The organism is Pseudomonas sp. S32 (assembly GCF_016648095.1).
Classification (GTDB): Bacteria; Pseudomonadota; Gammaproteobacteria; order Pseudomonadales; family Pseudomonadaceae; genus Aquipseudomonas; species Aquipseudomonas parafulva.
Genome location: NZ_JACVVF010000031.1, coordinates 1 through 56,213, shown reverse-complemented (window position 1 = coordinate 56,213; position 56,213 = coordinate 1). Strand labels below are relative to the sequence as shown.

Annotated in this window: 54 protein-coding genes and 1 pseudogene (1 of these 55 running past the window's edge); 29 read left to right on the top strand and 26 right to left on the bottom strand. The window is 63.9% G+C overall.

Annotated elements, in window-relative coordinates; genetic code table 11:
• A protein-coding gene (locus IAE38_RS16990) for a cation diffusion facilitator family transporter (RefSeq protein ID WP_201218372.1) crosses the window boundary here: on the top strand, nt 1-285 show its 3' portion. The gene continues 585 nt to the left of window position 1, outside the view; only the last 285 of its 870 coding nucleotides appear in the window; its start codon lies off the left edge, out of view; the stop codon is at nt 283-285.
• 10 nt (nt 286-295) lie between these two features.
• Here the strand turns inward: IAE38_RS16990 and IAE38_RS16985 are convergent, their stop codons facing one another.
• Entirely contained in the window at nt 296-1,141 is an 846-nt protein-coding gene (locus IAE38_RS16985; protein ID WP_201218370.1) for a DUF6515 family protein, read from the bottom strand.
• A 323-nt stretch (nt 1,142-1,464) separates the two neighbouring features.
• Nucleotides 1,465-1,908, bottom strand: coding sequence for a winged helix-turn-helix transcriptional regulator (locus IAE38_RS16980; protein ID WP_201218369.1), 444 nt, complete (start codon nt 1,906-1,908; stop codon nt 1,465-1,467).
• Nucleotides 1,909-2,019: 111 nt separating this feature from the next.
• On the opposite strand from IAE38_RS16980, the gene IAE38_RS16975 reads away from it, so the two are divergent.
• The 5 genes and pseudogenes from IAE38_RS16975 (at nt 2,020) to IAE38_RS16955 (ending at nt 6,489) form a co-directional block, all read left to right on the top strand.
• Nucleotides 2,020-3,219, top strand: a complete 1,200-nt coding sequence (locus IAE38_RS16975) for an MFS transporter (protein ID WP_236404119.1) — start codon at nt 2,020-2,022, stop codon at nt 3,217-3,219.
• Nucleotides 3,220-3,226: 7 nt separating this feature from the next.
• Nucleotides 3,227-4,588 carry a pyridoxal phosphate-dependent decarboxylase family protein gene (locus IAE38_RS16970; RefSeq protein WP_236404117.1) on the top strand — a complete coding sequence of 454 codons (1,362 nt, stop codon included), beginning with the start codon at nt 3,227-3,229 and terminating at the stop codon, nt 4,586-4,588.
• A gap of 8 nt (nt 4,589-4,596) precedes the next feature.
• A pseudogene (locus IAE38_RS16965) lies at nt 4,597-4,989 on the top strand (LysR family transcriptional regulator); the annotation flags it as partial.
• A 765-nt stretch (nt 4,990-5,754) separates the two neighbouring features.
• On the top strand, nt 5,755-6,231 hold the full coding sequence (locus IAE38_RS16960) for an Lrp/AsnC family transcriptional regulator (RefSeq protein WP_003249795.1): 477 nt from the start codon (nt 5,755-5,757) through the stop codon (nt 6,229-6,231).
• A 54-nt stretch (nt 6,232-6,285) separates the two neighbouring features.
• On the top strand, nt 6,286-6,489 hold the full coding sequence (locus IAE38_RS16955; RefSeq protein WP_028632729.1) for a DUF2788 domain-containing protein: 204 nt from the start codon (nt 6,286-6,288) through the stop codon (nt 6,487-6,489).
• 3 nt (nt 6,490-6,492) lie between these two features.
• Here IAE38_RS16955 and IAE38_RS16950 read toward each other — a convergent pair whose 3' ends face one another.
• From IAE38_RS16950 to IAE38_RS16935, 4 genes are all read right to left on the bottom strand, one after another.
• Nucleotides 6,493-7,125, bottom strand: coding sequence for a pseudouridine synthase (locus IAE38_RS16950; RefSeq protein ID WP_236404114.1), 633 nt, complete (start codon nt 7,123-7,125; stop codon nt 6,493-6,495).
• Nucleotides 7,126-7,131: 6 nt separating this feature from the next.
• The gene (amn, locus tag IAE38_RS16945) at nt 7,132-8,595 is read right to left on the bottom strand and encodes an AMP nucleosidase (RefSeq protein ID WP_060481677.1); all 1,464 of its coding nucleotides are present in this window, start codon (nt 8,593-8,595) and stop codon (nt 7,132-7,134) included.
• Nucleotides 8,596-8,742: 147 nt separating this feature from the next.
• Nucleotides 8,743-10,395 carry an acyl-CoA dehydrogenase family protein gene (locus IAE38_RS16940; protein ID WP_201218368.1) on the bottom strand — a complete coding sequence of 551 codons (1,653 nt, stop codon included), beginning with the start codon at nt 10,393-10,395 and terminating at the stop codon, nt 8,743-8,745.
• Nucleotides 10,396-10,627: 232 nt separating this feature from the next.
• Nucleotides 10,628-12,616: a sensor histidine kinase gene (locus IAE38_RS16935; protein WP_201218366.1), complete on the bottom strand. Its 1,989-nt coding sequence runs from the start codon at nt 12,614-12,616 to the stop codon at nt 10,628-10,630.
• Nucleotides 12,617-12,873: 257 nt separating this feature from the next.
• Between IAE38_RS16935 and IAE38_RS16930 the strand changes: the two genes are divergently transcribed.
• The 8 genes from IAE38_RS16930 to lnt all read left to right on the top strand — a co-directional run bounded on the left by IAE38_RS16930 (nt 12,874) and on the right by lnt (nt 20,300).
• Nucleotides 12,874-13,671 (top strand): hydroxymethylpyrimidine/phosphomethylpyrimidine kinase, encoded by a 798-nt coding sequence (locus IAE38_RS16930; protein WP_201209938.1) that lies wholly within the window; start codon nt 12,874-12,876, stop codon nt 13,669-13,671.
• A 13-nt stretch (nt 13,672-13,684) separates the two neighbouring features.
• Entirely contained in the window at nt 13,685-14,308 is a 624-nt protein-coding gene (gene thiE / locus IAE38_RS16925) for a thiamine phosphate synthase (RefSeq protein ID WP_028632735.1), read from the top strand.
• A 16-nt stretch (nt 14,309-14,324) separates the two neighbouring features.
• Nucleotides 14,325-15,608: a glutamate-1-semialdehyde 2,1-aminomutase gene (hemL, locus tag IAE38_RS16920; RefSeq protein ID WP_201218365.1), complete on the top strand. Its 1,284-nt coding sequence runs from the start codon at nt 14,325-14,327 to the stop codon at nt 15,606-15,608.
• A gap of 189 nt (nt 15,609-15,797) precedes the next feature.
• On the top strand, nt 15,798-16,343 hold the full coding sequence (locus tag IAE38_RS16915) for a tetratricopeptide repeat protein (protein WP_028632737.1): 546 nt from the start codon (nt 15,798-15,800) through the stop codon (nt 16,341-16,343).
• A gap of 101 nt (nt 16,344-16,444) precedes the next feature.
• The gene (locus tag IAE38_RS16910) at nt 16,445-17,443 is read left to right on the top strand and encodes a PhoH family protein (protein ID WP_028632738.1); all 999 of its coding nucleotides are present in this window, start codon (nt 16,445-16,447) and stop codon (nt 17,441-17,443) included.
• A complete protein-coding gene (ybeY, locus tag IAE38_RS16905; protein ID WP_028632739.1) occupies nt 17,436-17,909 on the top strand; it encodes an rRNA maturation RNase YbeY in 474 nt (157 codons plus the stop codon). The genes IAE38_RS16910 and ybeY overlap by 8 nt, the downstream gene beginning before the upstream one ends.
• Nucleotides 17,910-17,934: 25 nt before the next feature.
• Complete coding sequence (locus IAE38_RS16900; RefSeq protein ID WP_028632740.1) at nt 17,935-18,774, top strand: HlyC/CorC family transporter; 840 nt, start codon at nt 17,935-17,937, stop codon at nt 18,772-18,774.
• Between the two features lie 8 nt (nt 18,775-18,782).
• Complete coding sequence (gene lnt / locus IAE38_RS16895; protein ID WP_201218364.1) at nt 18,783-20,300, top strand: apolipoprotein N-acyltransferase; 1,518 nt, start codon at nt 18,783-18,785, stop codon at nt 20,298-20,300.
• A 106-nt stretch (nt 20,301-20,406) separates the two neighbouring features.
• Here the strand turns inward: lnt and IAE38_RS16890 are convergent, their stop codons facing one another.
• A complete protein-coding gene (locus IAE38_RS16890; protein ID WP_201218363.1) occupies nt 20,407-21,168 on the bottom strand; it encodes a YdcF family protein in 762 nt (253 codons plus the stop codon).
• Nucleotides 21,169-21,284: 116 nt separating this feature from the next.
• Nucleotides 21,285-21,599: a hypothetical protein gene (locus IAE38_RS16885; protein ID WP_028632743.1), complete on the bottom strand. Its 315-nt coding sequence runs from the start codon at nt 21,597-21,599 to the stop codon at nt 21,285-21,287.
• 229 nt (nt 21,600-21,828) lie between these two features.
• Here IAE38_RS16885 and leuS point away from each other — a divergent pair, with 229 nt between their 5' ends.
• The 5 genes from leuS (at nt 21,829) to IAE38_RS16860 (ending at nt 27,845) form a co-directional block, all read left to right on the top strand.
• Complete coding sequence (gene leuS / locus IAE38_RS16880) at nt 21,829-24,435, top strand: leucine--tRNA ligase (protein ID WP_201218361.1); 2,607 nt, start codon at nt 21,829-21,831, stop codon at nt 24,433-24,435.
• Nucleotides 24,436-24,496: 61 nt separating this feature from the next.
• Nucleotides 24,497-25,102, top strand: coding sequence for an LPS-assembly lipoprotein LptE (locus IAE38_RS16875; protein ID WP_028632745.1), 606 nt, complete (start codon nt 24,497-24,499; stop codon nt 25,100-25,102).
• Nucleotides 25,103-25,141: 39 nt separating this feature from the next.
• On the top strand, nt 25,142-26,179 hold the full coding sequence (gene holA, locus IAE38_RS16870) for a DNA polymerase III subunit delta (RefSeq protein WP_028632746.1): 1,038 nt from the start codon (nt 25,142-25,144) through the stop codon (nt 26,177-26,179).
• A gap of 124 nt (nt 26,180-26,303) precedes the next feature.
• A complete protein-coding gene (gene arfA / locus IAE38_RS16865; protein WP_028632747.1) occupies nt 26,304-26,468 on the top strand; it encodes an alternative ribosome rescue factor ArfA in 165 nt (54 codons plus the stop codon).
• A 60-nt stretch (nt 26,469-26,528) separates the two neighbouring features.
• Nucleotides 26,529-27,845: a lytic murein transglycosylase gene (locus IAE38_RS16860; RefSeq protein WP_201218360.1), complete on the top strand. Its 1,317-nt coding sequence runs from the start codon at nt 26,529-26,531 to the stop codon at nt 27,843-27,845.
• A gap of 40 nt (nt 27,846-27,885) precedes the next feature.
• Here IAE38_RS16860 and IAE38_RS16855 read toward each other — a convergent pair whose 3' ends face one another.
• The 13 genes from IAE38_RS16855 to IAE38_RS16795 form a co-directional block, all read right to left on the bottom strand.
• Nucleotides 27,886-28,824, bottom strand: coding sequence for a S66 peptidase family protein (locus tag IAE38_RS16855; protein WP_201218377.1), 939 nt, complete (start codon nt 28,822-28,824; stop codon nt 27,886-27,888).
• A gap of 106 nt (nt 28,825-28,930) precedes the next feature.
• Nucleotides 28,931-29,947 carry a lipoyl synthase gene (gene lipA, locus IAE38_RS16850; RefSeq protein WP_028632750.1) on the bottom strand — a complete coding sequence of 339 codons (1,017 nt, stop codon included), beginning with the start codon at nt 29,945-29,947 and terminating at the stop codon, nt 28,931-28,933.
• A gap of 2 nt (nt 29,948-29,949) precedes the next feature.
• Nucleotides 29,950-30,597: a lipoyl(octanoyl) transferase LipB gene (lipB, locus tag IAE38_RS16845; RefSeq protein WP_201161972.1), complete on the bottom strand. Its 648-nt coding sequence runs from the start codon at nt 30,595-30,597 to the stop codon at nt 29,950-29,952.
• Nucleotides 30,597-30,872, bottom strand: a complete 276-nt coding sequence (locus tag IAE38_RS16840) for a DUF493 domain-containing protein (RefSeq protein ID WP_028632752.1) — start codon at nt 30,870-30,872, stop codon at nt 30,597-30,599. Before IAE38_RS16840 ends, lipB begins: the two co-directional genes overlap by 1 nt.
• Before the next feature lie 72 nt (nt 30,873-30,944).
• Entirely contained in the window at nt 30,945-32,105 is a 1,161-nt protein-coding gene (locus IAE38_RS16835; RefSeq protein ID WP_028632753.1) for a D-alanyl-D-alanine carboxypeptidase family protein, read from the bottom strand.
• A gap of 261 nt (nt 32,106-32,366) precedes the next feature.
• Entirely contained in the window at nt 32,367-33,368 is a 1,002-nt protein-coding gene (locus IAE38_RS16830; RefSeq protein WP_201161974.1) for a septal ring lytic transglycosylase RlpA family protein, read from the bottom strand.
• On the bottom strand, nt 33,369-34,379 hold the full coding sequence (gene mltB, locus IAE38_RS16825) for a lytic murein transglycosylase B (RefSeq protein WP_028632755.1): 1,011 nt from the start codon (nt 34,377-34,379) through the stop codon (nt 33,369-33,371). It lies immediately after the preceding gene.
• A gap of 17 nt (nt 34,380-34,396) precedes the next feature.
• Entirely contained in the window at nt 34,397-35,500 is a 1,104-nt protein-coding gene (rodA, locus tag IAE38_RS16820; RefSeq protein ID WP_042139378.1) for a rod shape-determining protein RodA, read from the bottom strand.
• A 38-nt stretch (nt 35,501-35,538) separates the two neighbouring features.
• Nucleotides 35,539-37,428, bottom strand: coding sequence for a penicillin-binding protein 2 (gene mrdA, locus IAE38_RS16815; RefSeq protein ID WP_028632756.1), 1,890 nt, complete (start codon nt 37,426-37,428; stop codon nt 35,539-35,541).
• Between the two features lie 16 nt (nt 37,429-37,444).
• Nucleotides 37,445-37,912, bottom strand: a complete 468-nt coding sequence (gene rlmH, locus IAE38_RS16810) for a 23S rRNA (pseudouridine(1915)-N(3))-methyltransferase RlmH (protein WP_028632757.1) — start codon at nt 37,910-37,912, stop codon at nt 37,445-37,447.
• 6 nt (nt 37,913-37,918) lie between these two features.
• The gene (gene rsfS, locus IAE38_RS16805) at nt 37,919-38,350 is read right to left on the bottom strand and encodes a ribosome silencing factor (protein WP_028632758.1); all 432 of its coding nucleotides are present in this window, start codon (nt 38,348-38,350) and stop codon (nt 37,919-37,921) included.
• 43 nt (nt 38,351-38,393) lie between these two features.
• Nucleotides 38,394-39,086 carry a nicotinate-nucleotide adenylyltransferase gene (nadD, locus tag IAE38_RS16800; RefSeq protein ID WP_201218359.1) on the bottom strand — a complete coding sequence of 231 codons (693 nt, stop codon included), beginning with the start codon at nt 39,084-39,086 and terminating at the stop codon, nt 38,394-38,396.
• Nucleotides 39,055-40,326, bottom strand: a complete 1,272-nt coding sequence (locus IAE38_RS16795) for a glutamate-5-semialdehyde dehydrogenase (protein WP_201218357.1) — start codon at nt 40,324-40,326, stop codon at nt 39,055-39,057. Before IAE38_RS16795 ends, nadD begins: the two co-directional genes overlap by 32 nt.
• Before the next feature lie 171 nt (nt 40,327-40,497).
• On the opposite strand from IAE38_RS16795, the gene IAE38_RS16790 reads away from it, so the two are divergent.
• Together IAE38_RS16790 and IAE38_RS16785 are read left to right on the top strand one after the other, a co-directional pair.
• Nucleotides 40,498-41,166, top strand: a complete 669-nt coding sequence (locus IAE38_RS16790) for a DNA-3-methyladenine glycosylase (protein WP_028632761.1) — start codon at nt 40,498-40,500, stop codon at nt 41,164-41,166.
• Nucleotides 41,167-41,169: 3 nt separating this feature from the next.
• On the top strand, nt 41,170-42,489 hold the full coding sequence (locus IAE38_RS16785) for a bifunctional DedA family/phosphatase PAP2 family protein (protein WP_201161984.1): 1,320 nt from the start codon (nt 41,170-41,172) through the stop codon (nt 42,487-42,489).
• A 9-nt stretch (nt 42,490-42,498) separates the two neighbouring features.
• On the opposite strand, the gene IAE38_RS16780 is transcribed toward IAE38_RS16785, so the two are convergent.
• From IAE38_RS16780 to IAE38_RS16770, 3 genes are read right to left on the bottom strand one after another with little or no spacing between them, the layout of a single operon-like run.
• Entirely contained in the window at nt 42,499-43,089 is a 591-nt protein-coding gene (locus IAE38_RS16780; protein WP_028632763.1) for an LON peptidase substrate-binding domain-containing protein, read from the bottom strand.
• Between the two features lie 9 nt (nt 43,090-43,098).
• Entirely contained in the window at nt 43,099-43,815 is a 717-nt protein-coding gene (locus IAE38_RS16775) for an LrgB family protein (protein WP_201161985.1), read from the bottom strand.
• A complete protein-coding gene (locus IAE38_RS16770; RefSeq protein WP_028632765.1) occupies nt 43,812-44,174 on the bottom strand; it encodes a CidA/LrgA family protein in 363 nt (120 codons plus the stop codon). The genes IAE38_RS16775 and IAE38_RS16770 overlap by 4 nt, the downstream gene beginning before the upstream one ends.
• 136 nt (nt 44,175-44,310) lie before the next feature.
• On the opposite strand from IAE38_RS16770, the gene IAE38_RS16765 reads away from it, so the two are divergent.
• From IAE38_RS16765 to IAE38_RS16730, 8 genes are all read left to right on the top strand, one after another.
• The gene (locus IAE38_RS16765) at nt 44,311-44,766 is read left to right on the top strand and encodes a MaoC family dehydratase (protein WP_201218375.1); all 456 of its coding nucleotides are present in this window, start codon (nt 44,311-44,313) and stop codon (nt 44,764-44,766) included.
• A 122-nt stretch (nt 44,767-44,888) separates the two neighbouring features.
• On the top strand, nt 44,889-45,779 hold the full coding sequence (prmA, locus tag IAE38_RS16760; protein ID WP_201218356.1) for a 50S ribosomal protein L11 methyltransferase: 891 nt from the start codon (nt 44,889-44,891) through the stop codon (nt 45,777-45,779).
• Nucleotides 45,780-45,809: 30 nt separating this feature from the next.
• Nucleotides 45,810-47,171: a DUF3426 domain-containing protein gene (locus IAE38_RS16755; RefSeq protein WP_201218355.1), complete on the top strand. Its 1,362-nt coding sequence runs from the start codon at nt 45,810-45,812 to the stop codon at nt 47,169-47,171.
• Nucleotides 47,172-47,376: 205 nt separating this feature from the next.
• The gene (gene dusB / locus IAE38_RS16750; protein WP_201218354.1) at nt 47,377-48,390 is read left to right on the top strand and encodes a tRNA dihydrouridine synthase DusB; all 1,014 of its coding nucleotides are present in this window, start codon (nt 47,377-47,379) and stop codon (nt 48,388-48,390) included.
• A complete protein-coding gene (gene fis / locus IAE38_RS16745) occupies nt 48,387-48,707 on the top strand; it encodes a DNA-binding transcriptional regulator Fis (RefSeq protein ID WP_023534526.1) in 321 nt (106 codons plus the stop codon). Before dusB ends, fis begins: the two co-directional genes overlap by 4 nt.
• Nucleotides 48,708-48,789: 82 nt before the next feature.
• Nucleotides 48,790-50,397, top strand: a complete 1,608-nt coding sequence (gene purH / locus IAE38_RS16740; protein ID WP_201218352.1) for a bifunctional phosphoribosylaminoimidazolecarboxamide formyltransferase/IMP cyclohydrolase — start codon at nt 48,790-48,792, stop codon at nt 50,395-50,397.
• Between the two features lie 182 nt (nt 50,398-50,579).
• Entirely contained in the window at nt 50,580-51,872 is a 1,293-nt protein-coding gene (purD, locus tag IAE38_RS16735; protein WP_201218351.1) for a phosphoribosylamine--glycine ligase, read from the top strand.
• A 149-nt stretch (nt 51,873-52,021) separates the two neighbouring features.
• Nucleotides 52,022-54,793, top strand: a complete 2,772-nt coding sequence (locus IAE38_RS16730; RefSeq protein ID WP_201218350.1) for a response regulator — start codon at nt 52,022-52,024, stop codon at nt 54,791-54,793.
• A gap of 40 nt (nt 54,794-54,833) precedes the next feature.
• Here the strand turns inward: IAE38_RS16730 and IAE38_RS16725 are convergent, their stop codons facing one another.
• Complete coding sequence (locus tag IAE38_RS16725; protein ID WP_201218349.1) at nt 54,834-55,457, bottom strand: hypothetical protein; 624 nt, start codon at nt 55,455-55,457, stop codon at nt 54,834-54,836.
• Nucleotides 55,450-56,142, bottom strand: a complete 693-nt coding sequence (locus IAE38_RS16720; RefSeq protein WP_201218347.1) for a hypothetical protein — start codon at nt 56,140-56,142, stop codon at nt 55,450-55,452. The genes IAE38_RS16725 and IAE38_RS16720 overlap by 8 nt, the downstream gene beginning before the upstream one ends.
• Between the last annotated feature and the right edge of the window lie 71 nt (nt 56,143-56,213).

The window sequence follows — 56,213 nt, the reverse complement described above, 5'->3', positions numbered from 1 at the left end:
GCCTTGCAGATTGCCCGTGAAAGCACGGCCATCCTCATGGACAAGGAACTGCCGGGTGATGTCAGCGATGACATGGCCCGCCGAGTGCTGGCTATCGACGGGGTACAGGGGGTGCACGACCTGCGCACGCGCATGTCAGGCAACCAGTGGTTCGTGCAGCTGCACATCGAACTACCCGGCCAGTTGCCTCTGCACCAGGCCCACAGCTTGTGCGTGCAGGCCTCGGAGGTGATCCGCCAGCATTACCCGAAGGCGGATGTGATCGTGCACGCCGACCCTCTTTGACAGGCGGGCCTCAGTTGATGCTGTAACCCCTGCCGCTGAAGCAGGCGCCCAGCGCCCGGCGGTAGTTATCCACAACCGGCGCCGGGGGCGCATAAGCTGCGGTGGCGGGGTCGAAGCCTGACTGGCTGACTGCCCAGCGGTGGCACTGGTAACGGTCCTGCTCCTGCTGCTGTGGGCCCTGGCCGTACATCGGGTAGGCCACCACGTCGTACCCGCCCTGTTCTGCCGGCCCAGGCCCAGGCGGCGCGACGGCAGGTGGGTTGACCACCACGTACTGGCGGCTGTCATCCAGGTATTGGTAGTAGGTATCGGCCACCAGGTAGAACAGTGCGCCGTCCCGTGTCACCTCCCGGGCATAGGGCGGCAGGTAGTCCACACGCACCCCGTGGGGCGGTGCCACCACGATGTATTCCCTGCCGTGTGGGCGGTACCAATACCCGCCGGAGTAGAAGTAGTCCCGGCCGCCGTAGGGCACCTTCCAGTACTGGTCAGGGAAGCGCTCCACGGTCTGCCCCGGCCGGTACCGGGGCCCAGGGCCCCAACCGCTGCCCTGCCCGTCGGGCCGGCCATGCCAGCCTTCACCAGGGCCATCGCCACGCCACGGTCGGTCGTCGCCGTGTCGCCGCGGAATATCCTGGTAATAGCCCGGGCGTGGCGGCTGGGTTTGCTGCACTTCATCGCGTGAATTCAGCGCCCGCCCTGGCGCAGGGGCAGGCGCAGCGCCGGGCCCAGCCTCACCGGGTGGCTGCGGGCCGGGTGCGCCCGGGCCCTCGCCCGGCCCGGCGGCCACAGCGCCCAGGCTGACGCCCAAGCCCAGCAAACCCACACCTGCCCACAGCCGAATACGCGACTTCATGGTATGCCTCTCGGTTGAAAAAACGGCTAGCGACGACAGTCTACCGCGCTGGCTGGGCAGGCCCATTAAATTTTCGGCCATGAAAAATGTGCACCATGAAGTAGTTTGTGAGGCTGAGCAGCGGCGTGAAAGGCCTTGCGGGGCAACAGGTTAGCCAAGATTTCGGTCTCTATGTGCTCCTGCCGCTTTTCGAGCTAGGCGCCGCATAGGGGCTTCGAGGAGGAAAATGCAGGAGCGTCGCAGCGGGAGAGAAAAAGCGCAGCCGTACGCTGCGCTTTTTGTCGTGCGCTGATCGTGGCTATCACAGCCAGGCGCATTTCGCCTTACTTCACTTTCCGCACTTCGGTCGCAGCAGGCGACAGCACGGAACCATCGTTGGCCTGTGGCGCCATGCGAGCAATCGGCTTGCCGGTGCGAGTTTCGATCAGCACCGAATGGCGTTCGCCGCGCTCGAACAGATGCTGTTCGCCCCACTGGCGCAGCGCCACTACCACGGGGAACAGGTTTTCCCCCTGCGGCGTCAGCACGTACTCCTGATAAGCCGTGCCATCCGAGGCATCCCGTGTGTCGAGGATGTCCGATTCGACCAGTTTGCGCAGGCGGTCGGACAGGATGTTACGGGCCATGCCCAGGTTGCGCTGGAAGTCGCCAAATCGGTGAGTGCCATCGAACGCATCGCGTACGATCAGCAGCGACCAGCGATCCCCCACCACATCGAGGGCGCGAGCAACGGGACAGGGTTCGTCGTTGGTAGTGCGGCGCGGCATGACTTCTCCAAATAGATAGCAACACCCAGGCTTTCTGGTTGCATTTTAAAACCACGTGCCTTAGCATTCAATCGGTTTTGTTTTGCAACTAGGTTGCATGGATCGTGGCGCATGAAGTCATCCCGAACTGCCGATATGCCGTGCGGCCTTGTGCTGCTGTTTGCCGCTGCCAGTGGCCTGAGTGTGGCAAATGTGTACTACGCGCAGCCACTGCTGGATGCGTTGGCCCGCGACTTCGACATCAGCCATGCCGCCGTGGGATGCGTGGTGACGGCCACCCAGATCGGCTGCGCCCTGGCCCTGTTGTTGCTAGTGCCGCTGGGGGATCGTGTCGAGCGCCGTCGCTTGATGGCGGTGCAACTGCTCGGCTTGGTAGTGGCATTGGCGATGGTCGGCATTGCACCGTCTGCGCCTGTGCTGCTGACGGGCATGCTGGCGGTGGGGCTGCTGGGCACGGCGATGACTCAGGGGCTGATCGCCTATGCGGCCAGTGCCGCCTCGCCCCACGAGCAAGGGCGGGTCGTCGGCGCCGCACAGAGTGGCGTGTTCATAGGCCTGCTGCTCGCCCGCGTGTTCGCAGGGGGCGTCAGCGATCTGGCGGGCTGGCGCGGCGTGTATTTTTGCGCCGCCGTGCTGATGCTGATGATCGCGCTACCGCTGTGGCGGCTGCCTGCCTTGCCGTTGCCTGCCAATCCCATGCCTTACCCGCGTCTGATCACCTCCATGCTGACGCTGCTGAGGGAAGAAAAGGTCTTGCAAGTGCGCGGCATGTTGGCGCTGTTAATGTTCGCCGCGTTCAACATCTTCTGGAACGCGCTGGTGCTGCCGTTGAGCGCGGCGCCATATCGCTTTTCGCACACTGCCGTCGGTGCATTTGGCCTGGTCGGGGTTGTGGGCGCCCTGGCCGCTGCGCGTGCCGGACACTGGGCCGACCGTGGCCATGCCCAACGAACCAGCGCGGCCTCGCTCACCGTATTGCTGCTGGCCTGGTGGCCGCTGTCACTGATGGAATGGTCGTTGTGGTCGCTGGTGATCGGCATCGTGCTGCTCGACCTGGGTGGCCAGACGCTTCACGTCACCAACCAGAGCCTGATCTTCCGCACGCGCCCCGAAGCCCACAGCCGGCTGGTCGGCCTCTACATGCTGTTTTACGCGGTCGGTAGCGGACTGGGCGCCATCGGCACCACCGTCACTTATGCCCATGCGGGTTGGCAGAGCGTGTGCTTGCTGGGCGCGGCGGTTAGTGCGCTTGCGCTGTCGTTTTGGTGGCTGACACGGAGGATGACTCCGCAGGCTGCGGCTCAGGTATAACACAGGAATGGACGAAACCTCGATGGACGAACTGGAACTGCTGACCCAGGCCGATGCGCGCGGCCGCCGCTACACCGAGGGCCACGGCCATCGCCGGGTGTTTCCTTCGGATGAAGCGATTGCCGCGTTGAGTGCCTTCGACGAACCGCTGCCCGAGCAGGGTCGGCCCGCTGAAGACACGCTGGCGCTGTTAGACGATGTGGGGTCGCCTGCGACCACTGCGTCCAATGGCCCACGCTATTTCGGGTTCGTGATCGGCGCCGCCTTGCCAGTCGCCGCAGCGGCTGAACGGCTGATGCTGGCTTGGGATCAGTGCGCCTCGACCTTCGACAACTCACCTGTCTCGGCAACTCTGGAGCGGGTGGCCGCCCGCTGGGTGCTCGAAGCGCTGGATCTGCCGCGTGAAAGCGCGGTGGGCTTTGGGACCAGCGCCACGGCCTGCACGCTGACGGCCCTGGCCGCCGCACGGCGGGAGCTGCTGGCACGTGTGGGGTGGGACTTTGACGGCCAGGGCCTGCACGGCGCACAGGAAATCCGGGTGGTGATTTCAGAACTGGCCCATATCACGGTCAAGAAAGCATTGCGGGTACTGGGTTTCGGCCTGAACCGGATCGTCCATGCCCCAGTCGATGCCCAGGGCCGGGTGGATGCTGGCCGCCTGCCGCCTCTGGATGAACGCACCATCCTCTGCCTGCAAGCGGGCGAAGTGAACACAGGTGCATTCGATCCCTTTGAGCAAATCATTCCGCGCGCCAGAACGGCCGGTGCATGGGTGCATGTGGATGGTGCTTTCGGCCTGTGGGCACGGGCCTCATCCCTGTCTCACCTGACCCGGGGCATCGAACAGGCCGATAGTTGGACGACCGACGCGCACAAATGGCTGAACACGCCTTACGACTGTGCCATGACCATCTGCCGCGATGCACGGGCGCTGACCGAAGCCATGAGCAGCGATGCCGTTTACTCCAGCGCAAGTACAGATGCGCAGAAGAACCTGACCCTAGAGTTCTCGCGCAGGCCGCGCGGCATCCCGGTTTGGGCGGCATTGCGAAGCTTGGGACGCGAAGGTGTCGCCGAACTGGTGGAGCGGCATTGCGCACAAGCACGCCGCATCGGCGATGGCCTGACGCGGGCCGGATTCGAGGTGCTCAACACCGTGACGCTCAATCAGGTGCTGTTCCGCTGCGCCACGGACGAACATACGCTGGCGGTGCGCGCGGCGGCGCAGCAGTCCGGCGAAGCATGGTTTGGGGGAACGGCTTGGCAAGGACGGCCCGCGATGCGGATCAGCGTATCGTCTTGGCGCACAGAGGAGGCCGATGTTCAGGCACTCATTAGCCTGCTGCTGACACTTCATGCTGGCAATTAAACAAGACAGTGGAGTTTCGTCATCTTCGCTGCTTCCTGGCAGTTGCCGAAGAGCTGCACCTTGCTCGTGCTGCCGAGTGGCTGCACATCGAACAATCGCCGCTGCCGCGTGCCATCACGGAACTGGAAGAAGACCTGGGCACGCGACTGTTCATCCGCTACTCGCGTAACACCCGCTTGTCACGGGCCGGGCAGATGTTCCTGAAGCACGTCCCGCGCATCTTCGCCGCCACATAGCAAGCCCGCGAGAGCGTCAAGGCCCTCGCAGCCGGCTACGACGGCCAATTGCGCGTCGCGCTGTCCGATGGCATCACACCGCCGCGCCTGAGTGCCTTCATGATGCAGTGCCGCGAGGGTGATCCAGAGGTCCACATCCACCTGGTCGAAGTGCCGCTGTCGCAGTAGATCTAGGGTCTGCACAATGACCTGTACGACGTGGGGTTCGCGCAGTCGGATGAAAGTGCTGCAAGGCGTCCGCCTCGGTCAGCACGCCGTACTGCTTCCATGCCGGTTCGTGGTGGAGCAGGCGGTTGCGGAAGTCACGCAGCGTGGCGACCAGATCACGCACGTGAGCCAGCATTGCGCCCGCCTGATGCATCGGCCAGGAGTTCGACGGCTTGCGCCTGGGGTTGCGCCGCATCGACGGCGGACTTGGTGAGCTTGATCTTTGCCATGTTGACTTCTCGGAATGGCCCGATTCCCGGAAGTCTCATAGGAGCCTTCGGTGGGGAAATCGGGTCAGGTTTCGAAAAGCACCGGCATATGGTGAACGTGCCTAAGCTATTGATAAACCCGTTGTATCGAGCTTCTGCGTAGTCCAGCGAAATGCGGTACTGGAGTGATGGTGAAATGAAAAAAGGGAGGCCACTGGGGCCTCCCTTCAGGAATTGTCGTCCGTGCTCGGCGCTTGTGGCCCCGGCTCACCTCACACCCTCTTCTGGAGGGTGCGTAGCCCGGGGGCCTGGCACATCCTGTTGGATGGCTGGCCGCGACCGCCCGCCTAGGGCGCGTCGCCGTGGACTGATGTCCGGGCAGTGATTCTGTGGATAAAGATACCGGGGCAGAGCCGGCAGAGGATTGCGAAGATTGCTCGGATAAATAGCACTTGCGCAATTTTTTACCCTGGATTGATAATTCGCCGCAATCTGAAAAGAAAAGGATCAACACGTGAGCAAACTCGACCGCTACGACCTGAGCATCCTCGCCGAATTGCAGCGCGATGCCCGCATCTCCAACCAGGAACTGGCCGAGCGCATCGGCCTGTCGCCCTCGCCCTGCTCGCGTCGGGTCAAACAGCTGGAGGACGATGGCTACATCTCCCGGCAGGTGGCCTTGCTCGACCGTAAGAAGCTGGGCCTGAGCCTGACCGCCTACGTGCTGATCGGCATGGACCGGCACACGCCCGAACGTTTCGAAACCTTCGAGGCGGCCATCCGCAACCTGCCGCAAGTGCTCGAATGCAGCCTGGTGACCGGCATGGATGCCGACTACCAGCTCAAGGTGGTGGTGCCCGACATGGACCATTACCAGAAGCTGTTGCTGGGCAGCCTGACGCGGATCGAAGGCGTTACCAGCGTGCGCTCGAGCTTCGTACTGAACCAGGTATTGGCCAGTACCGAGCTTCCATTGACCCACCTGCGGTAAATGCCGTTGAGCCTGGGCGTATAATCGCCCGCTCAGCCTACCTGGAGAACCCTGATGGATCCTGCCGTATTCGAAGAATGGATGATGATCATCCTGGTCACCGTGTTGATCGGTTTCATGGGGTTCATCGTGTGGGACCTAGCCAAGAAATCCAAGGCCGGGCGGTTCGGCACCTTCATCCTGTTCTTCGTGCTGGGGCTGGGCGTGCTGGCCTTCGTGATCAAAAGCGTGGTGGTGGGCTTTCTGGAGGGCGTCTGAGCGTTAAACGGCCGGCGCCACTTCACGCCAGCAACCCTGCTCCAGGCCATCCAGTGCCCAGTCGCCGATGCGTACCCGCACCAGGCGCAAGGTGGGTAGCCCTACGGCCGCCGTCATCCGCCGCACCTGGCGGTTACGGCCTTCGCGGATCACCAGCTCGAGCCAGTGGGTGGGCACGCTCTTGCGAAAGCGTACCGGCGGGTTGCGCGGCCACAGCTGGGGCTCTTCCAGGCGGCGCGCCTCGGCCGGCAGCGTGAGGCCATCATTCAACTGCACACCCTCGCGCAAGCGCTGCAACTGCTCGTCGCTGGGCTCACCCTCCACCTGCACCCAGTAGGTCTTGGCCAGCTTGTGCCTGGGGTCGGCGATTCGCGCCTGCAGGCTGCCGTCGTTGGTCAGCAGCAGCAAGCCTTCGCTGTCCCGGTCCAGGCGCCCGGCCGGGTATACACCGGGGATGTCGATGAAGTCCTTGAGCGTGGCACGGCCTTCACCGTCGCTGAACTGGGTCAACACGTCGAAGGGCTTGTTGAACAGGATAAGCCGCGGCTCGGCCGGTGGCGCCTTGGCCTGGCGGCGGGGGCCGGGAGCAGGCCGCACCTGGGGGCGGCGCGGCTTGGAACGGGGTGGCAGTGACATGGACCCTCAGCGGAACGGCGGCTCATCGAAGCTGCGCAGTTTACGCGAGTGCAGCGAGTTGAGCTCGGTGCGCAGCAGGTCCAGCGCAGCGATACCGATCTTCAGGTGCTGGCTGACGGCACGGTTGTAGAAGGCGTTGGCCGACCCCGGCAGCTTGATTTCGCTGTGCAGCGGCTTGTCCGACACGCACAGCAGCGTGCCGTAAGGCACCCGCAGGCGGTAACCCTGGGCGGCGATGGTGCCGCTTTCCATGTCCACGGCCACGGCGCGGGACAGGTTGATCAGCGGCCGCTCCTGAGCCCAGCGCAGCTCCCAGTTGCGGTCGTCGTAGGTCAGCACGGTGCCGGTACGCAGGCGCTTCTTCAACTGCTCGCCGCGTTCGCCGGTCACCTGCGCAGCCGCCTCCTGCAAGGCCATTTGCACCTCGGCCAAGGCAGGGATCGGAATATTCGGCGGTACGACCCGGTCCAGAATGCCGTCACGGCGCATGTAGGCATGGGCCAGTACGTAATCACCGATGGTCTGCGACTGGCGCAGGCCGCCACAGTGGCCGATCATCAGCCAGCAGTGCGGGCGCAGCACCGCCAAGTGGTCGGTGATGTTCTTGGCATTGGACGGGCCTACACCGATGTTGACCAGGGTGATGCCATCGCCGTCTTCGGCGATCAGGTGATAAGCCGGCATCTGGTAGCGGTGCCACACCACGCCGGCCACCAGGGCCTGCGCCTCGCCATGGTCCATGGCCTTTTCGATCACCACGTTGCCGGGCAGCACCATGCGCACGAAGCGCGGGTCGTCACGCAGCTGATCCAGCCCGTGGCTGATGAACTGGTCCACATAGCGGTGGTAGTTGGTCAGCAGGATCCAGGGCTGCACATGGCGCCAGTCGCTGCCGGTGTAGTGCACCAGCCGGCGCAGCGAGAAGTCGACGCGCGCCGCGTCGAACAGCGCCAGTGGCAAGGTATCGGTGCTGTCCCAGTCGTACAGGCCGTCGGCGATGTTGTCAGTGGCAGCAGACAGGTCGGTGCTGGGGAACACCCGCGCCAGCTGCGCCGCGGTGATGCCGCTACCCGCCAGTTCATCGCCCTGGTCGACCACGTAGGGGTAAGGGATGCTCTGCTCGCTGACGCCCACCTCCACCGTGACGGTGTAGTCGTGCATCAATGGGCGCAGTTGCTCCAGCAGGTAACCGCGAAACGCAGCCGGCTGGGTGATGGTGACGCTGTAGGTACCGGCCACCTGCACCTTGGCGTAGGCACGCGTGGTGGCCGCGACTTCGCCGTGGCTGTAGTAGGTCAGGCGCAACGCCGGGTAGCGGAACAGGTCACGCGCCTGGGCATCGGGCTCGGTACGGTCCTTAAGGTAACGTTTCAGGGCCTGGCTGAGGGCACTGGTGGCCTGCTCGTGCAAGGCCGCCAGACGATCGACGGCCTGTTCGGGAGTATCAACGACTTCAAACGCTTGGCTCACACTGTGCTTCCTGTCTGGACATGCATGGGAATCATCTTGCCTGCCTTCTTGGGCAAATACACCCCCATTGATCGGTGTTGCACCCATTCGCCCCCTTGAGCTCAGCACAGCAGCTGTAAACGGGTGCCCACCCTCAAAACCGCCAGATCATCCCGCCCAGGCTGGCGTGGCCCTTGCCACCAACGCCTCCACATCGGCCCCCCGTGGCAGCGCGCCGTACACCCGCCCACTGCCCGCCAGGCGGCTACCGATGAACGCATCGCTGACCACCGCGTTCCCCGCCTGTAGCAACAGCTTGGCCTGCAACGCCAGGGCAATGTCTTCGGTCAGCTGCCGCGCCCGGTACTGCAGGTCACCGGTGTCGGTAAACGCGGCCTTCAGGTTGCCGATATGCGCCGCCAGGCGAGGGTCGCCATGGCCATCGCCCAGTTCGGTAAACAGCGCATCCAGCACGCCCGGCTCCTTGGACAAGGCCCGCAGCACGTCCAGGCATTGCACGTTGCCCGAGCCTTCCCAGGTCGAGTTCACCGGCGCTTCGCGGTACAGCCGCGGCAGGATGCTGTCTTCCACATAACCGGCACCGCCCAGGCATTCGGCCGCTTCGTTGATCATGCCGGGGGCGCGTTTGCACAGCCAGTATTTGCCTACCGCCGTGACCAGCCGTGCAAAATGTGCCTGCTGCGGGTCATCGAGTTGCTCCAGTGCCTGCCCCATGCGCAGGCTCAAGGCCAGCGCGGCTTCGCTTTCCAGCGCCAGGTCGGCCAGCACGTTCTGCATCAATGGCTGGGCGTTCAGCAACCGCCCGCCCACCTTGCGATGCGCACAGTGGTGGGCAGCCTGGGTCAGTGCCTGACGCATCAGGGCGCTGGAGCCAACCATGCAGTCGAAGCGCGTCATCGCCACCATTTCGATGATGGTCGGCACACCCCGCCCCTCTTCGCCGACCATCCACGCCAGCGCCCCCCGAAACTCGACCTCGCTGGAGGCATTGGCGCAATTGCCCAGCTTGTTCTTGAGCCGCTGGATATAGAACTGGTTGCGGTTGTCGTCCGGGCGATGGCGCGGCAACAGGAAGCAGCTGAGGCCTTTCTCGGTTTGCGCCAAGGTGAGGAAGGCATCGCACATCGGCGCCGAACAAAACCATTTGTGGCCAACCAGCTCATAAGGCTGGCCCGGCCCCGGCGCCCCCACCGGGTAAGCCCGGGTGGTGTTGGCGCGCACATCGGTCCCCCCCTGCTTTTCGGTCATGGCCATGCCCAGGGTGACGCCTGCCTTGTGCCGGTCGCCGACATTGCGCGGGTCGTATTGGCAGGCCAGGATCTTCGGCAGCCAGTACTCGGCCAGCTCGGGTTGCAGCCGCAGCGCCGGCACGGCAGCGAAGGTCATGGTCAGGGGGCAACCGCTGCCCGCCTCGGCCTGGCTGTGCAGGTAGGTCATCGAGGCCCGCGCCACGTGGGCGCCGGGGCGGGGTTCGGCCCAAGGGAGCGAAGGCAGGCCATGCTCGACGGCGGTGCGCATCAGTTCATGGTAGGCCGGGTGGAATTCGACCAGGTCGATACGGTGGCCATAGCGATCATGGCTGCTGAATTCGGGTTTGTGCGCGTTGGCCAGGAAGCCTGCCTGCATCAATGGCCCACCCGCCAGCGCGCCGTAGGTATCGATCCGCGACTCGGCCCAGCCCGCCCCGTAACGCCTGGACCACTCCTGAAGCGGCAGGTCGAGGCGGTAGAGGTTGGCGCCATCCAGGGGTGGAGGCTGGTTGGTGACTTCGTGGGTTTCAGCGTACTGGTGCAGGTTCATGGAGGGCTCCTGGATCCGGGGGAGTCAAAGCTCGCCGCAGGATTTGCAGCGCTTGAGGGATCGCGCGCCGCCCGCGCGGCGCATCGCGAGCTGCGCTCGCTCCTACAGTTTATTTGGGCCAATTATTCCTGCGCCATGCGAGCATAGCTCGCGATGCGCCGCGCGGGCGGCGCTCGTTCTGCCAGGCGCTGCCCCTGCCATGGCGAACACCCACCAGCCCTACCCCATACCCTCAGGGCAAGCGCCGCGCCTGCAGGATATCCGGGCTCATCTGCACCTGCGAAATCGCCATGTTCACACTCAACTCAAACCGGCTCCCTAGCCCGCGTGTGGACTCATGGGCCAACCGTGCGCCCAGCAACTCGCCCATCTGCCGGCAGATCGACAGCCCGATACCCAGCCCGCCATAGCGCCGGGTCATCGACCCATCCACCTGGAAGAAGCGCTGGTACAGGGTCGACTGCTCCAGGTCATCGAAGCCGATGCCGCTGTCGCTCACGGTAAAGCTCAACGCCAGATCCCTCGGCCCCACACGGCGCCCACGCACCTGAACCGTCACACCGCCCTGGTGGGTGAACTTCAACCCGTTGTCCACCAGGCAACCCAGGCAGCGGGCCAGCTTTTGCGCGTCACCCAGCAGCTCATCCGGGATGTCGGCGGGAATGTCCAGGCTCAGGTACAGGCCCTTGCTCAACGCCCGCCCCGCATACCCTGCACGCAAGCCCTGCAGCAGTGCGCGCAGGCTGAACGGCGCGGGGTGCGCGCGCAGGCGGCCTGCCTGCAGCTCAGACAGGGTGAGAATGGCATCCACCAAGTCCATCATGCCCTGCGCCGACCCCACAGCAGTACGGTGGTAATGGGCCATTTCGGCGTCCATCGGCAGGGTCTGCATCAGCTCCAGCGAGCCGATCACACCATTCATGGGCGTGCGCAGTTCATGGGTGACGCTGGCCAGAAACTCATCCTTCAGCCGGTTGCTGGTGGCTAACTGCTGGTTAACTTGCTCCAGCGTGCGGCCGGTGTCACGCAGGGCCTGCGCCTGCTGATTGCGCAGGCTGTTGATGCGGTCGGCCAACGCCAGCGACAGCAACGCCACCTCCAGCGCCGAACCCAGCTGGCTGGCGTACATGGTGATGAACAGGTTCGGCAGGTAACCCAGGACCATGAGGGTGTTGACCAGCCCACCCAGCAAAAACGCCGTCCAGGCGATGATGAACCACCGCGCTACACGCAAACCACGCCACCAGGCATACAGCCCGGCGCTGAAAATGCTCACCGTGAACAGCAGTGCCAGCGCCGTTGCCATGCGCAACGCGATGCCGTAGCGCAGGGTCACGGCCAGCACCATCACCCCTGCGCCGCCCAGCATCAATGCCTGCAACAGCCGGTCGAACCGCGGGCTGATGCTGCGCAGTTGCAAGAAGTGCCGGGCGAACTGGCAGCCAAACAGCCCGGCAGCGCCGATGAACAGCGGCGTACAGGCATTCGCCCACCAAGGGCTGTGTGGCCACAGGTAGGCAATGCCCGCGCCGTTGACCGACACCTGGTACAACCCGAACGAAGCGATATACAGGATGTAGTACAGGTAACTGACATCGCGCACACTCAGGTAAATGAACAGGTTGTACACCAGCATCACCAACAGCACGCCATAGATCATGCCCAGCACGTAGAAATGGCTGGGCTGCGCCTCCAGGTAGGCCTCCGGCGCCCACAGGGCCAGCGGTGCCTGTACCGAACCCTGGCTGTGCAGGCGCAAGTAGACGGTGGTGGCCTGCCCCGGTGGCAACTGCAGGCTGAACAGGTAGTTGCTTTGGCGGATCTGGCGGCTGTCGTAAGGCAAGGCATCGCCCGTGCGCTGTGCCAGCTGAAAATGCCCGTCGGGATTGGCAACGTACAGTTCAAGGTGATCGAGTGGCGGGTAAGCGAGTTCCAGCAGCCACTGGCGTGGCGTGGCAGCGCCCTGCGCGAGGGGCCGCAGCTCAAGCTTGAGCCAGAACACCGAAGTGGAATAGCCGGCGTTCATCACCGCTTGCTGGTGAGGGCGAAAGTGCTGGGCGAAGCCAGGTGCGCTGACCTGCGCGATGCTGGCACTGCCGTCCGGGTCTTCATACACCTGCATGACCTTGCCCAAAGGCAGGTGACGGGTGGTATCGGCGAAGTCCACCGCCCCGGCAAGCACCGGCAGCAAACCCAGCAACACAATCAGCAAATAGCGCATACAGCCCCAGCATGGCCTGGCCAGTCGCGTCGTGTTCGCCTCCTTTCCGTTTGAGACGACGCGAGCCGGCAGTACCCATTGATCGAATGATGCGCGCACTCTAGCACACCTGCGTCAGGCTGCCGCAGGCAGCAGCGAAGAAACCGCTCTAGAACAGTGGTTACAGGCCATTATTGGATACGGGACGGACCCTGACACAACTAAACCCGCGCCTGGGGCGGCCCCCTCAAACCGCTTTGGTGGTAAGCTCGCCGACCATGAATACCTACGCCTCCCGCCCCGTTGTCCTCTGTCTCTCCGGCCACGACCCCAGTGGCGGCGCCGGCCTGCAGGCAGACATCGAAGCCCTGCTCGCCCAAGGCTGCCACGCCGCGCCCGCGGTGACCGCCCTGACTGTGCAGGATACCGTCAACGTTACCGACTTCCGCGTGCTCGACCGCGCATGGGTGCTGGCCCAGGCCAATGCCGTGCTGGCCGACTCCCAGGTGGCCGCCGTGAAGCTGGGTATGCTCGGCTCCATCGAGATGGTCGACACCGTCGCCGAACTGCTGGCCGCGCACCCGCACCTGCCGCTGGTGTGCGACCCGGTACTGCGCGCGGGCGGTGGCGGGCGGCTGGGCAAGGACGAGGTGGGCTACGCCCTGCGCGAGCGCCTGTTGCCATTGGCAACCATCGCCACGCCCAACCTGCCAGAGGCGCGTATTCTTGCCGAACTGCCCGAGGGCAGCGCCGATGAGTGCGCAGACAAACTGCTGCAGTTCTGCAAGCACGTGCTGATTACCGGCGGCCACGGCGACGAAGCCGAAATCCACAACCGCCTGTACAGCCGTGACGGCCAGCACCACACCTGGACCTGCCAGCGTCTGCCGGGCAGCTACCATGGTTCGGGCTGCACCCTGGCCAGCGCCCTGGCCGGCCGCCTGGCCTTGGGCGAACAGCTGGACAGCGCTGTGCGCAGCGCCCTGGACTACACCTGGCGCACGCTGCGCGATGCAGAACAGCTGGGCAAGGGCCAGTACGTGCCGCGCCGCCTGCCGCTGGACTTCTGCTCCTGACACGAGGTGTTCGATGAAACTACGGGGCCTGTACGCCATCACCGACAGCCAGCTGCTCGCCGGGCGTTTTCTCAGCCATGTGCAAGCAGCCCTCGAAGGCGGTGTGTGCCTGCTGCAGTACCGTGACAAGGGCGACGACGACGCACGCCGCCTGCGGGAGGCCGAGGCCCTGAAAACCCTGTGCGAGCGTTACGGCACCCAACTGATCATCAATGACGATGCCGAACTGGCTGCACGCCTGGGTGTCGGTGTGCACCTGGGCCAGACCGATGGCCCCCTGACGCCGGCCCGCGCCTTGCTGGGCCGCCAGGCAATCATCGGTTCTACCTGCCATGCCAGCCTGGACCTCGCTGCCCAGGCGGCCAGCGAAGGGGCCAGCTATGTCGCCTTTGGCCGCTTCTTCAACTCCACCACCAAACCGGGTGCCCCCGCTGCCAGCCTGAGCCTGCTGGAACAGGCGCGCACCCAGGTGAAGCTGCCGATCACGGTGATCGGCGGCATCACCCTCGACAATGCCGCCCCGCTGGTTGCCCATGGCGCCGACCTGCTGGCGGTGATCCACGGCCTGTTCGGTGCCGATAGCGCGCAGGAAGTCACCCGCCGCGCCCGCGCCTTCAATGCCTTGTTCGCATCCTGATTCGAGAGAGCCCTCCATGTCCCGTTCCGAAGCCCTGTTCGCCCAAGCCCAGAAGCACATCCCCGGGGGCGTCAACTCGCCCGTGCGCGCCTTCAAAAGCGTTGGCGGCACGCCGCTGTTCTTCAAGCACGCCGAAGGTGCCTACGTCGTAGACGAGGATGACAAGCGCTATGTCGACTACGTAGGTTCCTGGGGCCCGATGATTCTTGGCCACGGCCACCCTGACGTGCTGGATGCCGTACGCCGCCAGCTGGAACATGGCTTGTCCTACGGCGCCCCTACCGCCATGGAAACCGAAATGGCCGACCTGGTCTGCGCGCTGGTGCCGTCCATGGAAATGGTACGCATGGTCAGCTCGGGCACCGAAGCGACCATGAGCGCCATCCGCCTGGCCCGTGGCTACACCGGTCGCGATGCCATCATCAAGTTCGAAGGCTGCTACCACGGCCACTCCGACAGCCTGCTGGTGAAGGCCGGTTCCGGCCTGCTCACCCAGGGCGTGCCAAGCTCGGCGGGCGTGCCGGCCGATTTCGCCAAGCACACCCTGACCCTGCCGTTCAACGACATCGCTGCGGTCGAAAAAACCCTCGCCGAAGTCGGCCAGACCGTCGCCTGCATCATCGTCGAGCCGGTTGCCGGCAACATGAACTGTGTACCGCCGGCCCCGGGCTTCCTCGAAGGCCTGCGTGAGCAGTGCGACAAGCACGGTGTGGTGCTGATCTTCGACGAAGTGATGACGGGCTTTCGTGTCTCGCTGGGCGGCGCCCAGGGCCACTACGGCATCACCCCCGACCTGTCCACCTTCGGCAAGATCGTCGGCGGCGGCATGCCCGTCGGCTGCTTTGGCGGCAAACGCGAAATCATGGGTTGCATCGCCCCCCTCGGCCCGGTTTACCAGGCAGGCACGCTGTCGGGCAACCCGCTGGCGATGGCCGCCGGCCTGACCACCCTCAACCTCATCAGCCGCCCAGGCTTCCACGCCGAGCTGACCGACTACACCACCCGCATGCTGGACGGCCTGCAGCAACGCGCCGATGCCGCAGGTGTGCCGTTCGTCACCACCCAGGCGGGAGCCATGTTCGGCCTGTACTTCAGCGGCGCCGACGACATCGTCACGTTCGAAGACGTGATGGCCAGCGATGCAGAGCGCTTCAAGCGCTTCTTCCACCTGATGCTCGACGGCGGCGTGTACCTGGCCCCGAGCGCGTTCGAGGCAGGCTTCACCTCCATCGCCCATGGCGACAAGGAGCTGCAAATCACCCTGGATGCGGCTGAGAAGGCCTTTGCCGCGCTGAAGTGATGCAGCGCCGGTAATGGCCCCGCACAGGTGCTGGAGGGGGCCATTACCGGCAATCAACACCGCGCACAATCAGCCGACTTCCCCAACCCGAGATAAATTCCAGTAAAACTTTGTAAGGTTGGCGCTGCTTATCCCATAATGTGCCACCAGAGACATTGGCCGCAGCTTTGCAGAGGTAAGTCGATCCCCATGAACCGCACCGGCCGCGCCCTCACCCTGGGCTGCCTGCTGCTTCTTCAGCCCCTGCTGGCCCTGGCGGAGGGCGGTAACTCGTTGCTTATCCCGGCAACGGGGCGCTGCACGTTGAATGTGCAGCCTGAAGACCTGGCAAATGCACTCAAGGCTTGTGAGCAGACCGCGACCGCAGGGGATGCCCAGGCGCAGTTCGAACTGGGCGAGCATTACTACACCCAGGCACCCAAAGACCTGAACAAAGCACTGGACTGGTTCCAGAAAGCGTCCCTGCAAGGTCATGCCGAAGCCCAATACCGCCTGGGCGCCATGTTCTTCCGTGGTGAAGGGGTCAAGGCCAACAACGTGCAGGCCTACATCCTGCTGAAGATGGCGGCGGTCAACGGCGCTGAAGATGCCCTGGACATGGCCGACGAGGTCACCGAGCAGATGCCCCGCGACGAGCTGGAACACGCCACTCAGGTACTCGGCCAGATCTTCCGCAAGTATTTGCTGGAACTGCAGAACGCCGACGGCCGCTCACCGTTCTCGCCACTGCCCTGACTGCTGCATATAGGGCAGCGCCGATCGGGGCTTTCGCCACTGCCATTCAAGGGTTATTCTTGGGCTCACACCCATTGCCGTCGAGCGGCTAAAAAAAGACCTTGAACGCACCCATAGAACCCCATCGTTTCATCCTCGAGCCCTTCGAGGCCCCCCGTTTCGCCAACTTGTGTGGCCAGTTCGACGAGCATCTGCGCCTGATCGAGCAACGCCTGGCCATCGAGATCCGCAACCGCGGCAATCAGTTCGAACTGATCGGCGACCCCAAGACCACCAGCGCTGCCGAGCAGCTGCTGCGCCGTCTTTACCGTGAAACCAAGGCCACCGAGCTGTCACCGGAGACCGTGCACCTGTACCTGCAGGAATCGGCCGTCGAGAACATCGACAACCCGGCGGTCAACGAGGTCAGCGTTTCGCTGCGCACACGCAAGGGCAATATCCGCCCCCGTGGCGTCAACCAGCAGCGCTACGTGAAGGAAATTCTGGCCAACGACATCAACTTCGGTATCGGCCCGGCGGGCACCGGCAAGACTTACCTGGCCGTTGCCTGCGCTGTCGACGCCCTGGAGCGTGAACAGGTGCGGCGCATCCTGCTGGTACGCCCGGCGGTTGAGGCCGGCGAGAAGCTCGGCTTCCTGCCGGGTGACCTGGCGCAGAAGATCGACCCGTACCTGCGACCGCTGTACGACGCACTGTATGAGATGCTGGGTTTCGAGCATGTGGCCAAGCTGATCGAACGCCAGGTGATCGAGATCGCTCCGCTGGCCTACATGCGCGGGCGCACCTTGAACAACAGCTTCATCATCCTCGACGAAAGCCAGAACACCACGCTCGAACAGATGAAAATGTTCCTTACCCGTATCGGCTTCGGTTCAACGGCCGTGATTACCGGTGACATCACCCAGGTGGACCTGCCGCGTGGCACCAAGTCGGGCCTGGCCCACGTGATCGAGGTGCTCAGGGACGTACCGGGTATCAGCTTTACCCACTTCCAGCCCAAGGACGTGGTCCGTCACCCACTGGTACAGCGCATCGTCGAAGCCTACGACCGCTTCGATGCCCGCCAGGCCAAGCCCGAGGCGCCTGGCAAAGATGCTTGAACTGGACATGCAACGGGCGACCGACGCGGCCGCCCCGGATGACGCGGCGTTCCGCCGTTGGTGCGAACTTGCCTTGCGTCAGCGCCAGGCCGATTCCGAGATGACCATTCGTCTGGTCGACGAAGCCGAAGGCCGGGAACTCAATCACACGTACCGGCACAAAGACTACGCCACCAACGTGCTGTCGTTCCCTGCAGACGTGCCCGATGACCTGCTCGATATCCCGCTGCTGGGCGACCTGGTCATTTGCGTGCCCGTGGTCGAACGTGAGGCTGCCGAACAAGGCAAGCCGCTGGAGGCCCACTGGGCGCACCTGGTCATCCACGGCTGCCTGCACCTGCTCGGCTACGACCACATCGACGATGACGAGGCCGAAGAAATGGAAGGCCTGGAACGGGATTTGCTGGCGGAACTGGGTCACCCCGACCCTTACGCCGACGATGAAACCGACTCAATCACACACTGATACACCAAGGATCACGAGAACCGCCATGAGCGAAGATCGATCGAGCAACGGGCAAAAGTCCTGGCTGGGCAAACTGACCCAGGCTTTTGCCCATGAGCCGAAAAACCGCCAGGAGCTCCTCGAGCTGCTGCGCGAAGCCCACCAGAACAAACTGCTGGACAGCGAAGCGCTGACTATCGTCGAGGGCGCCATCCAGGTGGCCGACCTGCAGGTACGCGACATCATGGTGCCGCGCTCGCAGATGAACAGCATCCGCGCTGGCCAGTCGCCGCGCGAATTCCTGCCGGCGGTGATCGATGCGGCGCATTCGCGCTACCCGGTCATCGGCGAAAGCCACGATGATGTGCTGGGCGTGCTGCTCGCCAAAGACCTGCTCCCGCTGATTCTCAAAGAAAATGGCGACAGCTTCAACATCAAGGACCTGCTGCGCCCCGCCACCTTCGTGCCGGAGTCCAAGCGCCTGAACGTGCTGCTGCGCGAATTCCGCGCCAACCACAACCACATGGCCATCGTCATTGATGAGTACGGTGGCGTGGCCGGCCTGGTTACCATCGAGGACGTGCTGGAACAGATCGTCGGCGATATCGAAGACGAGCACGACGTCGAGGAAGACAGCTACATCAAGCCGCTGCCCAGTGGTGACTTCCTGGTCAAGGCACTGACGCCCATCGAGAACTTCAACGAATTCTTCGACAGCGGCTTCTCCGATGACGAATTCGATACGGTCGGCGGCCTTGTCATGAGTGCGTTCGGGCACCTGCCCAAACGTAACGAGACCACCGAAATCGGCTCGTACAAGTTCCGTGTCCTGAATGCCGACAGCCGGCGCATACACCTGCTGCGCCTGACCCCGATCAACCGTTAAGGACAAACATGCACTGGATCACCCGCCCCGGCTGGCCCGGTAACCTGCTGGCCCTGGCGGCCGGTGCTTCCACCCTGCTGGCGCTGGCGCCCTTCGATATCTGGCCGCTGGCGCTGCTGTCCATAGCGGTGCTCTACCTGGGCCTGCGCGAGCTAAGCCCGCGCCAGGCCCTGTGGCGCGGCTGGTGGTTCGGCTTTGGCCTGTACGGGGCCGGCACCTGGTGGATCTACGTCAGCATGACCACCTACGGCGGCGCTTCGCCGGTGCTGGCGATCGCCTTGCTGCTGGCATTCTTTGCCGCCCTGGCCTGGTTTTTCGCCTTGCCCACCTGGTTGTGGGCCCGGTGGCTGCGGCGCAACGAGGCACCGTTGGCCGATGCCCTGTGCTTCGCGGCATTGTGGCTGCTGCAAGAGGCCTTCCGTGGCTGGTTTCTCACTGGCTTCCCGTGGCTTTACGCGGGTTACAGCCAGCTGGACGGCCCACTCGCCGGCCTGGCACCGCTCGGCGGCGTGTGGCTGGTCTCGTTCACCCTGGCTTTGACAGCTGCGCTGTTGTGCAACCTGCACTGCCTGCGTGCGCGCCCGGCATTCCTGGCTATAGCGTGCGTGCTGCTGCTCACCCCCTGGGGCCTTGGCCTGGCGCTTAAAGGCCACGCCTGGACTACCCCGGCAGGCGACCCACTGAAGGTGGCTGCCATCCAGGGCAACGTCGAGCAAGACGTCAAATGGGACCCCGCACACATCGACGCGCAACTGGCGCTGTACCGTGACTTGAGCTTCAGCTCCCGGCCAGTGGACCTGCTGATATGGCCGGAAACCGCAGTGCCGGTGCTCAAGGACCAGGCCCAGGGCTACATCGACATGATGGGCCGCTTTGCCGCCGAACGTCATTCGGCGCTGATCACCGGGGTGCCGGTGCGCGAGGTGGTGCACCGCCAGCGCCGCTACTTCAATGGCATTACGGTTGCTGGAGAGGGTGACGGTACGTACCTCAAGCAGAAGCTGGTGCCATTTGGTGAGTACGTGCCGCTGCAGGACATGCTGCGTGGGCTGATCGAGTTCTTCAACCTGCCCATGTCCGACTTCGCTCGCGGGCCGGAAGACCAGGCTTTGCTGCAGGCCAAGGGTTACCAGATTGCACCGTACATCTGTTACGAAGTGGTCTACCCGGAGTTCGCCGCAGGCCTTGCCGCGCGCAGCGATCTGCTGCTGACCATCAGCAACGACACCTGGTTCGGCACCTCCATCGGCCCGCTGCAACACCTGCAGATGGCCCAGATGCGCGCACTCGAAGCCGGGCGCTGGATGATCCGTGCCACCAACAACGGCGTCACGGCCCTGATTAACCCATATGGCCGCATCACAGCCCAGGTGCCTCAGTTCCAGCAGGCGGTGATGTATGGCGAAGTGGTGCCGATGCAGCAGCTCACGCCGTACCTGCAGTGGCGCTCGTGGCCATTGGCGATCGTGTGCGGCCTGCTGCTGGGCTGGGCGCTGCTGGCCGGGCGGGTTGCCAGGGCTCTCTAAACCCGCACCAATGTAGGAGCGAGCGCAGCTCGCGATGCGCCGCGCGAGCGGCGCTGGCTATCACAGGCGAAACCATCATCAAGACGGGCACTAGGGCGCGGGCGATTCAATAAAACAACCGGTAGCCTGCCAAGCCTGCCATTTCATTGATTAGCTGCCCGTTCTGCCACACCGATCGGCTCTCGGGCAGCAAGCCAGCGAAGGGGCGGCCATGTTCGCGCCCCAGGAACCCCACCGGTGCTGACACCACCGTGAACCCCGCCTGCTCGAAGCTCCAGCGCGAGCGCTGCATGTGCCAGGCTTGCGTCACCACCACCACCCGGCGCACGCCAAGCGGCTGCAACAGCGCTGCGGTCAGCTGGGCATTCTCCCAGGTGGTACGGCTGGCTTCTTCACGCCACTTCACCTGAACCCCGAAATCTTCGGCCAAGCTATCAGCCATCAACCGGGCTTCGCTCGGCGGCGTGCCGTAATGCAGGCCACCGCTGGTCACTACCGGCAGCCCCGAGGCCTTGGCCAGGCGCGCCGCAAAACGCAGGCGCTCCAGCGCAGTCGGCGTCGGCTGGTCAGCCCCGGCCCAGGCAGGGTCGCCGCGCTCACGGCCAGCCCCCAGCACCACGATGGCATCGGCCCGGCGGCTGAGGTTCGCCCACTCGCCAGGCTCCAGCGCCGGCTCGGTTTCCAGCAACCGTGCCGCTTGCTGCACCGTCACTGGCAGGCTCATCAACCACAGGCCGCCAAGCCCCAAGGCGAAGCACATTGCAGCAAGCCTGGGCCGTGTTCGCCGCAGCCACCAGGCGGCACCCAGCAACAGCAGCAACAGGCCAGGTGGCAGCAGCCATTGTTTGATGAAGTATCGGATGGGCATCAGCTACACCTCCTGGGCAGGCGTGCAGCCTAAAAGCATCGGCGCCGGCCAACAAGAGAAGACCGGCACCGATGGAGTACGCTCAGAAAATGGACCCAGGCCCGACGATGGCCTGGTCAGCGGTGAGACGTTGCTCTTGAACGCGGCGCATGCGCGGGGCGTTTTCTGTCCTTGAGCCAGATGATCCTGGCCGATGCCGGCTCCGCTTGTGGGTAACTGCCGGCACAGCCCTCGGGGCGCGCCCGGAACGATTCCAGGTAAGCCCTGATCACCTCGAACTCGGCGTGGCTCAAACCACGCAATTCCAGTTCCGCAGGCATCTCGTCACGCAACTGTACCGACGCCCTGGCTGTCTCCAGGGCCAGCCCAAGGCGGTCGATCAGCCGTTCGTAAAGTTCTGGTTTGATTGCAGGTAGCTGCGACTCTCCCATCCGTTCACCTCATTGAAGATAAGACCATATCTCCCCCCACCACTGAGCTTAGCGTCGATGCCAAAAGCAGCCGGGCGCCGCGACCAGCGGGCATTCGCAACGAAGGTTTCCCACGATACGCAGCGCTGCTGTATGCTACGGCGTTCACTCCAGGCGACACCGGAGTGCCGGATGCAGCTAGGTTTCGCTGCCTGCAACAAGGTCTTTTCTCTCTCAGCCAAAAGTAGCCATGCACGAACAATACACGCCCCGTGACATAGAAGCCGCCGCCCAGACGTTCTGGGACGAGCAACAATCGTTCGCTGTTACCGAACAGCCAGGCAAAGATACCTACTACTGCCTATCGATGTTCCCGTACCCGAGCGGCAAGCTACACATGGGCCACGTGCGCAACTACACCATCGGTGACGTGATCGCGCGCTACCAGCGCATGCTGGGCAAGAACGTCCTGCAACCGATGGGCTGGGACGCTTTCGGCATGCCGGCTGAAAACGCAGCGATGAAAAACAACGTCGCCCCGGCCAAGTGGACCTACGAAAACATCGACTACATGAAGACCCAGCTCAAGAGCCTGGGTCTGGCCATCGACTGGGCCCGTGAAGTCACCACCTGCAAGCCTGACTACTACCGTTGGGAGCAGTGGCTGTTCACCCGCCTGTTCGAAAAAGGCATCATCTACCGCAAGAACGGCACCGTTAACTGGGACCCGGCTGACCAGACCGTACTGGCCAACGAGCAGGTCATCGACGGCCGTGGCTGGCGCTCGGGCGCGCTGATCGAAAAGCGCGAAATCCCGATGTACTACTTCCGCATCACCGACTACGCCGACGAACTGCTGGAAAGCCTCGACGAACTGCCGGGCTGGCCCGAGCAGGTCAAGACCATGCAGCGCAACTGGATCGGCAAGTCCCGCGGCATGGAAGTGCAGTTCCCGTACGACCAGGCCAGCATTGGCCATGCAGGGGCGCTCAAGGTCTTCACCACGCGCCCTGACACCCTCATGGGCGCCACCTACGTTGCCGTCGCCGCCGAGCACCCGCTGGCCACCCAGGCCGCGCAGGGCAACCCGGCGCTGCAGGCGTTCATCGACGAATGCAAAGGCGGCAGCGTTGCCGAGGCCGACATGGCCACCCAGGAAAAGAAAGGCATGGCCACTTCCCTGCTGGTGGAGCACCCGCTCACCGGCGAGAAGCTGCCGGTGTGGGTCGCCAACTACGTGCTGATGCATTACGGCGACGGCGCCGTCATGGCGGTACCGGCCCACGACGAGCGCGACTTCGAGTTCGCCCACAAGTACAACCTGCCGGTCAAGGCTGTGGTGCGCACCAGCGCAGGCGGTGAAGTGGGCACCGAATGGCAGCCTGCCTACGGCGAACATGGCCAACTGATCAACTCCGGCGAATTCGATGGCCTGGACTTCGCCGGCGCCTTCGACGCCATCGAAGCCGCCTTGCTGCGCAAGGACCTGGGCAAGTCACGCACCCAGTTCCGCCTGCGCGACTGGGGTATCAGCCGCCAGCGCTACTGGGGCTGCCCTATCCCGATCATCCACTGCCCGTCCTGTGGCGACGTTCCAGTGCCGGAAGACCAGTTGCCGGTCACCCTGCCAGAGAATGTGGTACCCGACGGCGCCGGTTCGCCGCTGGCGCGCATGCCTGAGTTCTACGCGTGCACCTGCCCTAAATGCGGCGCCGAGGCCAAGCGCGAAACCGACACCATGGACACCTTCGTCGAGTCGTCCTGGTATTTCGCCCGCTACGCCTCGCCCAACTACGAAGGCGGCATGGTAGACCCGAAAGCCGCCAACCACTGGTTGCCGGTCGACCAGTACATCGGTGGTATCGAACACGCCATCCTGCACCTGCTGTACGCACGCTTCTTCCACAAGCTGATGCGCGACGAAGGCCTGGTCTCCTCCAATGAGCCGTTCAAGAACCTGCTGACCCAGGGCATGGTGGTGGCCGAAACCTACTACCGTGTGGCCAGCAACGGCGGCAAGGACTGGTTCAACCCGGCCGACGTCGAAATCGAGCGCGATGCCAAGGCCAAGATCATTGGCGCACGCCTGAAAACCGACGGCCTGCCGGTTGAAATCGGCGGCACCGAGAAAATGTCGAAGTCGAAGAACAACGGCGTTGACCCGCAGTCGATGATCGACCAATACGGCGCCGACACCTGCCGCCTGTTCATGATGTTCGCCTCGCCGCCTGATGCCAGCCTGGAGTGGTCCGACTCCGGCGTCGAGGGTGCCAGCCGCTTCCTGCGCCGTGTCTGGCGCCTGGCCCAGGCCCATGTCGCCCAGGGCCTGCCGGGCAAGCTGGACGTCGCCGCCCTGGACGACGCGCAGAAGGTCATCCGCCGCGCCATCCATGCCGCCATCAAGCAGGCCAGCACCGACGTGGGCCAGTACCACAAGTTCAACACCGCCATCGCCCAGGTGATGACCGTGATGAACGTGCTGGAAAAAGCCCCGCAGGCCACCGAACAGGACCGTGCCTTGCTGCACGAAGGCCTGGAAGCGGTAACCCTGCTGCTGGCACCGATTACCCCGCACATCTCGCATGAGCTGTGGCAGCAACTGGGCCACCAGCAGGCGGTAATCGACGCAGGCTGGCCGGCCGTGGACGAAGCTGCCCTGGTGCAGGACAGCATCACCCTGGTGGTGCAGGTCAACGGCAAGCTGCGCGGTCAGGTCGAAATGCCCGCCGCCGCCAGCCGCGAGGAAGTCGAAGCCGCCGCCCGCAGCAACGAGAATGTCCTGCGCTTCATCGATGGCCTGACCATCCGCAAGGTCATCGTGGTACCGGGCAAACTGGTCAATATTGTCGCCAACTGATGGCAACGTCGGCCCGCAACCACTGCGGGCCGACGGAACAGGCTCACGAGGGAGCATCAACATGATCAAACGCAATCTGCTGGTAGTCGGCCTGGCGGTCATGCTCAGTGCCTGCGGTTTCCAGCTGCGCGGCACCGGTTCCAACGAACTGAACATCAAGGAAATGGACGTCAGCGCGCGCAACGCGTATGGCCCGACCGTGGTACAGGTACGCCAGGTGCTGGAAAGCAGTGGCGTGAACGTTCACGCGGGCGCACCGTACCGCCTGGCCCTGACCAACGAACAGGAGCGCGAGCGCTCGGTCACCTACAACAGCGGCAACCGCACTGCTGAATTCGAGCTCACCACCGAGCTGGACTACAGCATCCAGGGCCTGAACAACCTGGAACTGCTGAGCGACAAGGTGCAAGTGCGTAAAGTCTATGTGCGTGACGCCTCCAACATCACCGGCTCCGAGCAGGACGCCAAGCGCGCCCGCGACGAGATGCGCCGGGACCTGGTAAACGCCCTGATGGTGCGCCTGCAGAACCTGACCCCGTCGCAGTTGGACGAGCTTCAGCGCAAGGCAGACGCGCGCGCCAAGGCGGAAGCTGAAGCACTGGAGGCTGCTCGCCGCCAGCAGGCTGAGACGCCGCAGCAGTCGCCACTGGAAGTGCCGGGCAACTAAGCCCGTGCAGGGCGCCTTCGGGCGCCCTGCTCATCGCCCATGAAGCTCGCCCCCGCCCAGCTCAACAAACACCTGCAAGGCACTCTGGCCCCGGTCTATGTGGTCAGCGGCGACGACCCGCTGCTGTGCCAGGAGGCCGCCGACGCCGTGCGCAATGCTGCCCGCCAGCAGGGCTTCGATGAGCGCCAGGTGTTCAGCGCCGATGCCAATTTCGATTGGGGCACACTGCTGCAGGCTGGGGCCAGCCTGTCGCTGTTTGCCCAACGCCGCCTGCTGGAGCTGCGCCTGCCATCGGGCAAGCCGGGTGACAAAGGTGCCGCTGCGCTGATCGAGTACTGCAACAACCCTGCTGAAGACACCCTGCTACTGATCAGCTTGCCCAAGCTGGACGGCAGCGCGCAAAAGACCAAGTGGGGCAAGGCGCTGGTCGAGGGCGCTCACTGCCAGTTCATCCAGATCTGGCCGGTGGACGTGCATCAGTTGCCGCAGTGGATCAACCAGCGCCTGCAGCAGGCTGGCTTGAGCGCACAGCGTGACGCGGTGGACCTCATTGCTGCCCGCGTCGAAGGCAACCTGTTGGCTGCTGCCCAGGAAATCGAAAAGCTCAAGCTGCTGGCCGATGGTAGCCAGATCACGGTTGAAACCGTCCAGGGCGCGGTCGCCGACAGCGCTCGCTTCGATGTGTTTGGCCTGGTCGATGCCATTCTCAACGGCGAAGCGGCCCATGCATTGCGCATGCTCGAAGGGCTGCGCGGGGAAGGCGTGGAGCCACCGGTAATTCTGTGGGCCCTGGCGCGAGAGCTGCGCTTGCTGGCCGGCTTGGCCCAGCAATACAGCCAGGGTGTGCCACTGGACAAAGCGTTCAGCCAGGCGCGCCCGCCCGTTTGGGACAAACGCCGCCCACTGGTCAGCAAGGCCCTGCAACGGCTGACCGCGCAACGCTGGTCACAATTGCTGCAGGACGCCCAGCGCATTGATGCGCAGATCAAAGGGCAAGCCCAGGGTTCGCCCTGGCCCGGCCTGGCACGGCTGTGCCTGCTGATGGCTGGCCAACGCCTCGCCCTGCCGCCCCTGTAGCCGCGAAGGCCACCTTTCAACAGGTCACCCTCGTTGAAGCACGACCATAAACACAATCAATTAGCCTCATCCGGCTGCAACCCCTACAGTGCGCCGCGAACCCACCCACACCGGGAGCTCCGCCATGAGCAAAAAGCCGAAAAAACACGGCCCCAACAAGGCCAAGTCCATCGTCGCCCAACCGCTGTTCCGCTGCCGCCAGGAACAACCGGAAAAAGGCAAAGGCAGCTACCGCCGCGAAGCCTTCCAATCGAGAGATTGGGAGGCTTCCTACTTTTTGGCTGCATGAAAGCATCCGGGCTGCAGGCATGATATGGTCTTCACCTGACCTGTAATTCTGGATCTGTGCATGCTCCTCCGTCCTCTTCCTCGTTGGGATACCCGCCAGCTGATCGCGGCGTCCAGCTTCATCCTGCTGGTCGCGTGTGCCGAAAAGCCCACGGCAGCCGACGCACTGCCGCTTGCACCTGCGCAACCGGCACCTGTGGTGAACGTGCCTGGCGCTGCACCTGACACCAGCACCGATATCCAACCCCTGCAAACCTTCGCCCAATGGCAGGCAGGCTTCCGCCAACAGGCCCTGCAAGCGGGTATCGCCCCGTCCACGTTCGACCGCGCCTTCATTGGCGTCACGCCCGACATGGACGTGATCAAGGCCGATCGCAGCCAGCCCGAGTTCAGCCGGCCAGTGTGGGAGTACCTCGAGGGCGCGCTGTCCCCGCTGCGTGTGCGCAACGGCAAAAAGCTGTTGGAGCAGAACGCCGAGCTGCTGACCCGCATCGAGCAGCGTTATGGCGTGGACCGCCAGGTGCTGGTGGCGGTGTGGGGCATGGAGAGCAATTTCGGCCAGTTCCAGGGCAACAAGTCCGTCATCCGCTCACTGGCCACCTTGGCGTACGAAGGCCGCCGCCCGCAGTTCGCCCAGGACCAGCTGATTGCCGCGCTGCAGATCATCCAGCACGGCGATATCCAGCCAGAGGCCATGCGTGGCTCCTGGGCCGGCGCCATGGGCCAGACCCAGTTCATCCCCACCACCTACAACACCCACGCCGTGGACTTCGACGGTGATGGCCGCCGTGACATCTGGAACAGCACACCCGATGCGCTGGCCTCTACAGCCCACTACCTGCAAAGCTCGGGCTGGAAGCGCGGTCAGCCATGGGGCTTCGAAGTGCAGGTGCCGGCCGGCTTCGACTACTGGCAGGCAGACGGCAACCAGCGCAAGCCCGTAGCTGAATGGCTGGAGATGGGCGTGAAACTGCCCGCAGGCACGCAATTGCCGGCCGGCAGCAACCAGCTGTCGGCAGCCCTGCTGCTGCCCGCAGGTGCCAAAGGCCCCGCGTTTCTGGTGCTGGACAACTTCCGCGCCATTCTCAAGTACAACAATTCTTCGGCTTACGCGCTGGCAGTGAGCCTGTTGGGTGACCGCTTCACCGGCTGGGGTTTCATTGCCGGTAGCTGGCCGAAAGAGGACCTGCCACTGAGTCGCAGCGAGCGTGTGGAGCTGCAAAACCTGCTCAATGCCAGAGGGCATGAGGCGGGGAACGCGGATGGCATCATCGGCGCCAATACCCGCAAGGCGATACGCACCGCCCAGCAAGGGCTGGGATGGCCGGCAGACGGCTACCCGACCCAGAAGCTGCTCGAAAGCTTGCGCCAGCAGTAACGCTACCGGGCTGCAGGGCTACCCTGCAGCCCCGGCACGCTCACACCTCGAACAGGTTCTGCTCCAGCACCAGCGCCTGAGCATCGCTGTCTAGGGTCACCCGTGCGCCAAGCGGCAGGCACACGTTGGGGTCGCAGTGGCCGCTGCGCCACCCCGCCAGCACCGGTACACCTAACGGCGCAAATGTGTCACGCAGCAACGGCGTCAACGCCGCCGTGGTGATGCCGGCAAAGTCACCCACCAATACCCCTTTCACCCCCTGCAGCTTGCCCGCCAGACGCAACTGGGTCAGCAGGCGATCAACCCGATACAGCGGCTCATTGACGTCCTCGATGAACAGGATGCAGCCCTGGGTGTCCAGCTCCGCCAGCGTGCCCATCGTCGCGCCCAGCATCGACAGGTTGCCACCCAGCAGCGGCCCGCTGGCAGCACCTGGCAGTACGGTCGTCAGGGCGAAGTCAGCCGGGTGCACGATCGCCTCCCCTGCCCTCACCAGCCCGCTCAATTGTGCCAACAGCGACGCCTCGGTGGGTGCCCGCTTGGCACCCAGCAAGTCGGCATTGAGCATGCCACCGTGGAAGGTAATCAACCCCGTGTGCCGGTAGAAGGCGGTGTGCAGCGCCGTGATGTCGCTGTAACCGATCAACGGTTTAGGGTTGCGCCGCACCTGCTCGAAATCGAGCTGATCGAGCAGGCGCATGCTGCCGTAACCCCCGCGCATGCACAAAATGGCATCGACCTCAGGGTCGGCAAACGCACCCTGCAGGTCGTGCAACCGCTGGCTGTCCGCGCCCGCCAGGTACCCCTCGGCCTGGGTGGCGCCCGGGAAAACACGGCAGCGGTAACCGCGGTCGGCAAACCACTGCATCGCTTTTTGCGTGTCCAGGCGTGCCGGGCCCGCAGGGGCAACCACCGCAAAACAGCTACCCGGGCGGACCGGCCTGGGCAACGCAATGGCAAGGGCTTCAACACAGTTCATCATGCAACTCCGAATAGCGTATGCCCGACAGCTTAAGGCCTGTGAGCCGCAAAAAAAATGCCGATGCTACCCCAGGGCGCACCGGCATTTTAGCACACGCTGTAACTCAGAGCTTGATCTTGGCTTCGTGCGCCTGCTGGTCGGCATGGTAGGACGAGCGCACCAGTGGCCCGGACGCAACGTTCTTGAAGCCCATCTTGTAGCCTTCCTCGGCGAACCAGGCAAAGGTATCCGGGTGCACGAAACGCTGCACCGGCAAGTGGCTGCGGGACGGTTGCAGGTACTGGCCCAGAGTGAGCATGTCGATATCATGCTCGCGCATGCGGTGCATCACCTCGATGACTTCTTCGTCGGTTTCACCCAGGCCCAGCATCAGGCCCGACTTGGTCGGTACATGGGGCACCAACTGCTTGAATTTCTGCAGCAGGTCCAGGGACCAGTCGTAGTCCGAACCAGGGCGCGCGGCCTTGTACAGGCGCGGTACGGTTTCAAGGTTATGGTTGAACACGTCTGGCGGCTCTTGCGCGGTGATTTCCAGCGCAACGTCCATGCGGCCGCGGTAGTCCGGCACCAGGGTTTCCAGCTGCACACCCGGCGACAGGGCACGAATTTCGCGGATGCAGTCGGCAAAGTGCTGGGCACCACCGTCACGCAGGTCATCACGGTCTACGGACGTGATGACCACGTACTTGAGGCGCAGGTCGGCGATGGCAACGGCCAGGTTCTTCGGCTCGTCCACATCCAGTGGCTTAGGCCGACCATGCCCCACGTCGCAGAACGGGCAGCGACGGGTGCAGATGTCGCCCATGATCATGAAGGTGGCGGTACCGCCCGAGAAGCACTCGCCCAGGTTAGGGCAAGAGGCCTCTTCGCAGACGCTGTGCAGCTTGTGCTTGCGCAGCAGCTGCTTGATACGGTCCACCTCGGGCGATACCGGGATGCGCACACGAATCCAGTCGGGCTTCTTCGGCAGCTCGTCGGTGGGGATGATCTTCACCGGAATGCGGGCTACTTTTTCGGCACCACGCAGCTTGACCCCGGCTTCCACCTTCTTTGGCGCCGGGCGCGGGGTGACGTCCTGGGTAGGGATCAGGTTCGGCACGGCTTCTTGCACAATAGTCATATTCAGTCGATTCCGCCCGTGAGGGTCGTCTGCTCAGCGTAGTCGAGGTGCTTGACCAGCTGTCCGCGCAGCCTCGTCCTGACCTCGTCGAGTTCGATCGGGCCTGCCAGGTCACGCAGCTGGGTCATGGCCAGCCCCGCATAACCGCAGGGGTTGATTCGGCGGAATGGCGCAAGGTCCATGTCCACGTTCAGGGCAAGGCCGTGAAACGAACGGCCGTTGCGAATGCGCAGGCCGAGGGAGGCAATCTTGGCTCCGTCGACGTAGACACCCGGCGCATCGGGCTTGGCCGCAGCCTGCACGGCGTAACTGCCCAGCAGGTCGATCAAGGTGCGCTCGATGCGGCTTACCAGGTCGCGCACACCAAACCCAAGCCGACGCACATCCAGCAGCAGGTAGGCCACCAGTTGCCCGGGGCCATGGTAGGTCACCTGGCCACCGCGGTCGGTCTGCACCACCGGGATGTCCCCCGGCACCAGCAGGTGCTCGGCCTTGCCAGCCTGGCCCTGGGTGAACACCGCTGGGTGCTCGACCAGCCAGACTTCGTCTGGAGTATCCGGGCCGCGCTGCTCGGTAAATCGCCGCATGGCCTCCAGCACCGGTTCATAGGGCTGCAGGCCAAGCTCGCGAAAACCGAGACAGCCGGGCATCACAGTACCATTTTCACGATGCCGGTCGCGCGCAGGGCGCTGTTGATATCGTGCAGCTGGTTTTCGCTTTCCGCCACGATGTGCAACTGCACGGTGGTGTACTTGCCTTCCTTGCTTTGCCGCTCGGCCAACGTGGACAGATCGACCTTGGCGTACTTGCTGAGGATTTCGATCACGGTGTCCTTGAAGCCGACAACGGTGTCGCCGATGACCTTGATCGGGTAATCGGCGCAGGGGAATTCGATTTTATGGGACTTGACGTCTGGTTCGCTCATGGCGGAAACGGCCTCACAAGCCGTGGCAACAACAACGCCCCCGCCACTGCGCGGGGGCGTGCAGGTCACGTATCAGTTGAACAACCCGAAGAAGAATAGGCGGATGCTATCCCACATACGGCGGAAGATACCACCTTCCTCGACGCCATCGAGGGCGATCAGGTCGGCGCTGTGAACCACTTTGTCGTCCAGTTTGACTTCGACCTTACCGATCACGTCGCCTTTGGCGATGGGGGCAGTCAGCTGCGGGTTCATGGTCATCGAAGCCTGCAGGCGCTTGAGCTGGCCTTTAGGCATGGTCATGGTCAGGTCTTCTGCCAGGCCGGCCTTCACTTCGCTGGTAGCACCCTTCCACACCGGGGCCTTAGCCAGTTCGGTACCCTTCTGGTAGAAGGTCTGGGTTTCGAAGAAGCGGAAGCCGTAGGTCAGCAGCTTCTGGGTTTCGGCAGCGCGGGACTGCTCGCTGTTGGTACCAAACACCACGGCAATCAGGCGCTGGCCGTCACGTACGGCGGAGGCCACCATGCAGTAGCCGGCTTCCTCGGTGTGGCCGGTTTTCAGGCCGTCGACCGTCTTGTCGCGCCACAGCAGCAGGTTGCGGTTAGGCTGCTTGATGTTGTTCCAGAAGAACTCTTTTTGCGAGTAGATGGCGTAGTGGGCAGGGTCGACGTTGATGATCGCACGGGCCAGGGTCGCCATGTCGTGGGCAGAGGAATAGTGCTCTGGGTTCGGCAGGCCGGTCGGGTTCATGAAGTGGCTGTTGGTCATGCCCAGGTCGGCAGCCGTCTTGTTCATCATGTCGGCGAAAGCATCTTCGCTGCCGGCGATGTGCTCGGACAGGGCCACAGACGCGTCGTTGCCCGACTGGATGATGATGCCGTGCAGCAGGTCGCTGACGGTGACCTGGCTGCCCACCTTGATGAACATGCGCGAACCACCGGTACGCCAGGCGTTCTCGCTGACGGTAACGGGGTCGTTTTCACCAATTTGGCCACGACGGATGTCCAGGGTGGCGATGTAGGCGGTCATCAGCTTGGTCAGGCTGGCTGGCGGCAGACGCTCGTCACCGTTGTTCTCGACCAGCACGTTGCCGCTGGACGCGTCCATGAGTACATAGGACTTGGCTGCCAACTGGGGCGGTGCCGGGGTCATCTGCTCGGCCGCGAAGGCGGCCGGCGTGATCATCAGCAGTACGGGCAGGCAAAGTCGTTTGGCAAGGTTGGTGATATTCATCCGTCTCTCGAAAATCGCTAATGGTCTGAGATGTTTCCTGGGCAAGCGCATGCGCCCAGCACCCGTCATTCTGCTTGTATGGCCGTCGGCCTGATGCGGCATCATGCCGCTGCGGGCAAAACCGGCATTGTACATGGCCGGCACCGGCAATTCATGACAAAAGCGGCAAGCTTGAAGCTGCAAGCTACAAGAAGAGGCAGATCTGCTTTTCCTTGCGGCTTGCGGCTTGCAGCTCGAAGCTGGCGGCGTGCCGCCCGCCGGTCAGTCTGTGACCAGCTTGGCCTGGCCCAAGTTCGCCAGGCGGATGCTGTTCTGCGCCTGCTGGATTTCACCCTGGCTGTTGATCGGCCCCAGGCGCACGCGGTGCAGGGTCTGCTGGTTGCGTACGATCGAGCTGATGAACACGGGCGCGCTGACCATGCTGCTGAGCTTGGAGCGCAACAGCTCGGCGGCGTCCGGGTTGGCGAAGGCCCCCACCTGCAGGAAGCTGCCGGCGTTGCCACCCGGCACATTGTTGCCACCCACCTGCACCGGCACCACAGGCGCAGCGTGCTGTTGCGGCGGCGGGGTCCACTGCTCTACGCGGCCGGTGTTGGCCGGTATCGCCTGGGTCTGGGCTACCTGCGGCTCCTTGAGCACCAATGGCGGGGTCTGGCCACGCTGGGCCCACCACTGCTGAGGGTCGATGCCTTCCACACGCACGTGTGCGGTGCCGGTTTCGGCGTAGCCAAGCTTTTTCGCAGCCGCATACGACAAGTCGATGATGCGGTCCGAGTAGAACGGGCCACGGTCATTTACACGCAGGATGACGCTGCGGCCGTTGGCCAGGTTGGTGACCCGCACATAGGCAGGCAGCGGCAACGTCTTGTGCGCGGCGCTCATGCCATACAGGTCATACAGCTCACCGTTGGCGGTGTTCTGGCCATGGAACTTGGTGCCGTACCACGACGCAGTACCCTCGGCGCGGTAGTTGCGCGCATCCTGCATCGGGTAGTAGGTCTTGCCCAGCACGGTGTACGGGTTGGCCTTGTAGTTACCGGTGTGCACGGTGGGGGTGGCGTCCGGGATCTTGTTGACATCCACATCCCACCAGGGCGCGCCGTCTTTGTGTGCCCGGTTGATGTCCAGGCCAGGCTGGCTGCGCACCACATTACCACCGCTGCTTTGCGGTGCCGGGCGGCTGGAGGAACAGCTGGCCAGCACCAGGCCGACGGCCAGGCAGGTGAACAGCTTGAAAGAAGTGGCAGAGATGATTGCGCGCATTTACTTGACGCCCCGTGCTTGGACCAGCTGTTCCGAAAGCTGATGCACCGCCATGGCATACATCACGCTGCGGTTGTAGCGAGTGATCGCATAAAAGTTCTTCAGGCCCAGCCAGTACTCAGGGCCGTTTTCACCCTCCAGGCGGAAGGCGGTTACTGGCAGATCGTCACGCAGCGCATCATGAACCGACCAGCCAAGGGCACGCAACTGCCCCACCGTGCTCGCCGGCTCGATGCCGGTGGTCAGGCCCTGGTCGGCGCGCTCACCCTGCACCGTGGCACGGCTGACTACGCCTTGGCCGGCAACCCAGCCATGGCGCTTGAAGTAGCTGGCAACGCTGCCAATCGCATCGTCCGGGTTGGTCCAGATGTTAATGTGACCGTCGCCGTCGAAGTCCACCGCGTAGTTGCGAAAGCTGCTCGGCATGAACTGCGGCAGCCCCATGGCGCCGGCATACGAGCCCTTCAGCGTAAGCGGGTCCAGCTGCTCATCGCGGGCCAGCAGCAAGAACTCGCGCAATTCCTTGCGGAAGAACTCCGCCCGTGGCGGGTAATCGAAGCCCAAGGTCGACAGGGCATCGATCACCCGGTAGTTGCCGGTGTTGCGGCCAAAGAAGGTTTCCACGCCGATGATGGCGACGATGTACTGCGCCGGCACGCCATATTCCTGCTCGGCCCGCGCCAGCACCGCCTCGTGCTGCCGCCAGAAGTCCACGCCCCGCGCGATGCGGGCATCGGTGAGGAACATCGGCCGGTATTCCTTCCACGGCTTGACCCGTTCGGCCGGCCGCGAAATGGCGTCAAGAATCGACTGCTTGCGCTGCACTTCACGGAACACGCCCATCAGTTGCTCGGGGGCAAAGCCATAGTCGCGGCTCATCTCGGCAACCAGCTCGGCCACCTGGGGCGAATGCTCATAGTCGCCGGCATGGGCCAGCTGTACAGCGCCGAACAGGCCCACCGCACCAAACCACGGCGCACAACGGGCAGCCCAGTTACGCACTGCTTGCATCAAATTCTTCACCTTTTTCAAACCTGTGCGATCCATTTGCGGTGCGTATGGATCGACATCAAAACGCCAAACGCTGACAGCAGCGTCACCAATGAAGTTCCGCCATAGCTGATGAAGGGCAGCGGTACGCCTACTACGGGCAGAAGGCCGCTCACCATGCCGATATTGACGAATACGTATACAAAGAAAGTCATGGTCAGGCTGCCGGCCAGCAGCTTGCCGAACAGGGTCTGGGCCTGGGCGGTGATCATCAGGCCGCGGCCGATCAGCAGCAGGTACACGATCAGCAGCAGGCAAATACCCACCAGGCCGAATTCCTCGCCGAGCACGGCGATGATGAAGTCGGTGTGGCTTTCGGGCAGGAAGTCCAGGTGCGACTGGGTGCCCAGCAGCCAGCCTTTGCCAAATACCCCGCCCGAACCGATCGCCGCCTTGGACTGGATGATGTTCCAGCCGGTACCCAGGGGGTCGCTCTCCGGGTCCAGGAAGGTCAGCACGCGCTGTTTCTGGTAGTCGTGCATCACGAAGAACCACATCGCCACGGCCACCGGCACCGTGGCGGCCAGCACGCTGAGAATCCAGCGCCAGCGCAGGCCACCCATGAACAGTACGAAAGCCCCGGATGCCAGAATCAGCAGCGCGGTGCCCAGGTCTGGCTGGCGCACGATCAGGATGAACGGCACGCCGATCAGCACCAGGCTGATGGCCACGTGCTTCAAATGCGGCGGCAGCGTGCGCTTGGACAGGTACCAGGCGATGGTCGCCGGCATGATGATTTTCATGAACTCCGAGGGCTGGAAGCGTATGACCCCCGGAATGTTGATCCAGCGGGTCGCACCCATGGCGTTATGGCCCATGACGTCCACCACCACCAGCAGCAACACCCCCGTGAGGTAGGCCAGCGGCACCCAACGGGCCATGAAACGCGGCTCCAGCTGGGCGATGACGAACATGGACACCAGGCCGATGCCGAACGAGGTGGCCTGCTTGAGCAGCAGGTCCCAGTTCTTGCCACTGGCCGAATACAGCACGAACAGGCTGCCCGCCGCCAGGGTGAGCAGAATGATCAGCAGAGGGCCGTCAACGTGGATGCGCTGCAGGAAGCTGGCGCGGCGACGCATCACATCCTCGCTGGAGAGCATGCGGTCGAAATTGTTCATCACAGGGGCGATTCCTGGGTAACGGTGGCAGGTGCGAGCTCAGGCTTGAGCCGCCCATTTTCATCGAGCAACCAGGCATCCATGATCTGGCGTACCACCGGCGCCGCCACACCCGACCCCGACTCGCCGTTCTCGACCATGACCGACACCACGATCTTCGGGTCGTCAGCCGGCGCAAAGGCGACGAACAGCGCGTGGTCGCGGTGGCGCTCCTGAAGCTTGTTGCGGTCGTACTTCTCGCCCTGCTTGATGGCCACTACCTGGGCGGTACCGCTCTTGCCGGCGATGCGGTACTGGGCGCCGAGGGCCGCCTTGCGCGCGGTGCCGCGGGCGCCATGCATCACCTGCTCCATGCCGTGGGTAACCCTGCCCCAGTCGGCCTTGTCGCGCAGCACGATGTTGTCCATGGGGTTTTCGTCCACCGGTGGCTGGCCTTCGATGGTCTTGGCCAGGTGCGGGCGGTTCCATACCCCCTTGTTGGCGATCAGCGCCGTGGCCTGGGCCAGTTGCAACGGCGTTGCCTGCATGTAGCCCTGGCCGATGCCCAGAATGAGGGTTTCACCCGGGAACCACGCCTGCCTGCGGGTGGCGCGTTTCCATTCGCGGGACGGCATCAACCCGGCAGACTCCTCGAACATGTCCAGCGACACCCGCTGGCCGATGCCGAACTTGCCCATGTAGCTCGACAGCCTGTCGATGCCCATCTTGTGCGCAAGGTCATAGAAGTAGGTGTCGTTGGAACGCATGATCGCGGTGTCCAGGTCTACCCAGCCGTCGCCGGTGCGGTTCCAGTTACGGTATTTGTGGTCGTAATTGGGCAGTTGGTAGTACCCCGGGTCGAACACCCGGCTGCTGGCGTTGACCACGCCGCTGTCCAGGCCGGCAATGGCCACGGCAGGCTTGATGGTCGACCCCGGCGGGTAAAGGCCACGCAAAATGCGGTTGAACAGCGGCCGGTCGATCGAATCGCGCAGCTCGGCATAGGCCTTGAAGCTGATGCCGGTAACGAACAGGTTGGGGTCGAAGCTCGGCTGGCTGACCATGGCCAGCACCTCGCCCGTGCGCGGGTCCAGCGCCACCACGGCGCCACGTCGGCCCGCCAGGGCAGCCTCGGCGGCTTCCTGCAGCTTGATGTCCAGGCTCAGCACAATGTCCTTGCCCGGCTTGGGGTCGGTGCGCTTGAGTACCCGCAGTACACGGCCGCGGGCGTTGGTCTCGACCTCTTCATAGCCCACCTGGCCGTGCAACGCATCTTCGTAGAAGCGCTCGACACCGGTCTTGCCGATGTGATGGGTACCGCTGTAGTTCACCGGGTCGAGGGTTTTCAGCTCTTTTTCGTTGATGCGCCCCACGTAGCCTACCGAGTGGGCGAAGTGCGCACCCTGGGGGTAATGCCGCACCAGCTGGGCAACCACCTCCACCCCAGGCAGGCGAAACTGGTTCACGGCCACCCGGGCGATCTGCTCTTCGTTCAACTCGAACAGGATGGGCACCGGCTCGAACGGCCGGCGGCCCTGGCGCATGCGCTTCTCGAACAGGGCACGGTCGTCGGGGGTGAGTTCCAGCACCTCGACGATGCTGTCCAGCACCTCCTGCCAGTTGCCGGCACGTTCGCGGGTCATGGACAAACTGAAGCTGGGACGGTTGTCGGCGACGACCACCCCGTTGCGGTCGAAGATCAGCCCGCGGGTGGGCGGGATCGGCTGCACATGCACCCGGTTGTTCTCCGACAGCGTCGAATGGTAGTCGTACTGGATGATCTGCAGGTAATACAGCCGCGCAATCAGCACGCACACCAGCAGCATGACCGCCACGGCGCCGACCACGACGCGGTTGCGCACAAGACGGGCGTCTTTCTCGTGGTCCTTGAGGCGGATCGGCTGCGACATCGGGCTGCTTACAGGTTCATTTGTGGTAAGGGTGCCCGGACAATACCGTCCAGGCGCGGTAGATCTGCTCGCCGATGAGTATCCTTACCAACGGGTGCGGCAATGTCAGCGGCGACAACGACCAGCGTTGCTCGGCCCGTGCGCACACCTCCGGCGCCAGGCCTTCCGGGCCTCCGACCATCAGGTTGACCGTGCGTGCATCGAGCCGCCAGCGGTCCAGCTCGCCTGCCAACTGCTCGGTGCTCCAGGGCTTGCCATGCACCTCGAGCGTAACGATGCGCTCGCCCTGCTGCACCTTGCCGAGCATGGCCTCGCCCTCCTGACGAATCAGGCGGGCGACGTCAGCATTCTTGCCGCGGGTGTTCAGCGGAATTTCCACCAGCTCCAGCGACAACTCTGCGGGCAGGCGCTTGGCATATTCGTGCCAGCCTTCCTCCACCCACTTCGGCATGCGCGAGCCGACCGCGATCAGGCGCAGACGCACGGCGCCTTACTCGCGGTCTTTGAGCTTGTCGGTGAAGTAGTCACTGGTGTTTTCCGGGCTGTGATGCTTGGCATCGGCGGCGCGGCTTTGCTCGGCACCCACCCACAGGCGCTCCAGGTCGTAGAACTGGCGGGCAGCGGCGGTCATCATGTGCACGATGACATCGTTCAGGTCCAGGAGCACCCAATCGCTGTCGCCCTTGCCTTCTTCACCCAGTGGCTGAGCGCCTTCTTTCTTGACCGCTTCACGGACCTTTTCCAGCATCGCGTTGATCTGGCGGTTGGAGGTACCGGTGGCGATGATCATGTAGTCGGTCAGGCTGTGCTTTTCACGCACGTCGATGACCTGGATGTCTTGTGCCTTGACGTCTTCCAGTGCGCTGATGGTCAGTTTGACCAGGTCTTCGCCAGCGATGCCGTTGGTTTTCTGCTTGCTCATATAAAACTCGTTCAACTCGTTGAATGAGGCGCCAGGGGCGCCGTCAGTTGGGTGCACGATACAGCTCGTGCGCCTCGATGTAGGCCAGTACGGCGTCCGGCACCAGGAACCTCACCGACCTGCCGCTGGCCAGCAGCTGTCGGATCTGTGTAGCCGACACCGCGAGCGGCGTCTGCCAGACGAACGAAATATTTCCCGCCGGGCCGGACATGGCGGTGGGATCGCTCTCGGAGCGCGCAGCCAGCAGGTTGCGCAACTCGTCAGGGGGTTCTACGTCGGCATCCGGGCGCTGCAGCACCAGGATGTGACAGTGTTGCAGCAGTTCGTCCCAACGGTGCCAGCCAGGCAGCCCGCAAAAGGCATCCCAGCCCAGCAACAGGAAAAGCTGGTCGTCAGCGGCCAGTTCCGCGCGCACCGACTCCAGGGTATCGATGGTGTACGACGGCTTGTCTCGTGCCAGTTCGCGCGCATCCACACTCAAGCCTGGCACACCTTGTACAGCACATTGCACCATGGCCAGGCGATGCTGCGCGGTCACCTGCGGGGTATCGCGGTGCGGCGGCCGGGCGTTGGGCAGCAGGCGCAGCTCATCCAGCCCCATGAACTCGGCCACTTCCAGCGCGCTGCGCAGGTGGCCGATGTGCACGGGGTCGAAGGTGCCGCCAAGAATGCCGACGCGCCGGGTAGCCTGGGCCTTGCTCAACTCAGCAGGACTCCTGGCCACGCAGTTGGCCATCACCGATGACCACGTACTTCTCGCACGTCAGGCCTTCCAGGCCAACCGGGCCGCGCGCGTGCAGTTTATCGGTGGAAATGCCGATTTCAGCACCCAGGCCGTATTCGAAACCGTCAGCGAAGCAGGTAGGGGTATTGAGCATGACCGACGCCGAGTCGACTTCTGCCATGAACCTGCGCGCTTCACCTTGATGCTCGGTGAGGATCGAATCGGTGTGGTGCGAGCCGTAGTGGTTGATATGTTCGATGGCCTGGTCAACGCCGTCGACCACACGAATGGAGAGCACCGCGTCGAGGTATTCGGTGTGCCAGTCCTGCTCGGTGGCGGCCTGTGCGTCAATCAATGCGCACGTGCGCTCGCAACCGCGCAACTGCACGCCCTTGTCCTGGAAGCGGCGGGCCATTTCCGGCAAGAAGCGGGCCGCCACCTGCTGGTCGACCAGCAGGGTTTCCATGGCACCGCAGATGCCGTAACGGTAGGTCTTGGCATTGAACGCCACAGGCCAGGCTTTCTCCAGGTCGGCATGCTGGCTGACGTAGATATGGCAGATACCGTCCAGGTGCTTGATGACCGGCACACGGGCATCGCGGCTGATACGCTCGATCAGCCCGCGCCCACCACGGGGCACGATGACATCGACGAACTCGGGCATGCTGATCAGCGCGCCCACCGCTTCGCGATCGGTGGTTTCCACCACCTGCACCACGGCAGCTGGCAACCCCGCAGCCGCCAGGCCGCGCTGAATGCACGCAGCAATGGCGCGGTTGGAATGAATGGCCTCGGAGCCGCCGCGCAGGATGGTGGCATTACCCGACTTGAGGCACAGGCTGGCGGCATCGATGGTCACGTTCGGCCGCGATTCGTAGATGATCCCGATCACCCCCAGCGGCACGCGCATCTTGCCTACCTGAATACCGGACGGGCGGTAGCTCATGTCACGGATGGCACCGACCGGGTCGGGCAGGCCGGCCACCTGACGCAGGCCAGTGATCATGCCATCGATGCGCGCAGGGGTGAGCGCCAGGCGATCGAGCAGCGCCGGCTCCAGGCCATTGGCGCGGCCTTGGGCGAGGTCCTGCTCATTGGCAGCCGTAAGTTCAGCACGACCGGCGTCCAGAGCGTCGGCAGCCGCTTGCAGCGCGCGGTTTTTCTGCGCGGTGGTGGCCCGGCCGATCACCCGGGACGCTTCGCGTGCGGCGCGACCAAGGCGGGTCATGTAGTCAAGAACGGACTCAGTCATGGGTTCGGTGTCTTGGCGAAGGGGAAATCGGCTGATTATAACTGTCATGCAGGTGTACGCCCAGCGGCGGGTGGCGGATGGTCGAAATAAGGTGGGACTGGATTGAAGCGTTCAGCCTCGATTAAGCATTTCATTGCTATCATTGCGCCTTCCCACCCGCGAACCGCCCGCATGCCAGCACTGCCCGACAGCTTCTTCGACCAGGATGCGCAGGCCTTGGCCAAAGCCCTCCTGGGCAAGGTCATCCGCCACCGCCAAGGCAACCTGTGGCTGGCCGCCCGCATCATCGAAACCGAGGCCTACTACCTCACCGACAAAGGCAGCCACGCCTCGCTGGGCTACACCGAAAAGCGCAAGGCGCTGTTTCTCGAGGGCGGCCACATCTACATGTATTACGCCCGTGGCGGCGACTCGCTCAACTTCAGTGCCCAGGGCCCCGGCAACGCCGTACTGATCAAGTCTGCCTACCCCTGGCAGGACGCCCTGTCCGGCCCCGACAGCCTGGCGCAGATGCAACTCAACAACCCCGATGCCAGCGGCAACCTGCGCCCGCCCGAGCGCCTGTGCGCCGGCCAGACCTTGCTGTGCAAGGCACTGGGCCTGAAAGTGCCGCACTGGGACGCACAGCGGTTCGACCCCCAGCGGCTCTATGTGGAAGACTGCGCCAGCCCAGTACCCCGGGTGATCCAGGCCGCCCGCCTGGGCATCCCCCATGGCCGCGACGAACACCTGCCCTACCGCTTCGTCGACGCCGAGTACGCCCGCTTCTGCACACGGAACCCGTTACGCCGCGGCCAAGTCGAAGGCCGCGACTTCTTTACTCTGCAACAAGGGAGCTGAACCATGGACCAATGGCTCGACAGCCTCACCGGCTGGCTGGGTGCCAACCCCCAATGGCTTGGCCTGGCGATTTTCGTGGTGGCCTGCATCGAATGCCTGGCCATCGCCGGCATCATCGTGCCGGGTACCGTGTTGCTGTTTGCAGTGGCAGTGCTGGCCGGTAATGGCGCCCTGAGCCTGGGTGAAACACTGCTGCTGGGTTTTCTCGGCGGCCTTCTCGGCGATGCACTGTCCTACACAGTGGGCAAGTACTTTCACCAGAACATTCGGCGCCTACCCTTGCTGCGCCACCACCCCGAGTGGATCGGCGGCGCAGAAGCCTACTTCCAGCGCTACGGCATCGCCAGCCTGCTGGTAGGCCGCTTCATCGGCCCGCTGCGGCCTATGCTGCCGATGGTGGCCGGCATGTTCGACATGCCGCTGCTGCGCTTCGCCGCTGTCAGCCTGCTGGCGGCCGCCGGCTGGTCGGTAGCCTATCTGCTGCCCGGCTGGGCCACGGGTGCAGCCATGCGCCTGCCGTTGCCCGAGGGGTTCTGGCTACAAGCCGGCATCGTCGCGGGCACCCTGGCGGTGATTATCGGGGTGAGCCTGAGCACCAGCATCCGGGACCACCGCCACGGCACCCGGGTCATTGCCGGGCTCAGCCTGCTGGCCTTGACCGGCGTGTTCCTGGGGTGGCCTTACCTGCACGCGTTCGACCAGGGCGTGATGACGCTGGTGCAGGAACACCGCAGCCAGGCCTATGACGGCACCGTGGTCCTGGTGACCCGACTGGGGGACTTCCGTACCCAGCTGTTTCTGGGCGGGCTGCTGACCGGTCTGCTGTTGCTGGCCCGGCAGTGGCGCCATGCCTTCTTCGCCGGCGGCGCGCTCATGGGCACCGCCATCGCCAACGGTACGCTGAAGTGGCTGTTCGCCCGTGCCCGCCCGGAGGTACTGACCGACCCACTGACCAGCTACAGCATGCCCAGCGGGCACAGCTCTGCTTCGTTCGCGTTCTTTCTGGTAATGGCAGTGCTTGCCGGGCGCGGCCAACCGCCGAGAATGCGCCTCACCTGGGTAGTGATCGGCTGCATCCCTGCCTTGTCGATCGCACTGTCGCGGGTGTACCTGGGTGCACACTGGCCCACCGACATTCTGGCCGGGGCCTTGTTGGCCTGCTGTGTGTGTGCGCTAAGCCTGACACTGGTCCAGTATCGCCAGCCTTTGGCGCCGCTGCCGCAAAAGGTGTGGTGGCTGATACTGCCAGCATGCCTGGCCCTATTCGCCTACTTTGCCACCCATTCGTTCCCCCATGCCCTGCTGCGCTATCAGTATTCGTGAGGCGGCAGCCTAGGCGAACAGCTCGCCCTGTATCCGCTCCAACAGCTTCTGGATTTCGCCCAGCCGCTGCTGGGGCGAATCGAGGCTGAGCAAGTCCAGCTTGTCTTCTTCCATGAACGGCAGCAGGTAAGCCAGCTGGTTGGCCAGCGCCTGCCGCCCGTCTACCGGGCGCGGCATGTCCAGCGCTTCGACCATGGGGTGTTCACCCAGCGCCACCAACAGCGCCAGCAGGTCGTCGTCCGCGTCCTGCAAGGGGCTGTCTGGCGCCTCTGACAGCCACTGCACCTGCCCCACCAGCAACTGGTCCTTCTGCACCTCGGTGGCATCCAGGGTGAAACGCCGCACACCTTCCACCCGGATACCGAGCAAGCCATTGTCCTGCTGGGCGAAGTCGCGGATCACCGCTTCGCAACCAATGGAGGCGACCACCGGCGGCGCCTTGCCCACCTGCTCACCTTCGACGATGCACACTACACCGAAGCCCTCGCCCTGCTTCATGCAGCGCCCGATCATGTCCAGGTACCGGGCCTCGAATATCTGCAGGTCCAGGAAGCAGCCCGGAAACAGCACGGTATCGAGGGGAAACAGCGGTAACGTCATTTCAAGTCCTCATGCCACCAGGCTGACAGCCAGCGGCAGGAACACCGCAGTCGCCACGCCCATCAGGCTCATCGCCAGCGCGGCAAAGGCGCCGCATTCGTCACTTTCCTGCAAAGCCACCGACGTGCCGACCGCGTGGGCGGTTACCCCCAGCGACATGCCACGGGCTTCTGGGCTGTGCACACCGCAGCGGCTCAGCAAGGCCGGGCCAAATATGGCCCCGAGCACCCCGGTAATCAGCACGAACACCGCCGCCAGTGCGGCCACGCCACCGATCTGTTCGGCCACCAGCATGGCGATGGGCGAGGTGACCGACTTGGGCGCCATGGTCATCAGGATCATGTGTTCGGCACCAAACCACCAGCCCAGCAGCAGGCAGCAAAGCGTGGCGAACAGCCCCCCGAGTACCAGCGTAGTAAAGGTTGGCCAGAACAGCTGACGAATGCGCCGCAGGTTCAGGAACAGCGGCACCGCCAGGGCGACCGTAGCCGGGCCCAGCAGGATATTCATGATTTCAGTGCTCTTGCGGTACTCGCGGTAGTCGATACCACAGATAAGCAGCACACCGATCACCAGGGCCATCGACACCAGCACCGGTTGCAGGAAGATCCAGCGCGTCTTCTCGTACCCTGCCAGCACCAGTTGATACGCACCCAGGGTGATGCCGATACCGAACAGTGGATGATGCACCACGGCGTCGAGTGCGCCCTGCCAGTCGAGCATCATGGCTGCTCCTCGCGCCTGGCCTGGCGATGGATGAGCTTCTGCATCAACACGCCGACGAACACCAGGGTGAGCAGGCACGAAATCAACAGCGCCCCCACAATCGCCCAGAAGTCATCGGCGATGTCGCGGGCGTACACCATCACCCCTACCGCAGGCGGCACCAGCAGCAGCGGCAGGTACCGCAGCAGGCTGCCAGCCGCCAGGTTCAGGGGCTCGCCCACCTCACCGCGCACCATCAGGAAGCACAGCAACAGCAACAGGCCCAGGATCGGCCCCGGCAAGAACGGCAGCAGCAGGTGATTGAGCGCCGTACCCAACAGCTGGAACAGCACCAGCCAGGTCAAACCACGCAACAGCATAAGCATCTCCCTATGGCATGCGGCCCATTATAAGCATGCACCTGCAGTAGTCATCGAACCCTGCGTAACTTGACTGAACGCAGGGCGCATGCTGACCTTGCACTTTCGTACCAACTACAACGGTGGAGACATTGCGATGCCCCAGGTACCGGTAACAGCGCTGTCGCAGTACGTTGGCAAGCCACTGGGCCATTCGGCCTGGCTGAAAATTGACCAGCAGCGTATCAACCTGTTCGCCGAAGCGACCGGGGACTTCCAGTTCATTCACGTCGACCCGCAGAAGGCCGCTCTAACGCCTTTCGGCGGCACCATCGCCCATGGTTTCCTCACCTTGTCCCTGATACCCACACTGATCGAGGACATCCTGGTGCTGCCGCAAGGCCTGAAGATGGTGGTGAACTACGGGCTGGACAGCGTGCGCTTCATGCAGCCGGTAAAGGTAGGCAGCCAGGTGCGGTTGAAGGTGGACCTGGCCGGGGTGACGGAGAAGAAACCGGGGCAGTGGTTGCTCAAGGCAATTGCCACCCTGGAAATAGAGGGTGAAGAAAAGCCTGCCTATATCGCGGAGTCGCTCTCGCTGTGTTTCGTCTAGGCACCACGGGGGCTATCCCAGGGGGCTATCCCAGGCTTCTCTACAAACCCTCTGCACTCGCGTAAACTGCCAGCCTTTGTGCAGCCCAGGCTGCCCCTGTCGATTTAGCAAAGGTGCCCGCCATGCCCTGGCTGCAAGTACGCCTGGCCATCAGCCCGGAACAAGCCGAAACCTACGAAGATGCGCTGCTGGAAGTGGGCGCAGTATCGGTGACCTTCATGGACGCCGAAGATCAGCCGATCTTCGAGCCAGACCTCAACACCACGCCACTGTGGTCGCACACTCACCTGCTGGCCCTGTTCGAGGCCGATACCCAGCCCGAGCAGGTGTTTGCCCACTTGCGCCTGCTGACCGACGGCGAGCTGCCGCAACACCAGGCCGAGGTGATCGAGGACCAGGACTGGGAGCGCAGCTGGATGGACAACTTCCAGCCGATGCGCTTCGGCCGTCGCCTGTGGATCGTGCCCAGCTGGCACGACGCCCCGGAAAAAAACGCCGTCAACCTCCTGCTCGACCCGGGCCTGGCGTTCGGCACTGGCACCCACCCCACCACCGCGCTGTGCCTGGAATGGCTGGATGGCCAGGAACTGCAGGGCACCCAGGTACTGGACTTCGGCTGCGGCTCGGGCATTCTGGCCATTGCAGCCCTGCTGCTGGGGGCCCGTGAGGCCGTGGGTACCGACATCGACGTGCAGGCCATCGAAGCCTCGCGGGACAACGCCCAGCGCAACGGCATCGCCGATGACAAGCTGGCACTCTACCTGCCTGAGCACATGCCGGCCATGCAGGCCGACGTACTGGTCGCCAACATCCTGGCCGGGCCGCTGGTTTCGCTCGCACCGCAGTTGTCCGGGCTGGTTCGCCCAGGCGGCCTGCTGGCATTGTCGGGCATCCTCGCCGAACAGGGCGAAGAAGTGGCCGCCGCCTATACTGCCGATTTCGAGCTCGACCCCATCGTCGTTCGCGACGGCTGGGTGCGTATCAGTGGTCGCCGCCGCCCAGCGCGCCCATAACCGTCCCCTGCACAGCCTCCGGATCGCCGCATGACCGACAGTTTCGTCACCCAGTGCCCGCATTGCCAGACCAGCTTTCGCGTCACTCACCACCAGTTGAGCGTAGCCCGTGGCGTGGTGCGCTGCGGCCAATGCCTGCAGGTGTTCAACGCCGCCAAGCAACTGCTGGAGCAAAACCGCGCCCAGGCAGGCAGCACACCGGTGGCATCCGCGGCCGACAGCGAGGGTGCAGCAGCGCCCGCCAGCCAACCTGTGGTGGCCGCCGCGCCCGTGGAGCCCGTTGCGGGCGAGCCGGCCGATACGCCAGAAGCTGCCCTGGCCCGCACCACCCAGGCCCTGGACGAACTCGACCTGGACATGGAACTGGAGCGCCTGGAGCGCCGCGGGCAGTCGCCGCAATCGCGCCCGGCCAACGCCGATGGCGGCTTGCAGGCACGGCGCGACGAGCCCCATGCGCAAGACCCTGCAGACGATCTGTTTGGTACCGCCACCGACGAGCCGCTGGAGCCGCAACAGGCCGCAGCCGCTCCGCTGCTAAGCGAACCTCCGCCCCCAGGCCTGGTGCCCGGTGAGCGTACCGAACCCACCTTTACCGGTAGCCTGGACCTCGACACCGACGATGAGCCCACCCTGCAGCGCGGGGTGGTGATCGAGGATGAACCGCACCGCGACCCACCCATGCGTACTGATGCTGACGATGTTCCCATCCAGGGCCTGAGCGCTCTGGACGACGAACCGCCGGCACTGCACATTTCCGCCCGGGACGACGATGACGCCACCCCGCCCCCCGTGGCAGGCGAGCGCCTGGAGCCTGGCCTGTCGGGTAAGCCCGAGCGCCCACGGCGCAAGGAGCCGTTGGTGGACGTGATGGACGACCCGCTGCAGCTGGGCTGGGAAAAGCCCGCCCCCAACTGGGGCAAGCGTATTCTGTGGACGGTACTGACGCTGCTGGCCGCAGGCCTGCTGGCCTTGCAGTACGTGTGGTTCCACTTCGACGAGCTGGCCCGCCAGGACCAGTATCGCCCCCTGTTCGAGAACATCTGCCCTGCCGTAGGCTGCCAGGTGCCGTCACGGGTCGATATCGCCCGCATCAAGAGCAGCAACCTGGTGGTGCGCAGCCACCCGGACTTCAAGGGCGCCCTGATCGTGGATGCAATCATCTACAACCGCGCCCCCTTCGCCCAGCCGTTCCCGCTGCTGGAACTGCGCTTCGCCGACCTCAATGGCCAGTTGATTGCCAGCCGGCGCTTCAAGCCCAGTGAATACCTGTCTGGCGAACTGGCGGGCCGCGGCGAAATGCCCAGCCAAACCCCCATCCACATCGCCCTGGACATCCTCGACCCAGGCCCGAAAGCCGTCAACTACAGCCTCAGCTTCCGTTCCCCAGAGTAAGCTGCAAGCTTCAAGCGGCAAGATAAAGGCAGCTGCGGTTCGGGCCTCTGTCTTGCAGCTTGCCGCTTGCAACTTGCAGCTCGAGGCCGGAGGCCGAGAACTGCTCAGATTTTATCCAAATCCATCTTTATCCAGTCATCGAGAGCGGGTATCATGCCAACCCTTTTTCGAACTCCAAGATTCGGCCCCACAACAGGGATCACCTATGTCGGCGGTACGCATCGGCCCATACACACTGCGCAACAACCTGATCCTCGCGCCCATGGCCGGGGTCACGGACCAGCCTTTCCGAACACTTTGCCAGCGCATGGGCGCAGGCATGGTGGTGTCAGAAATGGTGTCCAGCGACATGTCCTTGTGGAACAGCCGCAAGTCGAGCCTGCGCCGCATCCATGAAGGCGACCCCGAGCCCCGTTCGGTGCAGATCGCCGGGGGGGATGCGCAGATGATGGCCGCAGCTGCCCAGGCCAACGTGGCGGCGGGTGCGCAGATCATCGATATCAACATGGGCTGCCCGGCGAAAAAAGTCTGCAACAAAGCTGCAGGCTCTGCTTTATTGAGAGATGAGGCACTGGTCAGCGACATTCTGCACGCGGTAGTCGGCGCGGTGGATGTTCCGGTGACCCTGAAGATCCGCACCGGTTGGGACCGGGCGAACAAGAACGGCCTGAACGTGGCAAGAATTGCCGAACAGGCCGGCATCCAGGCGCTTGCGGTGCATGGCCGCACACGCGCCGACCTGTACACCGGTGAAGCCGAATACGACACCATCGCTGCCATCAAGCAGGCGGTATCGATCCCGGTCTTCGCCAACGGCGATATCACTTCGCCAGAAAAGGCCCGGGCAGTGCTGGACGCCACGGGGGTTGACGGCTTGCTGATTGGCCGGGCTGCCCAGGGGCGGCCCTGGATATTCCGTGAGGTCGAGCATTACCTGCGCACTGGGCAACACTTGCCAGCGCCGCAACTGGACGAAGTGGAACGCATCCTGCTGGAGCACCTGGCTGCGCTGCATGCCTTCTATGGCGATGTGATGGGCGTGCGTATCGCCCGCAAGCACGTAGGCTGGTACCTGGCAACACGACCCGGCGGCAAGGAGTTTCGCTCCCGGTTCAACGCTTTGGAAGACACACAAGCGCAGTGCGCCAACGTTCGCGCGTATTTCAGCGAACGTCGACAGAGCCTTGAGACAGAGGACGGACAAGGGGTGGCCGCATGACGATGATGACCGAGACTTTTGTGAGTGGAACAACGCCCGTGAGCGATAACGCCAACCTGAAACAGCACCTGAACACGCCGAGCGAAGAGGGCCAGACCCTTCGCGACAGCGTCGAGAAGGCGCTGCACAACTACTTCGCCCACCTGGAAGGCGCGACCGTCACAGACGTGTACAACCTGGTGCTCTCCGAAGTCGAGGCGCCCCTGCTCGAAAGTGTCATGAGCTACGTCAAGGGCAACCAGACCAAAGCCAGCGAGATGCTCGGGCTCAACCGAGGCACCCTGCGCAAGAAGCTCAAGCAGTACGACTTGCTGTAAGCCAGAATCCCAATCAGAAAAGGCGGCTCCTTGAACAGAGACGCCTTTTTTGCTGACTCCACCGCGTTATTTGGAACCCGAAATGACCGACCAGACTACCCGCCTGCCAGTCCGCCGCGCCCTGATCAGCGTCTCCGACAAGACCGGTATCCTCGAATTCGCCCGTGAGCTGCAACAGCTCGGTGTCGAGATCCTGTCCACCGGCGGCACCTACAAGCTGCTCAAGGACAACGGTGTCAACGCGGTGGAAGTGGCTGACTACACCGGCTTCGCCGAAATGATGGATGGCCGGGTGAAAACCCTGCACCCGAAAATTCACGGTGGCATCCTGGGCCGTCGCGGCACCGATGACGCCATCATGAACGAGCACGGGATCAAGCCGATTGACCTGGTCGCCGTCAACCTCTACCCGTTCGAAGCCACTATCGCCAAGCCTGGCTGTGACCTGCCGACCGCCATCGAGAACATCGACATCGGCGGCCCGACCATGGTCCGTTCGGCAGCCAAGAACCACAAGGACGTTGCCATCGTGGTCAATGCCGGCGACTACGCCAGCGTGCTCGAAGGCCTCAAGGCGGGTGGCCTGACCTACGCCCAGCGCTTCGACCTGATGCTCAAGGCCTTCGAGCACACTGCCGCCTACGACGGCATGATTGCCAACTACATGGGCACCATCGACCAGGCCAAGGACACCCTGAGCACCGAAGCGCGCAGCGAATTCCCGCGCACCTTCAACAGCCAGTTCGTCAAGGCCCAGGAAATGCGCTACGGCGAGAACCCGCACCAGAGCGCGGCGTTCTACGTAGAAGCCAACAAAGGCGAAGCCAGCATCTCCACCGCCGTGCAGCTGCAAGGCAAGGAACTGTCGTTCAACAACGTGGCCGACACCGACGCTGCGCTGGAATGCGTAAAAAGCTTCGTCAAACCGGCGTGCGTCATCGTCAAGCACGCCAACCCGTGCGGCGTGGCCGTGGTGCCTGAAGACGAAGGCGGCATCCGCCAGGCGTACGAGCTGGCCTACGCCACCGACACCGAGTCGGCGTTCGGCGGCATCATCGCCTTCAACCGCGAGCTGGATGGCGAAACCGCCAAGGCCATCGTCGAGCGCCAGTTCGTCGAAGTGATCATCGCACCGAAAATCTCCCAGGCTGCCCGCGACGTGGTGGCGGCCAAGCAGAACGTTCGCCTGCTGGAATGCGGCGAGTGGCCAGCCGAGCGTGCTGCCGGTTGGGACTTCAAGCGTGTCAACGGCGGCCTGCTGGTACAAAGCCGCGATATCGGCATGATCGGCGCCGATGACCTGAAGATCGTCACCAAGCGCGCACCGACCGAACAGGAAATCCACGACCTGGTGTTTGCCTGGAAAGTGGCCAAGTTCGTCAAGTCCAACGCCATTGTGTACGCCAAGCAGCGCCAGACCATCGGTGTGGGTGCCGGCCAGATGAGCCGCGTCAACTCCGCTCGCATTGCTGCCATCAAGGCCGAGCATGCTGGCCTGCAAGTGCAAGGCGCGGTCATGGCATCGGACGCATTCTTCCCGTTCCGTGATGGCATCGACAATGCCGCTAAAGTGGGTATCAGCGCCGTGATCCAGCCAGGTGGCTCGATGCGTGATGCCGAGGTGATTGCTGCCGCTGATGAAGCCGGCATTGCCATGGTGTTCACCGGTATGCGCCACTTCCGCCACTGATTTACGGCAATCGGCCGCACTGAAGCAGGCATCTGCTGCGTTGGGGCCGGTTCCGCTGATGCTCATTGCCAGAAGGCAACTCCGCTCATCGGAACCGGCCCCGCCTTGCATCTACCTGCTTCATTGCGACCTCGTACAGCGAGAGGCAAAGCCTCTCGTTCGACAGACTTCGAGGTTTTGACATGAAAGTTTTGATCATTGGCAGCGGCGGCCGTGAGCACGCCCTGGCCTGGAAAGTCGCCCAGGACCCACGCGTCGAGAAGGTCTTCGTTGCCCCGGGTAACGCTGGCACCGCCATTGAAGCCAAGTGCGAAAACGTTGCCATCGACGTGTGCGCCCTTGAGCAACTGGCCGACTTCGCAGAAACGAATGTCGACCTGACCATCGTCGGCCCCGAAGCCCCTCTGGTGATCGGCGTGGTGGACCTGTTCCGCAGCCGCGGTCTGGACTGCTTCGGCCCAACCAAGGGCGCGGCCCAGCTGGAGGGCTCCAAGGCATTCACCAAGGACTTCCTGGCGCGCCACAAGATCCCGACCGCCGACTACCAGAACTTCACCGAGATCGAGCCGGCCCTGGCCTACCTGCAGGAAAAAGGCGCACCGATCGTGATCAAGGCCGACGGCCTGGCAGCGGGCAAAGGCGTGATCGTCGCCATGACCCTGCAGGAAGCCGAAGAGGCCGTGCGTGACATGCTCGCTGGCAATGCCTTTGGCGATGCCGGTTCGCGCGTGGTGATCGAAGAGTTCCTCGACGGTGAGGAAGCCAGCTTCATCGTGATGGTCGACGGCCACAACGTGCTGCCCATGGCCACCAGCCAGGACCACAAACGTGTCGGCGACCAGGACACCGGCCCGAACACCGGCGGCATGGGTGCCTACTCCCCTGCCCCTGTGGTGACCGCCGACGTGCACCAGCGTGTGATGGACCAGGTTATCTGGCCGACCGTGCGCGGCATGGCTGAAGAAGGCAACGTGTACACCGGTTTCCTGTATGCCGGCCTGATGATCGACAAAGCGGGCAACCCCAAGGTCATCGAGTTCAACTGCCGCTTCGGCGACCCAGAAACCCAACCCATCATGCTGCGCCTGGAATCGAGCCTGGTGTTGCTGATCGAAGCCGCCTTTGCCAAGGCGCTGGACAAGGTCGAGGCCCAGTGGGACCCGCGCCCGAGCCTGGGCGTGGTGCTGGCTGCCGGCGGTTACCCGGGCGACTACGCCAAAGGCGCGGCCATCAGCGGCCTGGACGCAGCGGCCAAGCTGCAAGGCAAGGTGTTCCATGCAGGCACCACGCTCAAGGATGGCCAGGTGGTCACTGCCGGTGGTCGCGTGCTGTGCGCCACCGCCATGGGTGACACGGTGCAGGCCGCCCAGCAGCAGGCCTACCGCCTGGCTGAGCAGGTGAAGTGGGACGGCAGCTTCTACCGTACCGACATCGGTTACCGGGCCATTGCCCGTGAGCGTGGCGAGCAGCACTAAGCCGCATCGCTGCGCCGTAACGCCCGGGCAGTGCAAGGCCCGGGCGCACGGCAGCCGCCCCGTCGGCAGGGCCCAGCCAGGCCTTGCCATCGGCTTGGCGCGCCGCGCATAGTTATCACCCCGCACATCGGCTAAGAAGGGATTTCGTAGTGCGCCGGCTCCGGATTGCCTCAGCGTTGTTCATCAGTTTGCTGTCCCTGCTGTGCGTGCTACCGGCCATGGCGGAGCATGATGGCGGGTGGGCGCTGCTGCTCGACGAACATGCCAACCTGCAACTGAGCGACGTGCGCTCCGAACGCTATCGCAACCAGTTCAGCCCCCTTGAGCTCGACGAACTGGATGCGGCCCCCGCCGACCAGGCGCTGTGGTTGCACTACCGCCTGGAACCCGGCCCTCAGGAACAACTGCTGCGGGTCTTCGCCCCGGACCTTTCCGGCCTCGACCTGTACGCCCTGCAGGGCGACAAGCTGTTGCGCCAGCTGCACCACGGCCGCCACGCCGGTACGGCACAACCCACCCTGCGGGGCAGCGATCACGTACTGCCCCTGCCCAACAGCACGCAACCCCTGGACATCTACCTGCGGCTGGTGTCGGAACACCAACTGCGCCCTGCCATCAGCCTGGAACCCGCCGCCGAGGCGGCGGCCAGCCAGCACCAGCCGCTGCTGTTCGGCATGCTGTTTGGTGGGCTGGTGATGCTGATCCTGCACAACCTTATCCGCTTCATCTACAGCCGCTCTAGCACCACCCTGGTGCTGGCGCTTTACCACAGCCTGATGCTGCTCAGCGGTTTGATCCTGCTCAACCTCAGCGGCCCCTGGTGGCACGTGTGGCACAGTGCACAAACCCCTGCGGCCTACCTCACGCTGGTGCTGGCGGGCCTGGCGGGGTTGTATTTCACTCAGCGGTTCTTCTACCCCTTCCACTCGGCGCGCCTGAACAAGCTGTTGAATGGCGAAATGCTGGTTGTAGCGCTCAGCGGCTTGATCCTGCTGTTCGTCGATACCTTGCCGCTGAACCTGATGACATATGCCCTGATGGCTTTGGGCAGCGTCACCATGCTGCTGGTCAGCAGCTACTACTGGTACAAGGGCTATGCGCCTGCCCGGCTGTTCAGCGTCGCCATGATCGTGTTCAACGTCGGTGGCCTGGTACTGCTGCCTGCGCTGCTGGGGCTGACGCGCACCTCGACACCCTGGCTGCTGTGCATTCTGCTGGGGCTGGCCGTGGCCAGCGGGCTGCTGCTCAACCTGGCCGTCAGCGACCGCCTGCGGCGCATGAACGAAGAGCGCTTCAGTGCCAGCCGAGCACTGGCCGCCAGCGATGCCGAAATCAATGCCAAGGCCGAATTCCTGGCCAAGATCAGTCACGAGATCCGCACCCCCATGAACGGCGTGCTGGGCATGACCGAACTGCTGCTGGGCACGCCGCTGTCGGTGAAGCAGCGCGACTACGTGCAGACCATTCACAGCGCCGGTAACGAACTGCTCACCCTGATCAACGAGATCCTCGACATCTCCAAGCTCGAATCCAGGCAGATCGAGCTGGATGATGTGCAGTTCGACCTCAACGCGCTGATCGAAGACTGCCTGAATATCTTCCGGGCCAAGGCCGAGCAGCAGAATATCGAGCTGATCAGCTTCACCCAGCCGCAGGTCCCGCGGGTGATCAGTGGCGACCCGACACGCCTGCGCCAGGCCTTGTCGAGCCTGCTGGAAAACGCACTCAAAAACACCGACCAAGGCGAGATTCTGCTGGTGGTGGCCCTGGACCAACGCGGCGAAGTACCGCGCCTGCGCATCGCCGTGCAGGACAGCGGCGAGCCGCTACCGGCCGCCGACCGCGAAGCCCTGCTGCAGGCCAAGTTGCACAGCCATCACTTTCTCTCCAGCAACAAGCTGGGCGGCCACCTGGGGCTGATGATTGCCAAGCAGTTGATCGGGCTGATGCAGGGTGAATTTGGCATCAAGAGCAGCACGGGCACCGGCAACACCCTGTGGCTGACCCTGCCGCTGGACCCTTCCGCCCTGGAGCAGCCCCCGGCAGACCTTGACGGCCCGCTGCGCGATGCCCGGGTGCTGGTGGTGGACGACAACGACACCTGCCGCAAGGTGCTGGTGCAGCAATGCAGCGCCTGGGGCATGAACGTAAGCGCAGTGCCTTCCGGCAAGGAGGCCCTGGCACTGCTGCGCACCAAGGCCCACTTGCGCGACTACTTCGACGCGGTGTTGCTGGACCAGAACATGCCGGGCATGACCGGCATGCAGCTGGCGGCCAAGATCAAGGAAGACCCCAGCCTGAACCACGACATTCTGGTGGTCATGCTTACCGGCATCAGCAACGCGCCCAGCAAGATCATCGCGCGCAATGCCGGGGTCAAGCGGATCCTCGCCAAGCCAGTGGCCGGCTACACGCTCAAGACGACACTGGCCGAAGAGCTAGCCCAGCGCGGCCGCGACCAGCTGTCGTCCGTCACCGCGCTGGGCAAGCCCCAGGCGCTGGAGCTTCCCGGTGATTTCCGGGTGCTGGTGGCCGAAGACAACAGCATTTCCACCAAGGTGATTCGCGGCATGCTTGGCAAGTTGAACCTGGAGCCAGACACCGCCGCCAACGGCGAAGAGGCCCTGCAGGCGATGAAAGCCAAGCGCTACGACCTGGTGCTGATGGACTGCGAAATGCCGGTGCTGGATGGTTTTTCCGCCACTCAGCTGTTGCGTGAGTGGGAAGCCGCCCACCAGCGGCCACGCACCCCGGTGGTGGCACTGACCGCGCACATTCTCGCCGAGCACAAGGAACGCGCGAAACTGGCGGGCATGGACGGGCACATGGCCAAGCCGGTGGAGCTCTCGCATCTGCGCGAAGTGGTGCAGTACTGGGCCAGACAGCGGGATGCCAAAACCGACCCTGCACCACCCCGCTGACCTGCGGGGGCCATACCCGGCCCCACAGGTGGGCCGGGTGTCAAAAGGCGTAGTCAAGCACACGCTGCAGGCTCAGTTGCACGACGCGGTCCTGCACCTTCGGTAGAAAGCTGTGCTCGAACGCCAGCAGGTTGAAACGCACCAGTTCCGCCCGCACGTGCTTGTGGCTGCGCTTGCGGTTGATGAACCCTGCGCTGAATGCCGAGCGCACATCCGTTTCGTGGTAAACCACCATATCTACGCGGTTGGCACCGGCCGGCGCACACGGTAGCAACTGGAAATGCTGGCGCTCCAGTGCGTAGTGCTCCAGCTTCTGCAGCACCGAGGGGTTGGCCACCAACTTGTGCAAGGCAATGCCCGTGGCCGTGGCGAAATGCTCACCCGCGGTTGCAGCAATGGTTTCCAGCACCTGGTCCACCTGCCTGGTGCGCTGATGATCGGGCCAGTGCACCTGCTCGGGCGACAGCGCATCCCAGCCCATGAACTTCAGTTGGTTGCGGTAGTAAGCAAACCAGTCCTGCACCAAGCCCTCCCGGTGAGCAGCTTCGGTCGCGCGCTCGGCCAGCGCCAATGCCAGTTTCACCTTGTGCTTGTGCGCGGCGGGCACGCCATCCAGAAAGGACACGACACCCGCGCCAATCACGGCAGCTGCAGCTTCACTCATGGCCGGCCCCTGTCTGCGATGCGTGAGGATCGAAGCGGTACTCGCCCTGGCCATCCTTGGTTTGCATCAAGGCATGCAGCGCCTCGCGCTGGTGCTGGAAACGCGCGTTATCCAGGGCCAGGGAAATGCCATTGAACGCGGCCTCGCCCTTGAGTACCTGGTCGCTCAGCAACTGCGCCAGCGACAGGCCCGAGAGCGGCGTTTGTGTGTGCAGGGTAATGCTGCACAGGTCCAGCACCGGGCCTGGTTTGAGCAGCCCGAGTTCAATGACCACCTGAGAACCACCGGCCTGGTCCTGCACGCTGAATTTCTTCAGATGCGCCACCCCGGCCGCTGACTGGCGTAAATCCGCAGCGAAGGCTGCCAATACGGCTTGCTGTTGAATCGAGCGCACCTTGAGCCAGGCCTCCAGGGGCTGCAGCCGTGTGCTACGGGTCGCCTGCCCAAGCTGCCTCTGATCGTAAGTGCTGGCCAGCTTGATCCAGCCCAACCGGCGCAGGGCCGCCCGGTAGGCGTCGTACCAGGCGTCATGGTCGGCAAACCGCGAGCCGGCCTCCTTGTTCGCGACCAGTTGCGCGTACAGTATCGAGTCGAACGCGGCCTGGCGCTGAACCTCGGCCCCGGCCGGTGCATACAACAGCGCCGTGCCGCCGATCAGCATGAGCTGCTCGTCTGCTTTATCCATGGTGTCGTCTCTTCGGTAAACCCGGGAAAGGGGGGGCCCCCCCCCCCCCCCCCCCCCGGGCCGCGAGGTAT

Bases quoted from the DNA above. Each gene is read 5' to 3' on its own strand.
- IAE38_RS16985 (WP_201218370.1), bottom strand. From the start codon at position 1,141: ATGAAGTCGCGTATTCGGCTGTGGGCAGGTGTGGGTTTGCTGGGCTTG.
- IAE38_RS16980 (WP_201218369.1), bottom strand. From the start codon at position 1,908: ATGCCGCGCCGCACTACCAACGACGAACCCTGTCCCGTTGCTCGCGCC.
- IAE38_RS16975 (WP_236404119.1), top strand. From the start codon at position 2,020: ATGAAGTCATCCCGAACTGCCGATATGCCGTGCGGCCTTGTGCTGCTG.
- IAE38_RS16970 (WP_236404117.1), top strand. From the start codon at position 3,227: ATGGACGAAACCTCGATGGACGAACTGGAACTGCTGACCCAGGCCGAT.
- IAE38_RS16955 (WP_028632729.1), top strand. From the start codon at position 6,286: ATGGATCCTGCCGTATTCGAAGAATGGATGATGATCATCCTGGTCACC.
- IAE38_RS16950 (WP_236404114.1), bottom strand. From the start codon at position 7,125: ATGTCACTGCCACCCCGTTCCAAGCCGCGCCGCCCCCAGGTGCGGCCT.
- IAE38_RS16940 (WP_201218368.1), bottom strand. From the start codon at position 10,395: ATGAACCTGCACCAGTACGCTGAAACCCACGAAGTCACCAACCAGCCT.
- IAE38_RS16935 (WP_201218366.1), bottom strand. From the start codon at position 12,616: ATGCGCTATTTGCTGATTGTGTTGCTGGGTTTGCTGCCGGTGCTTGCC.
- IAE38_RS16930 (WP_201209938.1), top strand. From the start codon at position 12,874: ATGAATACCTACGCCTCCCGCCCCGTTGTCCTCTGTCTCTCCGGCCAC.
- thiE (WP_028632735.1), top strand. From the start codon at position 13,685: ATGAAACTACGGGGCCTGTACGCCATCACCGACAGCCAGCTGCTCGCC.
- hemL (WP_201218365.1), top strand. From the start codon at position 14,325: ATGTCCCGTTCCGAAGCCCTGTTCGCCCAAGCCCAGAAGCACATCCCC.
- IAE38_RS16915 (WP_028632737.1), top strand. From the start codon at position 15,798: ATGAACCGCACCGGCCGCGCCCTCACCCTGGGCTGCCTGCTGCTTCTT.
- ybeY (WP_028632739.1), top strand. From the start codon at position 17,436: ATGCTTGAACTGGACATGCAACGGGCGACCGACGCGGCCGCCCCGGAT.
- IAE38_RS16900 (WP_028632740.1), top strand. From the start codon at position 17,935: ATGAGCGAAGATCGATCGAGCAACGGGCAAAAGTCCTGGCTGGGCAAA.
- lnt (WP_201218364.1), top strand. From the start codon at position 18,783: ATGCACTGGATCACCCGCCCCGGCTGGCCCGGTAACCTGCTGGCCCTG.
- IAE38_RS16890 (WP_201218363.1), bottom strand. From the start codon at position 21,168: ATGCCCATCCGATACTTCATCAAACAATGGCTGCTGCCACCTGGCCTG.
- IAE38_RS16885 (WP_028632743.1), bottom strand. From the start codon at position 21,599: ATGGGAGAGTCGCAGCTACCTGCAATCAAACCAGAACTTTACGAACGG.
- leuS (WP_201218361.1), top strand. From the start codon at position 21,829: ATGCACGAACAATACACGCCCCGTGACATAGAAGCCGCCGCCCAGACG.
- IAE38_RS16875 (WP_028632745.1), top strand. From the start codon at position 24,497: ATGATCAAACGCAATCTGCTGGTAGTCGGCCTGGCGGTCATGCTCAGT.
- holA (WP_028632746.1), top strand. From the start codon at position 25,142: ATGAAGCTCGCCCCCGCCCAGCTCAACAAACACCTGCAAGGCACTCTG.
- arfA (WP_028632747.1), top strand. From the start codon at position 26,304: ATGAGCAAAAAGCCGAAAAAACACGGCCCCAACAAGGCCAAGTCCATC.
- IAE38_RS16860 (WP_201218360.1), top strand. From the start codon at position 26,529: ATGCTCCTCCGTCCTCTTCCTCGTTGGGATACCCGCCAGCTGATCGCG.
- IAE38_RS16855 (WP_201218377.1), bottom strand. From the start codon at position 28,824: ATGAACTGTGTTGAAGCCCTTGCCATTGCGTTGCCCAGGCCGGTCCGC.
- lipA (WP_028632750.1), bottom strand. From the start codon at position 29,947: ATGACTATTGTGCAAGAAGCCGTGCCGAACCTGATCCCTACCCAGGAC.
- lipB (WP_201161972.1), bottom strand. From the start codon at position 30,597: ATGCCCGGCTGTCTCGGTTTTCGCGAGCTTGGCCTGCAGCCCTATGAA.
- IAE38_RS16840 (WP_028632752.1), bottom strand. From the start codon at position 30,872: ATGAGCGAACCAGACGTCAAGTCCCATAAAATCGAATTCCCCTGCGCC.
- IAE38_RS16835 (WP_028632753.1), bottom strand. From the start codon at position 32,105: ATGAATATCACCAACCTTGCCAAACGACTTTGCCTGCCCGTACTGCTG.
- IAE38_RS16830 (WP_201161974.1), bottom strand. From the start codon at position 33,368: ATGCGCGCAATCATCTCTGCCACTTCTTTCAAGCTGTTCACCTGCCTG.
- mltB (WP_028632755.1), bottom strand. From the start codon at position 34,379: ATGCAAGCAGTGCGTAACTGGGCTGCCCGTTGTGCGCCGTGGTTTGGT.
- rodA (WP_042139378.1), bottom strand. From the start codon at position 35,500: ATGCGTCGCCGCGCCAGCTTCCTGCAGCGCATCCACGTTGACGGCCCT.
- mrdA (WP_028632756.1), bottom strand. From the start codon at position 37,428: ATGTCGCAGCCGATCCGCCTCAAGGACCACGAGAAAGACGCCCGTCTT.
- rsfS (WP_028632758.1), bottom strand. From the start codon at position 38,350: ATGAGCAAGCAGAAAACCAACGGCATCGCTGGCGAAGACCTGGTCAAA.
- nadD (WP_201218359.1), bottom strand. From the start codon at position 39,086: ATGGCCAACTGCGTGGCCAGGAGTCCTGCTGAGTTGAGCAAGGCCCAG.
- IAE38_RS16795 (WP_201218357.1), bottom strand. From the start codon at position 40,326: ATGACTGAGTCCGTTCTTGACTACATGACCCGCCTTGGTCGCGCCGCA.
- IAE38_RS16790 (WP_028632761.1), top strand. From the start codon at position 40,498: ATGCCAGCACTGCCCGACAGCTTCTTCGACCAGGATGCGCAGGCCTTG.
- IAE38_RS16785 (WP_201161984.1), top strand. From the start codon at position 41,170: ATGGACCAATGGCTCGACAGCCTCACCGGCTGGCTGGGTGCCAACCCC.
- IAE38_RS16780 (WP_028632763.1), bottom strand. From the start codon at position 43,089: ATGACGTTACCGCTGTTTCCCCTCGATACCGTGCTGTTTCCGGGCTGC.
- IAE38_RS16775 (WP_201161985.1), bottom strand. From the start codon at position 43,815: ATGATGCTCGACTGGCAGGGCGCACTCGACGCCGTGGTGCATCATCCA.
- IAE38_RS16770 (WP_028632765.1), bottom strand. From the start codon at position 44,174: ATGCTGTTGCGTGGTTTGACCTGGCTGGTGCTGTTCCAGCTGTTGGGT.
- IAE38_RS16765 (WP_201218375.1), top strand. From the start codon at position 44,311: ATGCCCCAGGTACCGGTAACAGCGCTGTCGCAGTACGTTGGCAAGCCA.
- prmA (WP_201218356.1), top strand. From the start codon at position 44,889: ATGCCCTGGCTGCAAGTACGCCTGGCCATCAGCCCGGAACAAGCCGAA.
- IAE38_RS16755 (WP_201218355.1), top strand. From the start codon at position 45,810: ATGACCGACAGTTTCGTCACCCAGTGCCCGCATTGCCAGACCAGCTTT.
- dusB (WP_201218354.1), top strand. From the start codon at position 47,377: ATGTCGGCGGTACGCATCGGCCCATACACACTGCGCAACAACCTGATC.
- fis (WP_023534526.1), top strand. From the start codon at position 48,387: ATGACGATGATGACCGAGACTTTTGTGAGTGGAACAACGCCCGTGAGC.
- purH (WP_201218352.1), top strand. From the start codon at position 48,790: ATGACCGACCAGACTACCCGCCTGCCAGTCCGCCGCGCCCTGATCAGC.
- purD (WP_201218351.1), top strand. From the start codon at position 50,580: ATGAAAGTTTTGATCATTGGCAGCGGCGGCCGTGAGCACGCCCTGGCC.
- IAE38_RS16725 (WP_201218349.1), bottom strand. From the start codon at position 55,457: ATGAGTGAAGCTGCAGCTGCCGTGATTGGCGCGGGTGTCGTGTCCTTT.
- IAE38_RS16720 (WP_201218347.1), bottom strand. From the start codon at position 56,142: ATGGATAAAGCAGACGAGCAGCTCATGCTGATCGGCGGCACGGCGCTG.